Raw genomic sequence first — 55,401 nt, forward strand, 5'->3', positions numbered from 1 at the left:
GCTTCGCCCTCACCGAGAAGCGGGGCGGAGCGGTCCCGATCATCGAGCACCAGGCCGTCGCCGACGTGCTCGCCGACGCCAAGGGCCGGATCGAGGCGGTGCGCCTGCTGAGCTGGCGGGCGCTGGACGCCGTGATGTCGCAGCACCCCTCCGCGCTGGAGCTGGCACTGCACGCCAAGGTCCTCGGTTCCGAGACCGGCGTCGCGGTCGTCAACGACCTGGTCAAGATCGTCGGCGTCTCGGCGTACGACCGCAGCTTCCCGCTCATGGACCTCCTCGCCGACGCGCTGGCCTACCCGATCATCGAGGGCAGCAACACCGGGGTCCGGCGTCGCCAACTGCACGACCTCCTCCGCCGGCCCGACTACGACCCGCTGGCGGCGTCCGGCATGGCGTGAGGCCGCCCCACGGTGGTCGAGATGGTGGCCGGCCCGGACCGCCGGTGGCCGCCGGTGCCGGGGACGGGCTACCGTGACGGACGGGTCGAAACACCCGGCCCGATTCGTGCGCGCTCAGCCGTCGTGAGCCCGGCGATCGGGGCCGGCTGCCGTGGCGCGCATCCGAGTCCAGGACGTGCCGTGACGACGACCTCCCTCTCCTCACCGGAACCGGCCGTGGCCGGGCTGCTGGTGACCCTCGACCTCCCGACCCGGCGGGTCGTGCTGACCGGTGAGCTGGACCGGGCGACCTGCGGGCACCTGACCGCGGCGTGTCCGGCGCTGGCCGCCGCCGCCGCGCCGGCCTGGGTCGTGGACGTGACCGGGCTGACCTTCTGCGACGCCTCCGGGCTGCGGGCCCTGGCCGACGTCCGGCGTGCCGCCGCGGACGCCGGTGCCACGGTGGTCGTGGTCGGTGCGCGTCCGTTCGTGCGAGGGCTGCTGAGGCTGGCCGGGCTGGGCGACGTGCTGGCGCCGGTCGCGCGGACCGCCCCGGCGCCGGCCGACCGCCGGACGGGCCGGGCCCCCGCTGCGCGTGGGGCAGCTCCGGAGGGGTCCGCGGCCCGCCCGGCGCGTCCTCCCCGCACCGGAGCGCTCCCAGGAGGGCGGCATGCCTCCGGTCGGGCCTGACGCGGTCACGGGGCCGGACGGGCCGAGGGGCTCGGAGGGTCCGGAGCGGCTGGCGGCCACGCTGGTGCAGATGGCCGGCCTGGTGCTGTCGCAGGAGACGGTCCGGTCGGCGGTGGAGCTGGTCACCGCGCTGGCGTCGGCGACCGCGCCGGGCACCGACGGGGCGGCGGTCACCGTCGTCGACGAGCACGGCACCCGCACGATGGCCGCGACGAGCGAGCTGGCCACGCAGGCCGACGCCCTGCAGTACTCCCTCGACGAGGGCCCGTGCCTGACCGCCTGGCGCACCGGGCAGCTCGTGCGCATCGACGACGTCGCCGGCGACCGGCGCTGGCCGGCGTGGAGCGAGCAGGCCACCCGGCTGGGCGTCCGGTCGGCGTTGAGCGCCCCGCTGGTCACCGACGGGACGTCGATCGGCGCGATCAAGCTGTACGGGCTGCAGCCGGGCCGGTTCGACGAGCACGACGAACAGGTGATGACGCTGTTCGCCCGGCAGGCGGCCATCCTGCTGGCCGCCACCCGGGACCTGTCCGGCGCCCGGGAGCTCGGCCGCCGGCTGACCGACGCCCTGGCCGGCCGGGACGTGGTCAGCCAGGCCATCGGCGTGCTGCTGGCCCGCGGCGCGCCGGACCGGGAGGTCGCCTTCGCCCGGCTGGCCGCCGCCGCCGACGGCACCGGCCGTCCGGTGCACGACATCGCCCGGGACCTCCTCGCCGCGCTCCCCCGCGGCGTCGGCGAACCGCCGACGTCCTGAGTCGACGGGCGGCCGAGGTGACGGACCAGGACCGGCACGAGCGGGTGGAGGCCGCGCGGCTGCGCGCGGAGATGACCGTCCGCGAGTTGTGGCTGCGCTACATCGCCCTCGGCGGCAACGGCGACCTGTTCGACCTCGACGCCTACCTCAACGGGCTCCTGCCGCTGGCCGACTTCGACCAGAACGTGCTCGCCGTCGCCGTCAACGAGCGGCTCGAGGAGGTGTACCGCGCGGCGCGGGTCCCGCTGGTCACCCCACTCCCCGACGCGCCCCGCGCTCCCGCGCCGGCCGCGGATCTCCGCGCCGCCATCGCCAGGCTGCTGGACCTCGACGGCGCGAGCGGGACCACGCGGCCGCAGGCGGAGGAGGCGCCACCCACCTCACCGCGGCCGGCAACCCGTCACGGGGAGGACAGCGCCACCGCCTGAGACCCGGCGCGCCCGCCACGGTGCGCGTAGCGTGGCGCCCAGCGGCGACGCGGACGTGCGTCGACAGTGCGCCCAACAGCGACGCATCCGCGAGGCGGACCCTCGATCGGGGTCCCGCGGCCGAGGTCACCCCCCGGTAAGTCAGACCGGAGGCCGTGGCGTGGCGAGCAGCCAGGACCCGCGACGTCCGTCGCGAGAGGGATCCCCGTGACCACCGACGCTGCGCCCCCGTTGACCGTCATCGCCTGGCGGATGGGGCGCCTGCCCGTGACCGCCCTGTGGTGGGACTACGTCAGCTGCGGCGGCAACCGTTCCCGCGCCGAGCTGGCCGACTACCTCAGCGGTGCGGGGCGCTGGTCGGACTCCGAGCACAACGTCCTGGCCCAGGCGTTGAACGAGGCCCTGTGGGACGTCGGCTGCCCGTCCCTGGCCGCGCTCCGGTAGGCCCGCTCGGGCCGCGACGGGTCGGCTGCGCGTCCCGGCCGAGTCCCGGACGCGGCCTCAGCGGCCGAGGGCGCCGGTCCGAGTGAGCTCCTCGGCGACCACGTGCAGCTTCTGGTTCGTGTCCTGACTCGTCTTCGCCAGCAGGGCGAACGCCACCTCGGCGGTGATCTTGTACCGCTCCATCAGGATGCCCTTGGCCTGGCCGATCAGGTCCCGGCTCCCCAGGGCCGTGGCGATGTGGTCGAGGTCCTGGGCGTCGGCGACCGCGATGGCGGCGTGGGCAGCGAAGAGCAGGCCGATGCGCTCGGACTCGTCGGTGAAGGCCGCCGGCCGGCGAGCCAGCAGGTTCAGCGCCCCGAGGTCGTTCTCGTGCACGAACAGCTGGAAGCACAGCATGCTGCGCACGCCCAGCTGCGCCACGGCCCTCCGGGTCAGCTCCGGCCAGCGAGGGTCGGTGGCCAGGTCGTCGACGCGCACGGTCCGCTGCTCGTACATGGCGTCCAGGCACGGACCCTGGTGTGTCTCCTGCTGCAGGTCGTCGAGGCGTCGCGCGAGCTCACCGGTGACCGCGGCCGACACCACCCGCCGCCGGGACTGCACCAGGCTGACGCTGGCCTCGTCGGCCCCCGGGATCGTCCCCCGCACGGCGGCGACGATGACCTGCATCACCGAGCTGGCGTCGGTGTGGCGCTGCATCTCCCGCGCGAGGTCGGCCAGCACCTGGGAGAGGTCCGCCCGCACGGCCTCCCCGGTGGCCTGCGAGGACGGCCGCCCACGGTGGTTCCGTCCGGCGGTCTCGGGTGTCTCGGGACGCTGCGTTCCCGGCCCCTGCCCGGGACGGGGACTGTTCTCATCCACCCCCGAACTGTGGCACGTGCGGCGGCCGACCGGAACGGACTCGCGCGAACACCCACGTCCGGTCGTCCGCACGCGGAGGACGTCGCCGGCGCCGCCCGCTGCGGGCTGTCTCAGGGGCGGCTGACGCCGTCGACGATGTCCTGGGCGATGTCGCGGACCTTGCGGTTGGACCGCTGCGAGGCGGCCGCGAGCAGGTGGAAGGCCGCTGCCGCGTCGCAGCGGCGCTGGCCCATCAGGATGCCCTTTGCCTGTTCGATCACCGCCCGCGTCTGCATGGCCCGGTCCAGGTTCTCGGCGAGGTCCCGGGTGCTCTCGTAGAGGTGCATGTTGTGCACCGCCACGGCGACGTAGGAGGCGAAGGCCCGGGCGACGTCCCTGGCCTCGTCGTCGAAGGCGTCGGCCTCGACCGCGTAGAGGTTCAGCGCACCGTGCACGGCTTCCCGTACCGGTACCGGGACGGACAGGGAGCTCAGCGAGCCGCGCTCGACGCACACCCGGGCGTAGTCGGGCCAGCGCGTCTCCTCGCGGGCGTCGGTGATCTCCCGGATCTCCTCACCGACCGCCGCCTCCAGGCAGGGGCCGTAGCCGCGACCGTACTGGGACTCGTCGAGGTCGATCGCCAGCTTGCCGGTGTAGGCCGCGGTGGTGGCCCGGTCGTTGACCACCAGGCTGATCGAGGCCTCCTCGACGCCGGGTGTCACGCGCTTGGCGAGGTCGGCGACCTTCCGCAGCATCCCGTCCAGGGAGCTGTCGTCGAAGGACATCCGGCCGAGTTCGGCGAAGGCGTCGTGGACGTCCCCGGGTCCGGGCGGCGGCTGGTCGTGGTCGGTGCTCATCGCGGTCCGCTCCGTCGGGCCCGGCTGGTCGACGAGGGGTCGCGACCCCGGGACGGGCCGCCCTGGCGGGTGGCCCGTGATCCGCCAGGCCGGCTGCACGACCCGTCCGGAGCCGCCGGCGCGGCTCCGTCAGCAACGTACCCGGCCGCCGTGTCGTCGTGCCTGGACTCCCGGCCCGCGTCAGCGGGCGGGGTCGACCACGGTCATGCCGGCGACCGCCGCCCGGTCGAACACGGGCAGCAGGGCGGCGGCCTCCTCCAGGCCGATGGTGCGTTCGACCAGCCGCTGCGGCTGCAGCGAACCGCGCTCCACGAGCGCCATCATCGGCGGGTAGTCGGCCGCGGCCATCCCGTGGCTGCCCAGCAGGTCCAGTTCCCAGCCGATCGCCCGCGCCATCGGGACCCGCGGGTGACCGTCGACCGGCGGCAGCAGCCCGACCTGCACGTGCCGCCCCTGCCGGCGCAGGCTCAGGATCGAGTCCGCGCAGGTCTGCTCGCTCCCCACGGCGTCGACGGCGACGTGGCTGCCGCCGCGGGTCAGGTCCACGACGGCCGCCGGGACGTCGCGACCGTCGGCGTGCACGGTGTGCTCCGCGCCGAGATCGGCGGCCACGGCGAGGGCCTCGGGGTTGCGGTCCACCGCCACCACCCGGGCCCCCAGCGAGCGGGCGATCGCCACAGCGCTCAGGCCGACGCCACCCGCGCCCACCACGGTGACCCACTCCCCCTCGCCGACCCGCCCGCGACCGACCAGGGCGCGGTAGGCCGTGGCGAACCGGCACCCCAGCGCGGCCGCGGCGACGGGGTCGACCCCGTCCGGGATGCGCACCAGGTTGGTGTCGGCCGCGTGCAGGGCGACGTACTCGGCGAAGGACCCCCAGTGGGTGAAGCCCGGCTGCTGCTGGTCCGGGCAGACCTGGGCCTCCCCGGCCCGGCACCACTCGCAGCGTCCGCAGCCGCAGACGAACGGGACGGTCACCCGGTCACCGGGGCGCCAGCGGGTGACGCCGGCACCGACCTCGACCACCACCCCGGCGAGCTCGTGCCCCGGCACGTGCGGGAACACGACCTCGTCGTGTCCGGCCCAGGCGTGCCAGTCGCTGCGGCACACGCCCGTGGCCGTCACCCGCAGCACCACCCCGCCGGGCGGGGCGGTGGGCTCGGGCACCTCCCGCACCTGGGGCCGGGCCCGGACCGAGTCGACGACGACGGCGCGCACCGGCACATGCTGTCAGGCGTCCGCGCCGGGACCCGGTGAGCCGCCGGGGTGGAGCGACCCGCCTCACGCGACGAGCAGCCCGATGGCCACGAAGTGGCAGGTGGCGGCGGCGCAGACGAAGGCGTGGAAGACCTCGTGGTAGCCGAACACCGTCGGGAACGGGTCGGGTCGGCGGCGGTGGTAGGCGACGGCTCCTGCGATGTAGAGCAGCCCGCCGACGACGACGAGCACCGCGGCGGCGACACCGCCGTCGGTCCACAGGGCGGGCAGGGCGAGCGCGTTGACCACTCCCAGCCCGATGAACGCCCCGCCGACGAGCCACTCGGGTGCGTCCATGTGGGCCAGGCGGACCCCGATCCCCACCGCGGTGAGCGACCACAGCAGGACCAGGAGCACCAGGCCGTGGCTGCCGCCAGCGGCGAGCAGCAGCACGGGAGTGGCCGTACCGGCGATCAGCAGGAAGATCATCACGTGGTCGGCCCGCTGCAGGACGCGGCCGGCGACCGGACCCCAGACACCCCGGTGGTAGAGGGCGCTGACGCCGAACAGGCCGCTGAGGCAGCCGGTGTAGACCGCGACACCGACCACCTGCCTGGTCCCCTGGGCGGCGACCTGGAGCAGCGTCCCCGCGACCAGCGATGCGAGGAACCACAGCAGGTGCAGCCAGCCGCGCAGCAGGGGTCGGACGTACTGCACGCCGCGCCGGGCGTCGTAGTGCCACGTCACGCCCGCGCTCAGCTGCCCGTCCGTCCGGCTCACCTCCCCGGTCATCGGACCACTCGGCGGTCGTCCCGCCGGACCGGGCGCCCGGTGCCCGCGCCGGGCCTCCGCGACGTCGACGGCGGTCGGCCGCTCGGAGTGCGACGACTGGGCGGTCCCTCCCGCCGCCGGCACACGTCCGCGCCGGGGTGCACGGGCCGGGGACCTCGACCGGCGGACACCGACGACCACTCGGTCACCGGGACCGCCAGGTGGCCCCCATCCGGCACGCAGGTGTCCCGGGTGATCCGCTCGCCGGCCATGTCGCTCCCGGCCGGGATGTGCATCCCGGCGACGCGGGGTGGCCATCGCCACTGGTCTCGTGCCAGGCGGACCCCTCTGTGCGCAGCCGTCCTACCCGCTCGGGAGACCTGTGAATCCCGCCACCGCCTGCTGCCGCTCAGCGCCTGACGGTTCCTCGGCAGGCGCCGTAGCGACCCTTCGCTGGGAAGCCGGGTCAGGGACGTGTCCCTGAACGGCCCACTCCGGAACAGCTCCCGGGGGTTGCTCGGTGCAGGACCATCCCCACGTGGACGAGGTCACAGCACCGGACCTGCGTGGACTCAAGCCTGATGACGCGAGGCTCGTCTGTTACGAGCGAGACCTCGCGTTGAACATCGTCGTCGATGACTCGGTCGAGGTGTGTGGGATCGACTCGTCGCGCGCACGCATCACCGAGCAGGAGCCGACCCCTGGCAGCCGCACCGGTTCCAACGGTGTCGTCGCCTGGCTCGGCATCGTGGACGACGGCCCTGAGGTGGGGGTCCGAGAGCCTCGACGGCCGCCCCCGTCGCTGCACTCGCCGGGAGCGGCCCGCGACGATGGCCCAGCGCCCGGCAGCGCCAGCGGCGACTGGTAGTCCCTGGCCGCACGCGTTCTTGAAGCCGCCCCCGCGGTGAGTCTGGCCGCTGTCCCCGAGCGGCCCGCTCACGGCGGCGGCTCGGAGGGGCCCCACACCGACCCGTCCCAGCGGAACGTCCGACCGCCGGGACCTTCCCACAGGTCGCCGATCTCAGGTGGGTCCCGGTCCGGCACGATCGGGATCACCACGCCCTCGTCCTCGGCAGGGTCGAGCACGTGCAGGTCCTCCCCCGGGGTGTAGGTCCGGCGGCCGTGGCGCAGGTCGTCCACCAGGCCGGCCAGCCGGTCCCAGGCACCGTCGGTCACCAGGTCGTTGATCTCGCACCGGATGCACATCAGGGCTCCTCGGCTGTGCCTGCGCCCCAGTAGAAGGGGCCGCTGCCCGCCCTGACCGTGACGTCCCAGCCCAGGTCTCGGAGGCGTGCCTCGAGATCCGCGGGCTGGTGGGGGACCTTCACGGCGCGGTACGCGGTCCCGTCCCTGAGACGACGTTCGATGACGGAGGACTCCTCGCCGTGGACGAGCTCCGCGGGCGTTCGGGCGTTGTCGTCGACGAAGAACACACGCCCGCCGGGCCTCAGACAGTCGCGGACCATCACCCAGAACTGCTCGAACCGGTGCAGTGGAACGTGGGAGAGCCAGAAGCCGAAGAAGACGACGTCGAACTCGTGCTGAGGCCTCCACGCGAAGAGGTCCGCCTGCACGAAGCGGACCCGCGCCGCGCCGACGCGGGCCCGGGCGCGGGCCAGCATCTCCGGAGAGGCGTCCACGGCCGTGACGGTCCCAGCGGTACGGAGCAGCTGCTCGGTCCAGACACCGGGGCCGCAGGCGAGCTCCAGGACGTCACCGGCCGGGCCGAACCGTTCCAGTGCCTCGGCCAGCTCGCGCGCAGCGTCCTCGTCCACGGCGTACTCGTCCACCGCCGCGCTGTAGTAGGCGGCCTGCTCTGCCAGCAGGTCGTCATCACCGTCCAACCGCTCAGTCTCGTGCAACCACCCTCCCGGCACCCTCGAGCGTGGGGACCGGACACCTGAGCTCGGTGGACGAGCGCGTGACGGCCCGGTCGGCGAGCACCGGGACGACGGGCAATCCGCCCCTCGAGGGTGTCCTCGAGACCGGCCTCCGTCCCGGAGCGGCCCACTGGGGGACACGCCTCGAGGCCGAGGGAGTTGCCGGGTCCGAAGCGGCGCTGTGACAGGAGATGGCGGAGCTCAGGTGCCGCGGAGCGGCTGCACCTGCCGGCTCACGCTCAGGACCCACGCGGGAGTCCCAGGCCGGTCGACCGCGGTCTGTGGTCCTGGCGGCGGTCCGGACAGCCGGGCGGGGCGACGTCACGCAGGGGCACCGAGCGGCGGGTGCTCGAGCACGCGCGGCTTGTACTCGACCAGCTGGATGCGGCCGTCGAAGGTGCGGTGCTCGATCATCTCGAGGGCGACGTCCGGATAGCCGTCGTAGATGCGTTCTGCGCCCGTGGCCCCGGTGATCACCGGGAAGATCCCGACCCGGAAGCGGTCGACGAGTCCGGCTCGGAGCAGGGACCGGCACAGGCCGAGGCTGCCGATCGTGCTGAGGAGCCCCGAGCCGTTCTCCTTCATGGCGCGGACCGCTTCGACGGCGTCGTCGCGGACCAGCGTGGAGTTGGCCCACGTCAGCGGCTCCTCCAGCGAGGAGGAGAACACCACCTTGGGCGCTCGGGTGAGCTCGTCGACGGACGCCTCTTCCTCGGACCGGAACTCGTCCTGACCATCCGGGACCTCGCCGGCGGCGAAGCCCGACATGAGGCGGTAGGTGTTCGCTCCCATCAGGTAGGTGACCTCGGGCTGCTCCCCGAGCCATGCGAGGTACTCCGGGCCCTCGAGGCCCCAGAACCCGGGCCATCCCTCTCCCGATGCGTAGCCGTCGAGAGAGGTGATGAAGTCGACGAGAAGCTCCGACATGGTGATGTCCTTTCCTCGGGTGTCACGAGGTTGGACGGGCCGGGGGCCACGAGTTCATCGGCCGCGCGGTGGGGTGCCGGGGAAACCGTCCTGAGCGGCCCGCCACGGGACATCGGCCCTCGTCAGAGGGTCGCCCGCCGCTGCTTGTGTTGGAGTGCCCGTCCTCCGAGGGAACGGACATCCACGGCCGTCTGACCGTTGGCGACCTCCAGCCGGCGTGGCACCGGGGAGACGGACGGCCACCTGCACACGACGACTCTCGTCTCCCCCGACCAGTCCTCGAACGGACGCCGGCCCGTGGTGCACGCCGGCCGCGGCACCGCGGGCGGCCAGGACGGCGCCAGAGCGACTGTCACGTGGGCGGGTCGAGGTCAGCTGTCGGTGCACGACGGCCATCGGTGTGCCGCCCAGGCCGCCCAGCCCGGCCAGCCCGCCGGCGGGTCGGGGATCTGGCCGCCCTCGAGTTCCCCGGCGTCCGGGACCTGGAACTGCTGCCGCCACTGATCGAGATCGGCTTCGCTCATCGGGAACGTCTGCTGCGGTGCCGTCTCCTGACGGTGCGCGATGCGGGCGAGCTGGACGTCCTCGTCCACCGGCAGGTACACGACGCGGCACGCCGCCCGGTTCGCCCGGGCCAGCCACCGCAGTGCCGACCGTTCCTCGCGGGACCAGAGCCCGTAGTCGAGCACGACGCTGGTCCCCAGCCGCAGCGCCTGCAGGGCGACCGAGATGAGCCGCCCCTCCAGGACGAAGCGCTTTCCACCGGCCAGGTTGTCGCCGAACAGCGGGATCATCCACTGGTCCGGGGTCAGCCGGAGCGCTGGGTGGGTCCTGGCGAGCTGCTCGGCCCGGGTGGTCTTCCCGGCGCCCGGCAGCCCGACCATCAGGAACAGCGTGGCCACCCGCTGGTCCGTCGTTCCCGGTGCCGAGCCGGCCTGGACAGCAGCCGACGGCGGCCGGTCGGGCCGGCCGTCGACGGCGGCGGATCCGGCTGCCGGATGAGCTGGGGCCGGCTCGTCGGAGGGTGGATCGAGACGTCGCGATGGAGGCATGGATCCCCTGACCAGGCAGGATGGCCCGGCAGCGCGGACGTGGGTGAGGGCTGCCGGCGGGACACCGATCCGGCGGTACGCCTGGGACCGCCACCACGAGGGCAGCGGAGCTGGCCGCCTCGGCGGCCGGTGCGGTACCGCCGCTAGACGGCGGTCCGGACGACCATGCAGGCGAAGCAACCCATGCCGTCACCGTAGCCGAGGGCAGCCGAGCGTCACCGCCCACCGGGAAGGTGCGGAGTGCGCCCCTCGCCCACCCGGGGATGTCGAGATCACGAGCCGACACACCCCTCCGCCTGATGCCCAGCAGGAGGCCACCGACCGGCTCGACCAGGCGCTCCGCCGGTGACCGCTGCTGTCCTTCGGACCGCGTTGCTGTACTCGTGCGAGAGGCGGGCCACCCTCGTCGGGTGGCCCGCCTCTGACTGCGGTTGTCGTGTCGGGTCGACAGGATGTGGACCTGCGACCCCTTGACCCCCAGTCACGTTCGGGCCATCTGCCCACATCCGCACAGGTGTTATACGTGCAGGTCAGCGGTTCACAGCGCGCGCCGCCATCCGCCGGCAGTCATGGCCGATCGGCGCGCGTTGCCGTACCCGTTGCTGTACTTCTCCCCAGCGGCCGGGCGTGTCTGCGACAGCAGTCACGGCTCAGGTGACCTCCCGCGTCGCTGCGGGCGGAGGCGCTCACATCCACGTGCAACCGGCACTGGTACCCCCATCGAGGGCGAGCTGACTGTGCACGGGGTCGGCCGTGCCCCAAGGTCTTCTCCAGCCGAGGCACTCCTGACGCACTAAACCGAAGCGGAGGAGTGGCACGACGACGCCGGCGATCTCCGGTCCAGTCACAGCGACACCCTCGCCGATGGCCGGTCAGACGATGCGCAGATCGATGTGCACGTCCTGGCGGGCTGCGTGGGTCATGGCGACGACCAGCTCGAGTGCCATCTCCTCGAGGTCCTCGAACCTGTCGGCCTCGGTGGTACCGACACCCGGCACGTCGATCACCCAGTGGTCACCCTCGCTGATGGCGGTCGCGGTGAAGTCGGCCATCCGTCCTCCCGATCGCTGCCAGTGGCCGGTGCGACTGGGGTGTCGCGTCAGCCGACTGTCGACTGCCCGCGTCGTCTGGGCAGCCGGAGCCTGGGCGGGCCGAGCTCGTGTCGAGGCGGAACCTGGCCGCCGACCCCGCCTGCCCAGTGGACAGCGTGACGCCCCGCGGCCGAAACCCAGCCGGCCCCCGGGACGGCGGTGATCCCTGGCGTCAGGGTTTCACCGACCGCGCCACGGACACCGGAGGACCTGCAGGAGCGGATCCTTCGGCGAGGGAGCGGGCGATGATGACCGTGCTCACCACCAGCACGCTGCGGCCTGGAGGTCAGCAGGAGTGGGACGCAGTGATGCGGGATCGCCTCGAGGCCGCGCGACGCATGCCGGGCTGGGTCTCCGGCCAGGTGTTGATCCCCGAGGACGACCCGCTGTCGCGGGTGATCGTCGGCACATGGAACAGCCGCGAGGACTGGATGGCCTGGCACGACGATCCGGCGTTCCTCGACAAGCGCACAGTGCTCGAGGGCCTGGAGTCAGCGCCCAACGTGACCCGGTGGTTCTCCGTCGTGGCCGATGCCGGGGTGGGCGGGTGAGGCACCTGCCCGTGGGCTCGGGATCGGTCCGCCTCCCTCTGGGTCGAGCTGCCCGTCTCGGCGGCAGCGGCGCCCGTGCCCGTCACCGACGACGGCCGCTCCGCCCCTCAGCGCGAGGCCGGGCCGGCCAGACGAAGAGGGCCTCTCCTCCCCAGGCGTCGACCACCGCAGGACCGGCAGGCTCCTGATGGGCCCTCACCGCGGCCAGCACGTCAGGGCCGCTGGAGCGCTCGGGATGGCGCGGCCGCCACACGGCGTCGGGGCTCAGCCGCTGCGGGGAGGGACCGGTGCGGCTCGGCGGGCGGTGAACCTGTCGAACAGCGAGCCGGCGTTGAGGGTCTCGTCGCCTCGTCACTGGTGTCGAACCGGCGGCCGAGGAAGCCGAGCAGCTTGGACGTCCGGTGCGCGGTCACCGCGCGGATCCCTGTCGGCTGTCCACGGCGTCCATGGACAGCGGAGGTGATCAGGGACAGGCTGGGCGTTCCCCGACCACGGTCGGACAGTCGACCCGAGAAGAGGGCACCTCATGACTGGTGACATCAGGCAGACCGTGATCTCCGGCGTTCCCTACGTCGTGACGTCCGTCGCCGACGGCACCCCAGCGACGCTGAGCGCGTTGATCGACGACGCGGAGTTCACCATCGCCCGGAAGGACCAGCACCACCTGGTGCGCGGCCACGGACGCAGGCTGGACGGCAAGGTGGTCTTCTTCGAGAAGGACCACCTCGGGGGCAAAGACGTGAGGGTCTGGCATGTCACGGTCGATGACTCGGGAACGTTGAAGGCTGAGGCGGTCGCGGCGTTCTGAGCCGCCGTGCGTGAACGACCGACGCCACAGCGACTTCACCAGGCAGCCGCTGCGGTGGTGCACCGCGGTGGATCGAGGCCGCGGTGGGGATGGTGAGCCGAGCGGCTGGGGTCAGGCCCGACGCGCTGCCGGGGGTCAGACTTCACCGCGAGGGCGTCCGTCGCTAGCCGGACGGAGTTCGACCTGGCCGGGGACTCCTGTCAACCCCTTGCCCCCAGCCGTCGGCTGGGGGTTCAGGACCGTCCGCCGAAGTCCATGTGCGCAGGTCGACCGGCATACGGAACGACGGCGAACGGTGGCGAACCACCCCGAACAGGGCGCAATGATGGTCAGAATGGTGGTCGAGAACCGCTGTCGTAGCACCCCGTCCGGCACCGAGATCGAGACGACCGCCTGCAGGGGCAGCTCGCGGTCGATCCCGATCTCCCGGTACGCGCTCGGCCTGCGTGAGCGTGCGGGGGAACCCGTCGGCGATGTACCCACCGGATGCCGCCACCACCGCCTCGACCATGCGCACCATCAGGCGGAACAGGAGATCGTCGGCGACCAGGTCGCCGCGGGCGACATGAGCGGCCAGTTCGCGCCCCACGGGGGTCCGCCCGGCGATCTCGGCGCGCAGGACGTCGCCGGACGAGACGTGGTCGACTCCCGTCTCCGCGGCCAGTCGGGCGCCGTGGGTGCCCTTCCCGCAGCGGGTGGACCGAGCACCAGCAGTCGCATCGACCGCGCCTTCCCTGGTGTGATCCAGCGCGTGGCGCCGGGAGGCGGTCACGCCGCCATCTCGTGCACGATCGCGGCTGCGGCGGCGCGACCTTCGGGGGTCGGGGTCAGCGGGTAGACGTGCACTCCGCCCTGGCAGACGGTCAGCGTCAACGCGTGCTGCTCGTCGGCTGCCCGCTGCTGCAGCCGGAGCGCGTCGGGGTGGAAGAGGTCACGGGTGCCGACGTGGACGTCGATCGGGGGGAGGCCGGTCAGCGGTCCGTGGATCGGGCTCAGCCTCGGGTCCGCCGGGTCGTCACCGCCGGCCCACGCGCGGCCGACCTCGCGGAGACCGGCGCTGCTGAGCCACGGGTCACGCCGCTCGCTCGCCGGGATGTCGGGGTTGGCCAGGGCGAGGTCCAGCCAGGGGGCGATCAGCTGCAGCCGCCGGGGGTGAGGAAGCCCGACGTCGGGCAGGGTCTGGGCGACGCCGAGGGCCAGGCCGCCGCCGGCGGAGTCGCCCGCGAGGGTGATCGCCGTGGGTTCCGCCTCGGCCAACAGCTGCCGGTACACCTCCACGACGAACGGATAGGCCTCGCGGTAGGTGTGCTGGGGAGCCAGGCCGTAGTCGGGGACCTCCACCCGGAGGCCGGCATCGGCCAGCCGGGAGACCAGGGTCCAGTGCTGGGGCGACATGGGGCTGATGTAGGCGCCGCCGTGCAGGTAGACCGCGGCCCGCTGCGCGCGGATCCCGCGAGGGGCCACGGTGTGGCAGGCGAAGCCGCCGACGTCCCGGGTGTGCACGTCGTGTCGCTGCCGCAGGGCCTCGGGCGGTGGGGCGGCCTTCTTGGGTGCGGCCATGCGTTCCCGGGCCCGGGCAGGGGTGGACAGCGACCGCTTCCGGGTCACTCGCAGGAAGCTCCCGATGACAAGCATCTGCAGGCTGCTCCCGTCGCATCTCCAATCGACCGTGACGACGGTGGGGATCCCTGCCGCCGCGGAGGCCGCGCCAGGTCCAGCACCTCCTCGAGCCCGTCACGGAAGCACTGTTCGAGGACGTCGGCATCGGCGACTGCGGTGCCGTCGATGGTGAGGCCGATACTGCAGGTCCCGGCGTAGGACGTCATGACGGCCATGACGGCGACGCCGGGGAGCGGGCCGAAGGGGATGTAGCGGTCGATGCGGGCCCCGGCGAGGAAGACCTTCTCGCGGATGCCCGGGACGTCGGAGGCGGCGAGGTCGGTTCGTGCGCCGCCGTGCTTCATGATCGTCGCACCGACGACGGCGGGCAGCCGGTTGACCACCGGGGCGAGCACCGAGATCGTGTCGAGCGCGGGTTCGGTGACGACCGAGAGCACGAGTCCCCGGATGACGGCGATGCGTTCGGCCGAGTCCTCGACTCCGGCGGGGGCGCCGAAGACGGCTCCGGCGAACTCGTTGCCGCCCAGGGGGTCGTCGGCGCGGCGCAGCGAGTCGGGCATGGGGACGGGTAGGTCGCCGACCGGGGTGCCGTGGTGCTCGTGGTAGCGGCGCAGGCCGCCGAGGAGGCTTGCGAGGTAGGCGTCGTCGACGGAGCCGCCGGCTGTGCGTCCGGTGTCGCGCAGGTCGACGAGCGAGCAGTCGAGGGTGCGGAGGACCCAGGCGCGGCCGGTGCGATGGTTCAGCACAGGGCGCCCGGACCTCCGCCACGAACGCCTGGCCCGGCCACCGTCTCTCCCAGGTCACGGCACGACACGGACGACAACGCCGCGGGTGACGGGTGCCCGAAATGGGTCACCCGAGATGACGTCGACGACCGCGAGCCCCGGCGACCGGGCACGGATGAGAACCGTGCCCGGCGCGCCGAGCGGGGTGAGGACTGAACCATCGGTGCCGACGACGCTCTCGGAGAGGACACCGAGCAGCTCCACCGCAGTGCCCGACCGGATGCGGCCGCCCGTCGCGGCGAAGCGCACCACATCGCCCACGACGATCACCAGCTCGGACGGCATGCCCTCCTCGTCCGGCCGGACGTCGATGTAGCGGCTCACCTCACCCGACCTCCGGCCAACGTGCCGACCCCTCCCTCAGGAGACGCTTGCGACGTCCTCACTGGGGTCCCAGTCCACCGCGACGGGAATGCGTGGCGTGGGCACCTCCGCCTCGGCGCCGGTTGTCGGGACGACGTCCGCGGCACGGAGAACCTTGGGATAGATGATCGCCACGGCGTTGCCGTCCATCGTGTTGATGTCGGCCCCACCGCGAATGGGCTGACCGTCCTTGGTGATCTCACCAGGCAGCCGATAACACATGATCGAGTCCTGGTCGGGCTCGGTGCCCATGATCTTGGACGGGTCCAGCGGTGTGAGCACCTGCTGATCGACCATCTCCTTGGACCAGCCCTGGGTCCGCCAGAAGTAGTCGTAGGCCTTCTGCCTGTCGATGCGCTCGACCAGCGCCTGACGCATGTGCTCGTGTGGGAAGCCCAGCGTGTGGCCGGCCTCATGACGCACGACCCGGCGGTACTCCTTCTCATCAGTGCTCATCGAGAAGCCCTGCAGGTTCATCGTCGGCCGATTCTGTGGGATGAGCTTGATGTCGGTGCCCAGGTAAGACCAGTAGCCTCCCGGTCCCCGAGAGATGCGGACGTCGCCGGTTCCCGAGGTCTCGACGAAGGAGATGCCGCCGTACTGGGCCCAGGCGTTGAGGTGGCTGACGATGCGCGCCCGTAGGTCGGCCGCGGTGGTCTCCATGAAGCTCACCGTCAGCGCCTTGGGCTTAGGCCCCCAATACTTGGTGGTGAAGAAGGTCAGTCGCTGCGGAGTGAGCACGCCTTCGCCGACGACCAGCAGCTCCTGCAGAGGCGCGTTCACCGGGTTCTCTGCCGCCGCCACCTCGGCCGCCTTCGCGTGCAGCCGTGGCGGCAGGGGCATGACGTGACAACCCGCGCCGATGTCGAACCCGTCGGCGCTGTCGGGCGATGTGGTGTGGCCCTCGGCCGCTTGACCCGCTATGCGCGCGATGTTGCGCAACGCCTCCCGGTAGCGGTTCTCGTCCATATCGGGTCTCCTCGTGTCCAGTGATCCTCGGGTGGCGTCGGGAGACTGCCGAGGTCCTGGGCAGCGACCGCCCGGCACACGTACTCCCGACAGCACCAGAGTCCGAGTCGCCCGTCACCACGTCGTCAACGCTCCGCCACGCCCATCACCAGCACACGTCGCCCTCTCGAGCGCTCCAGGGCCGGCACCCAGGGGACAGTTCGGTATGTCGAGCACGACGCCTTCGGGCGCATCGCCGGCTGGCTGCGCAGGAGACACCTGCGACTCAACATGCACACCCTGGTCCGTCGATTCCTTCCGGGTTGGAGGACCCGCGCGCCAGAGCGGAGGATCCGCGCGGAGGGCATCGAGTTCTTCCGGGCCGAGGCGGTCGCCATCGACCGCTACCGCAACCGCAGAACCCGCATTCCGGCCCCATGGGCAAGCGCCACCTCGGCGGCATGAACACGCAGAGAGCCGGCTGCGGTGGAAGCTGCACGAAGAGGATGAAGTCCGATCGTTCGCTCGTCCAAGCGAGGCCGGGGAGGTGGAGCGGGACCTTTTTGAGTCTGGGGTCTGCTTTCGACATGACTGGGGGGACCGAAACGGCCAACACATGCTCAACCTCACTTGGGGCGCAGTAGGTAAAAGCTCCTTCGTGTTCGTGGCCATTGGCGAGGGCGCGCCGGGCGGCGGCAGGTTCATCGGGAGCGCGCGCTACACCGTCCACAACGTTGCTCCGAGCGAGGGCAGAGTATCGATATGGGCAAACATTGAGTACTATTCGCCTATACGTCGACTATTTGTTGGTCAACGTCTAGACTCACTCAAGGACGGGTGGCTGCACACCCTCCAGCACCGCGCGGCGGGTTTCCTGCTCGCAGCCGGCACACACACCAAGGTCGTCCGGGAGCACCTGGCCCACTCGCCCTACGTCATCACGGCGGACATCTACAGCCACGTCGGTACGGTCCAGCAGCGTGAGGTCGCCAACCGGCTCGACCAGGTGCTCCGCCGGCGACCGTGGCTGTCGGCGCGCCGCGTTGCTGTACTCATGCGGGAGGCGGGCCACCCTCGTCGGGTGACCCGCCTCTGACCTGCGGTTTCGCAGTCGGGCTGACAGGATGTGAACCTGCGACCCCTTGACCCCCAGTCACATTCGAGCGGTTCGTCGCCGTTCGCCGATGTGCCATCTGCGCAGGTGAGCCCCCTGCGTCGTCTGCCTGCGTCCGCCCTAATTTGCCGTGGTTCGGAGCGCGTTGCTGTACCCGTCGCTGTAGCTCTCCCCCGTACTCGGGCGTGTCACTCCCCATGCCAAGTCGTGTGCTGAGAACGCGCCGAACGAGGGAGCGCCTCGGCCACGGGAGACTGTCGGGTCAGAGTTGTCACCATCCGCCAGGTGCGCACAGCGACCTCTCGTCTACCGAGGCCGAGCGACCACCGGATGACGGTCTGCAGCGCCGCAGATTCCCTTCGATCCCCCTCCGGTTGGTCCGCGGAATGGTGAACGTCCTTGCCTCCGGCGGACGACTGCGGGCCGGTGGCCTGGTCTGAGCGTTAGGGGTTCGCAGGTTCGTTTGCCTACATCCCTGCGCTGGTCGGGTCGCGGGGCCGGTGCTCAAGTCTCGCTCGAGCGCTGTCAGTCTCGCCCGGGGTCACGCAGATTCTCTTCCCGGTGAGGGGTCTGTGTCGTGCGCGATGTCGCGTCATGGTGTGCCGCTAGGGAGCCGGTCAGCTCGCGGCGCGACCGGATTCCGAGCTTGACGAATACCTTCCGCAGGTGCCACTCCACCGTGCGGGCGCTGAGGAACAGCCGCGAACCGATCTCCGTGTTCGACAGCCCGCGCTCGCGAGCTGTGCGATGTGACGCTCCTGGGCCGTCAGGTCGTCACGCGTTTCGAGGGTCCGCCGACGCGCCTTTCCGCCAGATGCCAGGAGCTCACCGCGAGCGCGCTGGGCGAACGCCCTCATGTCCATGGACGTGAACTGATCGTGAGCCTCGAGCAGTTGCCCGCGTGCGTCGATGCGGCGCTTCTCGCGGCGCAACCACTCTCCGAACAGGAGACGCGCACGAGCGAGATCCGGCCGGAGCCGAGTGCGCTCCAGCCGAGCGATTGCCTCACGGTACAGGTCCTCGGCGGCCCGGCCTTCGCTGATCAACGCCCGTGAACGGGCAAGGACCCCGTGCGCCCAATCGGTGTCGCTCCCAACCGTCTGCGTCTCGAGTCGCGCCAGGGCCTTCACTGCGAGCTTGATCTTCTTGGTCCTACTGGCGGCCTCGATCAACTCGATCTGCGACCACATGGCGAGGGGCATCTCCGGAGTTTCCTCGCTCGCCTCCAAGGCCGCTACGAGTGCCCCGTCGTAGCGACCGAGGCCGTTCAGGAGAACCGCGCTGGCCCAGCGGGCATACTGTGCGGCCACGCCCTGACCGCGGGCGGTGGCTTCTACGATCGTGTCGCTGATCAGTCGTGAGGCTTCGACCTCTTCGCCGTGGATTCCCGCTCGCGCGAGGGCGGCGATTGGCGGGAGATGGGTACCCGTCGCTTCCCTGACGGCATCGAGCTCACTCGCGACCAGTGCGGCAGTCGGTAGGTCGCCGCCCATTGCGGCGGCCTGCCCGCACGCGTTGTCCGACATGGCAAGCACCTCGAGCGCTCCTGAGTCACGAGCGAGTTGAACCGCTCGCGTCGAGATCTCGAGACAGGCGTCGTAGTCCCACACGACGTTGGCCGCCCGTGACGCGATCCAACCCCAGCGGGCCAGCTCCTCCCCCGAGACCTCGGAACTCGCGAACGCACCGATCGCGCGCCGGAGGATGGGTGCCGCGGCGAGGCGTCCGTCGGTGAACAGCAGCGCGAGGCCGTCCAGCAGTAGGTCGCGCGGACGCGGAGTGTCTGTGGGATGGGGCGCATTGATCGCCGCGAGCGAGACGTCGTGCAGGCCGCCGCCGGCACTCGCAAGTCCGCCGGCGTAGAGCGCTGCGCTCCACGCGTCGAGATACGTGTCGCGGGCGAGGCGCACGTCGAGCGTCTCGAGTCTCTTCGCGGCCTGCAGGAGCATCCGGGGTGCCTCGCCGCTCGTCTCTTGGCGGTATGCGAGGTCGGCCCGAAGTCGCTCGAGTCGTCCGCGCCCCATCTCGTCGAGTGGTCCCGCCTCCGCGGCCGCGAGGAGCCCCTGCACTACGTCGAACGCCCCGGCACCCAGACTGGCCCGCGCTGCGGCGAGCGCTCTTTCGGCTCGGCGAGCGGGGTCGCCGGTCAGTGTGACGGCTCTCTGGAGCAACGTCGCCGCTGCCGCGAAGCCTCCGCGCGCATGCGCCCGACCGGCTGAGCGCTCGAGCTCAGCGGCGACGTCCTCGTCGTGCCCGCTCGCCGCCTGCCCTCGGTGCCATGCGCGGCGGTCGGCCTCGGACTCCGCATCGGTGACATCCGCCAGCACACGGTGCACACGCTGCCGGTCTTCGCGAGACGCTCCCCGATACACCGCCGAGCGCACCAACGGATGGCGGAATCGGACCTCCGCCCCGATCTGCAGCAGTTGCGCTTCCGCTGCGGGCGCCAGCGCACTGGTGTCGATGCCCAGCCTCGGCGCGGCCCGCCAGAGGAGCGTGGCGTCGCCTGACGGATCAGCCGCAGCGAGCAGCATCAGTCGCTGCGTCGCCTCAGGCAGCTCGCCGACACGCCGCCGATAGTGGTCCTCGATGTGCGCAGAGAGGCCCCCGGAGGCGGGAAGGTCGAAGCCCCCGGCCAGTTCCGCTGCCGTCATGCGCCGTGGCAGCTCCAGCAGCGCGAGTGGATTGCCGCCGGTCTGCGAGATGATCCGCTCGCGGACCTTCGTGTCGAGCCGGCCGGGGACGGCGGTTGCCAGCAGCACCCGCGCATCATCTGTGGGCAGCCCTCCCAGGCGCAGCTCGGGGAGACCGTCGAACTCCGGCCTCGTGGCGGGTTCGCGGATTGCGACGACGATCGCCACCGATTCTGCAAGGACGCGTCGCGAGGCGAACCCGATGACCTGGGCCGACGCAGCATCGAGCCACTGGGCATCCTCCACGAGGCACAGCAGCGGCTGCTCCTCCGCCACGGCAGACAACAGGCTGAGCACCGCCAACCCGACGAGAAACCGTTCGGGAGGTTCTCCAGCCGACAGCCCGAGAGCGATGCTGAGGGCATCACGCTGGGGATTGGGGAGCGCATCCAGCCGATGGAGCATCCGGGCGCAGAGCTGATGGACGCCGGCGAAGGGCAGCTCCATCTCGACCTCGACGCCCGTGACGTGAGCGAGGCGGATCCCCGCCGCCCGGCGCGCGGCGTACCGCAAGAGCGTGGTCTTGCCGATGCCTGCCTCACCACGGATGACGACGGCGACGCTCGAGCCCGAGCGAAGATCGACCAGCACCCGATCGAGCTCGTCGCACTCACTGGCGCGGTCCAAGAAACCCGGGGGGCGAGTCAGTCCCACGCGTGGAGGGTGCCATCTGGTGAGCCACAGACGGCCACTCAGGCACCGGATTCATCGGCCGTCGCGGCGCCGTGATCGACGGACCACGCGCGCCCGTTCGGCTGTGCGTCGACCCGCTGAAGGGCGCTCCGACGTCAGGAGGTGGAGGGTGCGGCCACAGCTGGGTGGACACCGCAGACGCGCCAGGGCCGGCGCACGGCGGGGCTCGGTTTCCAGGACCTGCACATCCGCTTCCTCACGACTGGCGTACGAATGCGACCCCCTCGCGATGAGTGAGCTCGGCACCGGCGGCGAAGGCGTCCTGGAAGTCCTCGACGTCGATCTCTTGCCCCACTCGGATGGCCAGCTCACTCTCGCCGGGCCGCGCCGAGGGCCAGGCCCGCAGGCCCGCTCGCCGTCGCAGTCCGTCGACCGCACCCAGGGCGGTGGCCGCCCGCCGGGCGTCACCCAGGGCCAGGGCGAGGTGCGCGGAGGCGACGAGCGAGAGCGTCAAGCTGAGCGTGCTCACCTCGGTGTTGTCGCTCGTGTCCACCGAGCCGGCCAGGAGCGCTCGGGCCTCGTCGAACCGGCCGGCTCTGACCGAGAGGGCGGCCAACTCGGCTCGGGCTGTCGACGTGAGCCAGGTGTTGTCGAACTGACCGCCGAGTTGGTCCACCTCCATCAGGTGGGCGCGGGCGGCCGCAGGTCTGCCGAGCCTCATCTCCATCACGCCGACGGTCAGAGCAGCGAATGCCGTGAACGGCTCGTTCTGCCGGCGGAAGCCGTCGAGCGCCGCGGACGCCTTCTCGAGCGCTCCGTCGTAGTCGTCGACGAGGGGCAGGATCCAGGACATCGCCAGCTGCGCGGCGCTCTCGAGGTACGGGTCGTCCATGCGGCCCTCGAGACCTCGGAGCCCGTCGACCGCGGCGAGCGCGCTGTCGTCGTGCCCCACCTCGACGGCGGTGATGGCCGACGTGAACAGCAGCTCCGCCCGGCCCCGGTCGTCGAGGGCGTCGGCTCGTCGCTGGACCTCGGCGATCCAGGCGCGGCCCTCCGGGACACGCCCGCGCATCTGCCAGAACAGGTAGAGGATCCGGAAGATGCGCGGGAGCGGTGTGATGTCGTGCGCGAGGAACCAGCGGATGGCGGCCCGGAGGTTCTCCTCCTCGGTGCGCAGTCGGGCGGCCCATTCGCGCTGGTGCTCGGCGGGCCAGTCAGCGTTCTCGACGAGGGCGCCGAAGTACTGGGCGTGCCGCCGCTCGACGTCCGCCCGGTCTTCCCGGGCGGCGAGGCGTTCGGCGGCGAGTTCCTGCACCGATCCGAGCATCCGGAACCTCGGTCCGGCGTCGGTCACGTCGATGCTGACGAGGCTGTGCCCGGAGAGCTCGTCGAGCAGGTCGAGCGTCCGGACCTCGGGCAGACCCGAGACGTGCACGGCCGCCTCGACGGTCCATCCCTCGACGAAGACCGACAGGGTCGCCAGCATCTGCTGCTCGGCGTCAGTCAGCAGTCCGATGCTCCACTCGACGGTCGCGCGCAGGGTGCGTTGGCGTTCGGGCAGGTCGACCGCCCCCGGGCCCAGGGCGTCGAGGCGACGTCCGAGGCGGGCCAGCAACGCAGCGGGATCCAGCAGCCGGCTGCGGGCTGCTGCGAGCTCGATGGCGAGCGGCAGGCCGTCGAGGCGTCGGCAGATCTCCGCGACGGCCATCGCGTTGTGCTCGGTGAGGGCGAAGTCGTAGCGGACGGCCTGGGCTCGATCGACGAAGAGCCGCACGGCGGGCAGCGAAGCGAGCTGCTCCACCCCCGGCCGCTCCGAGAACGACGGCACCGTGAGCGCGCCGACCGTGTACTCCCGCTCGGCGCGCAGCCGCAGCGTCGTGCGACTCGTGACGAGGATGGTCAACCCGGCGCACCGCGCCAGGAAGTGGTCGAGGTCGGCTGCGACTCCGACGACCTGTTCGAGGTTGTCCAGGACGAGCAACGCCGGCTCGTCCGCGAGGTGCTCGGCCAGGACGTCCAGCGGCGGGCGGGCACCGTCGAGCGCGGCGCCGAGGACGGCGGCGACCCGCGGCAGCACCAGCGCGGGGTCGTCGACGGAGGCCAGCGGGACGAACACCGCGCCGCGTGGGTAGCGGGCCTGGACCCGTTCCGCCACGGCGATCGCCAGCCGCGTCTTCCCGACGCCCCCGGGCCCGGTCAAGGTGACCAGCCGCGCCCCGGGGGACTGCAGCAGGCCCGCGACGGCGTCGATGTCCTGCTCGCGCCCGATCAGCGACGTCGACGCCAGCGGCAGGGTCCGCGTGACCGGCCGGTCGGCGGCCCGGGGCGCGGTGGACGCCGGAGCGCGGTCTGCCCGGCCCGCGGTCGCAAATCGCTCACTGAGGAGCAGGGCGAGGTCGTCCCTGACCAGCCGCGTCAGCTCCCGCGAGGTGCGGAACGGGCGGTAGGAGTCGGTGCCCTCGGACCGGAGCCCGGCGAGCATGGCCGCCAGCCGGGGTTCCCGCTCGGGTGCCGGCTCCTTGACGTAGAGCAGCCGGGGGATCGACCCGGACAGCCGGAACTCGTCCTCCAGCCCCGAGACGTCCATGTCGGGCCCGATCCAGCCGTACCGCTGCCAGTACAGGCCGATGAAGACGTCCGACTGCGCCAGGTAGGCGCGGTACAGCTCACGCGGCGGATGCGGTCGAGCGCCCAGCTCGAACAACACCGGAGTGAGCCGTAGCGCCACGATGGCGCGTGCGACCGCCGCTCGCTCGTCCGCGAGCTCGGTCAGCGTGGAGCTGACGAAGACGCGCAGCCGCTGGTCCGGCGTCCGGATCGCGACCGTGTCCTGCTCGTCCACCGTCATGGCTGCCTTCGTTGCGACGGTCGAGAACAACGGCGTGATCGGCTCGATGGGCCGCGTCGACGCCTGCGGCGACAACGCCGCGGTGGAGTTCTTGCTCCGCCCTGCTGCAGCGCAACGTCCTGGACCAGCAGTGCTGAGCCACCCGAGAGGACCTGCGGCTGGCGATCATCACCTGGGTCGACAAGACCTACCACCGGCGCCGCCGGCAACTCCGCCTCGGACGACTCACACCCATCCAGTTGGAGACACTGACCCAGGCCGCTCACACGGCTTGATCGCCCCACCGAACCGAGTCAACTGAAGTCGGCGCAGTCCCATCCGCATGGCTGCAGGTAGTAGCTGTGCCTCGTCAAGGCAATCCACGCATCCCTGAGGGTCCTGCCCGCCCGGAACTGGTCGTGGTGGGTCGCTAGCGGCCCAGAGATCCATCCGACGCTCGCGGCACGGTTCTGCGCCAAGTACTGCGTGGGAGACAGCGCCGAACCACAGCCACCCCGAGCAGCGACCGCAGCCGGAACACCAGCCAGATCTTCCATGCCGGGGTCGCTAGCGACGCCGGCGTGAAGCCGCTCTGGTGGCCTCGCCGAGAGCGCTCCGTGTACCGGATCCAGCTGTCCAGCTCGCGGCTGGTGCCTTGTCCCGGAGGTCGTCGAGCAGGATCTCGTTGTCGAGCTCCAGCACCGCCTGCACGATCACGGGGTCCGTGGTGATGGCCAGGGTCGTCCGACCGTTGCCGATCGCCTGCACGGCTCCGATCGCTGCGGCGCTCACCGGCTCGTCGTCGTAGGGGAACCGGCCCGTCCGACGCGTGTGCAGCAGGACGGCGAGCGCCTCGTCCGGCGGTCGCCGCCCGACGATGCGGGCCACCACCGGATGCTGAGCACCGTCATCGTCGAAGGTCGTGTGCCGCTCGAACCCGGTGGCACGTGCGGCCAGCTCGCGGTGCCGGGTGACAACGCCGAGTCCCACGTACCGGAACTGGTCGTGAGGATCGGTGGACGGGATCACGATCGACTCATCGATGCACACGTGGGCGGTCCGACTGTCGACCACGTGCAGGCGGTACCACTGCGTGTCGTGCGGCGTGGGTGCGAGGCGACCGAGCTCCAGGATCAATCGCCACCCCGTCAGCGGGCAGTACGAGGACATCGCTCGCGGCTTCCGGGTCCGACGTCATCGACGGCGGCCCTCGCTCGTCGACCCCCTTGCTCCGAGATGCCTTCGAAGGTGGCTCCAGGGACCGATCGTGTCCCTGGAGCCACCGTTCACCGATCACCGACGCGGCTGAGGGATCGCTGATGTACGCAGGGGACGGAAGGCGGCCGCCACCTCGGAGGTGAAGAGCTCCGGCTCCTCCCATGCGGCGAAGTGACCGCCCCTGTCGACCTCGTTGAAGTAGGTGAGGTTGGGGTAGCTCCGTTCGGCCCATCTGCGCGAAGTTCGCCAGATCTCGCCAGGGAAGGTGGTGAAGCCGACCGGAACCGGGACCTCCGGAGGAGCCTGGCCGGACGCCTGGGCTGCGGCCACGAACCGTCCGAACTCCCAGTACCACCGGGCGGCCGAGGCGCCGGTGCCCGTCAGCCAGTACAGCGTGATGTTGTCGACGATGTGCTCGCGCGTGAGGTTGCCCACGGGCTGCCCGTCAACGAAGGCGCGGGAGATCTTGTAGTAGCTGTCCGTGTCATGGTCGAGCATCCAGGCCGCCAGGGCTACGGGCGAATCCAGCAGGGCGTAGCCGATCGTCTGCGGCCGATTGGTCATCTGCAGGAAGTAGGCGAAGCCGGTGGCCTGGAACTCGGCGAGCGCAGCCGCAGCCGCGCGTTCTTGCTCGGACTCCTCCGGCGGGGGGTCGGCCAGCACCGTCACGAGGAAGTTCGTGTGGATGCCTACCAGCCCCTCGGGTGCCTGACGGCCCATCCCATCAGTGACGATGGCGCCCAGATCGCCGCCCTGGGCGACGTAGCGGGTGTAGCCCAGGCGGCGCATCAGTTCTGCCCAGGCCTGCGCGGTGCGGCCGGCCCCCCAGCCGGGCTCGGCGGGCTCGCTGGAGAAGCCGTAGCCGGGCAGGGACGGCAGCACCAGGTGGAAAGCGTCTTCGGCGCGTCCGCCGTGTGCGGTTGGGTCGGTGAGCGGTCCGACGGTGTCCAGGAGTTCGATGACCGAGCCGGGCCAGCCGTGCGTCATGATCAGCGGCAGGGCGTCCGGATGCGGTGAGCGCACGTGGAGGAAGTGGATGTCCACCCCATCGATCTCGGTGGTGAACTGCGGCAGCGCGTTCAGTCTTGTCTCGACCCGGCGCATGTCGTACTCGGTGCTCCAGTAGCGGGCCAGCGCCTGCATCGTCGCCAGCTGCACCCCTTGGGAGCGGTCCTCGACCAGCTCCCGGGACGGCCACCGCGTCGCGGCGATCCGGCGACGCAGGTCGGCCAGTGCCTCCTCCGGTACTTCTACCTGGAACGGACGGATGTCGGCCTGCTGTTCGACTGTGGTCATGGCCTGTCCCTCGTAGCTCGGATGCGGGGAAGCCGCAGACCCGGCCCATAGCTGCGATGCGCACAACGGCACCGGCAGGACCCGAGGCTTCTATGGCTCGACCACCGTCACGCTCCGGGGCGCTTCCTCGAACCAGTGAGGTCACTGGCTCACCCCCGGGGCCCAATCTGCGGCGGGTAACCCCACTCCAGAAGGCCACCTCCGGCCGGCCTGAGGATGACCAGCACTAGCCGCGACGGACCTTCGAGGGCTACGTGCACCGCCGCAGGGCAGCGCGCCGTGGCCCGTAGGCCGGTCCCGCCAGGGAGCCGGCGGCGGCCGTCACGGGCGCGCGCCCTGTGCTCGCTGAGCTGCGGGCAACGATTTGACTACGGCCGTCAGAAGCAGTGCCCGTCCTGGCGCCCGCCCTCCCAGGCTCGTCGCTGGTCGACGGACTGCTCGGCCCGACGACCGACCAGTGAGCCGCCAGGGCGAGACCCGGGTGCGACGTGGTCACCGGTTCCACCACCGTGAGTTCGTCGCCTGTCCCACAGCGGCCCACTCGAGGACACTTCCTCGACGGCACTAGTTCGCAACAGGGCCGGCGCCTCAGAGTGTCGCGAGCAGGAACGAGAGGATGAAGCCTGCGGTCGTGCTCAAGGCCACCGACGGTCCGCCCTGCTCGTATGCCTCCGGCATGAGCGTGTCGGCGAGCGAGGCCAGCACGGCTCCTGCAGCGAAGGCGAGCGGCAGGGAGATGGTCGTGGGGTCGGCAGCCGACAGCGGTCCCGCGCCGACGACGACGGCGAGCGCGAGCAGCACAGCGGCGCCGGCCCACGTGCCGATGATGAATCGCGAGGAGCGCCCCTGGGCCTGCATCGAGGCGCTGCCCACGAGTGCCTCCGGGAGGTTGGAAGCGAAGATTGCGGCCAGGAGGGCCAGGCCTCCTGTCCCCTCACCGAGGGAGACTCCCAGTGCGACGTTCTCCGGCACACCGTCCAGGGTCACGGCGGCGAGGAGTGCCAGCCCCGCGGCCCCTCTCGTCGACGTCGCCGTCGCCGGGCGATCGGCTGTGGCAGCGTCCTTGTCGAGTTTCGGGCTGCCCTCTTCCTCGTGGTCCTCCGGTGCTTCCTCTGGCTGGGCCCACCGGTCCAGCGCAGCGCTGAGGACTGTGAAGACGACAGCACCGACGGCCATCCCGAGGCCGGCGCGCCAGAGCCCTCCCTGCTCGTAGGAGTCTTCGAAGAGTTCGAAGGCGAGCGCGGTGATCAACGCCCCGGAGGCGAACGCGAGCACCGACGCCAGCAAGCGTTCGGGCAGGCGGAACCTCAGGCCCAGAAAGGCGCCCAGGATCAACGGGCTGGACGCCACGACTCCGTAGAACACGGCCTGCCTCATCCGCTCTCCCTAACGCGTCGGGCCGGCGATCCATATGGCTTCGTGCACGGATTCGCAACAGGTCCGGGAGGCACGACGTGCGCTACCACGCTGGCTCAGGGGTTCAGCCATTGCTGACCGCGGCGAAGCAGCCCGCCGACGTGCGCCCGACCAGTGTGTGCCGCTGTCCCTGAAGCCGCCCTCAGAGACGCCTCCCCGGGCGCCGGTGTCGTCTCACGGACCGCCAAGTCGCGTCGCTTATCCGCTTCGAAGCGCTGCCCAGGCCGAGACGAACGGCACCGGAGAGTCCAAGATCACGAGGCATCACACCTCATGCACCGTCGGGTGCAAATTCCGTCGTGATGAATACGCTGGTTGCCATGGTGAGGAAGCGGAGGGGACAGCGGGAGCTCCGTCAGCAGCCACGACCAGCGGCGTCCCGGAAGCCTGCGCCCAGCGCCGACGCCGGAAGCGCAGAGGCAACTTCCGCCGCAGCGGATCCGAGTGATCGCCGCCGAGCGGCGACGACCTGCGGATGGTGCGGCGGACCGATCCAGCCGAAGGCTCGCGGGCGCATCCCCACCTGGTGCTCACCGGCATGCCGGCAACGCGCCTGGGAGCAAGCACGGGCCGCGGCCTCCGGCCGTAGCGCAGTCCAGGTCGTCGAGCGGCGCGTGGAGGTCCCGACGCGGCTGCCGCTCACTCGCCGGGACTGGCCCCAGGCGCTGCAGGAGCTCGCCCAGCAACTCGACGACGGGCGGATCTACGACCGCGACCTCTCCGGACTGTCCGTGGCACTCGACGCCGTCCTCGAGGCCTACAACCGCCGCCCCTACGTCCGCCTCCGAGCCGCCGACGAGCGCCGCGCGATCTGGGGTCCCCGACACACATCCCGGTGACGAGTGCGCCTGAGGCAAGGGGCGTACCGGAGGCCTACTGATGGCGCCGATCTCCGGACCGCCTTCGGACGCGTCCTGAGCGGCCTTCTCCAGTTGAGGCTCCGGGAACTGGAGGACCGTCGCAGCCCCGAGCTGCCCTGCCGTGTCGACAGCACATCCCTGGTCGCAGAAGCACTGGAGAGGCACCCGAGGCCGCTCCCCCATCGTCGACGGACGCACCGCTTGAGCCGCCGTCCGCGCGTGGCCGCTGTCCGCCGCCGGCGGGCGGAACGAACGAACCGGGAGGGAGAGGACATGGGCGACCCGGAGCCCCTTCAGGATGTGCTGGCCAGCAGTCCCCTGCTGCTCACGCCCGCGGAAGCGGCGACGGTCCTCCGCATCGGCCGCACGACGATCTATGCGCTCATGAAGGCCGGCGACCTGCGGCCGGTGCACATCGGCCGCAGCTGCCGTCTCCCGCGCGCAGAACTCGAGCGCTACGTCGATCGCCTCCAGGCTCCCCCGCCACCATCGCCAGCTCTGCGCCAGCGCCGAGGCAGCCAAACGAGCCCGCACCAGGGCGCGCTGTTCGACTTTGTCCACACCCCGGCGCAGGCCGAGTGACCTGTGGACTCCCCACGGTGGGCAGCCCTCCTTCCCACGACACTCGTCCTTCGGTGAGCGGCGAGGGAGGAGCCAGCGGTGAGCCCTCAGACGCCACGAGCACGGTCGACGAGCAGGCGACGAGGTAACAGCGAGGGCTCGACCCCGCGCCATCGGCCCGACGGACGCTGGCAGATCAACCTCCGCGTCACCGACGACTCCGGCCGGGCGAGCCGGCACACCGTCTACGGCGAAACGGCACGGGAGGCGCGGGCCAAGGCCGCCGAGATCCGGAAGCGGATCGAGGGCGGGCAACCGGCGCGCGACCGGAAGGAGACGGTCGCGGCCTTCACCCAGCACTGGATCGGCACGTCGTTGGAGGCGTCCGAGCGCAAGCGCAACACCAAGGTCATGTACGCCGGCGTCGCCCGCACCCACATCCTCAGCAGTCCTCTCGGACGGCTGCCGCTGGACAGGGTCCGCCCCTCCCATGTCGAGGGCTGGGTGGTCGAGCTCCGGCGCAAGGGCCTGGCGGAGTCCACGATCCGGTCCGCCTACACGATTCTGCGAGCGATCCTGGACACCGCCGTCCGCGACGGTGCGCTGGCGTCCAATCCGGCCGCGGCGGTCCGCCGGCCTCGGGTCACGATCAAGGAGGCCCCGCACCTGACGCCGGTGCAGGTCGCCGCTCTGCTGCAAGCCGCGCGCGGCACCCGCTACGCGCCGCTGTTCGCGCTGCTGGTGCACACCGGCCTGCGCCGCGGCGAGGCCCTTGCCCTGCGCTGGTCCGACGTGGACCTCGAGCGGCACACCCTGCGCGTCCGCGGCACGCTGTCGCGGATCGACGGAGCGTTGGTCGTCACCGAGCCCAAGACCGCGAAGTCCAAGCACGTCGTGCCCATCAGCTCGCCCGCCGAGCACCTGCTGCGGGCCGTGCACGCCGCCCAGGACGCGAGCGGCGCCGAGCCGGCGCGGCGTGGCGCGAGACCGGCTTCGTGTTCACCACGGAGTTCGGCGAGCCCTGCGATCCCCGGAACGCCTTCCGGGCCCTGCGGGTGGCGGCGACGAAGGCCGGCCTGCCGAGGGCGGGGCTGCACACTTTGCGCCACTCGGCGGCGAGCGTGCTGCTCACCGGCGGCGTCCCGCTGAAGGTGGTCTTCGAGATCCTCGGCCACAGCTCGATCGCCATCACCGGCGACATCTACGGCCACGTCTCCCCCGACGTTGCCCGCCAGGCCATGGACCTGCTCGGCGACGACCTCGACCGGTAGCCGCAATCGCTCTCCGTCACCGAGATGCCCAGCTCGGGGAGGGCCTCCACGGCTGTCTGGCCTGCGCCGACGGGAACTCAGGGTCGGCTGATGGTGGTCACAATGGTGGTCAAATCGCCCCAGGAAGCGCTCAGGGGCCGTTCCGGATCTCTCCGGACACGGCCCCTGAGCTGCGGTTTCCCGCTGTCGGGCTGACAGGATTTGAACCTGCGACCCCTTGACCCCCAGTCAAGTGCGCTACCAAGCTGCGCTACAGCCCGAGCGCCGGGCGGCTCGCACCGCCCGATCGCTGCCAGAGCAGGTTACCCCACCCGCTCCTCGGTCTCCCCGGTGGTCCGGCGCGCGCCGCCCGGGAATGAGCGGCGCCGCCCCGGCTTTGTCGTTGCTCGTGACAACCGTGACCCGGGCCTCGGTCGGGCTCCGCTCCGAGCGCGGCCCCGTGCTCGGCGCGGTCATGCTCAGCACCGCGCTCATCGCGCTCGACAGCACGATCATCGCCACCGCCGTGCCCGCCGTCGTCGACGACCTCGGCGGGTTCAGCCAGTTCCCCTGGCTGTTCAGCGTCTACCTGCTCACGCAGGCGGTCACCGTGCCGGTCTACGGCAAGCTCGCCGACGTCCACGGCCGCAAGCCGGTGCTGCTGTTCGGCATCGCGGTGTTCGTCGCGGCCTCGGTGTTCTGCGGCCTGGCCTGGTCGATGCCGGCGCTCATCGTGGGCCGGGCGCTGCAGGGCATCGGCGCCGGCGCGATCCAGCCGATCGGGATGACCGTCGTCGGCGACATCTACACCGTCGAGGAGCGCGCCCGCGTCCAGGGTTACCTCGCCTCGGTGTGGGCGATCTCCGCCGTGCTGGGGCCCACGCTCGGCGGCGTCTTCAGCGACCACCTGTCCTGGCGCTGGATCTTCTTGGTCAACCTGCCGCTCGGCGCGCTGGCCTTCGTCGCCCTGCTCCGCCGGTGGACCGAGCGGGTCGAGCGCCGCGAGCACCGGTTCGACGCCGCCGGCGCCGTGCTGCTCTCGGCCGGCGCCGCGCTGCTCATCCTCGGCCTGCTGCAGGGCGGCAGCGCCTGGGCCTGGACGTCGGCGGTCTCCCTCGCGGTCCTCGCCACGGCGGTCGTCCTGCTGGTCGCCTTCGCCCTCGTCGAGCGGCGGGCGGCCGAGCCGGTGCTGCCGCCGTGGGTGCTGCGCCGCCGCATCCTGCTCACCGGCAACGTCGCCGCCTTCGGGCTCGGCGCGCTGCTCATCGGGCTGAGCTCCTACCTGCCCACCTGGGCGCAGGGCGTGCTCGGCGCCAGCGCGCTGGAGGCCGGCTTCGCGCTCGCGGCCCTCACCCTCGGCTGGCCGATCGCGGCCAGCCTGTCGGGCCGGCTCTACCTGCGGATCGGGTTCCGCACCACGGCGCTGCTCGGCACCGCCCTCGCCGTCCTCGGGACCGCGGGGACGGCGCTGCTCGCCCCCGGCGCGCACCTGTGGCAGGTCGGGGCGTGGATGTTCGTCACCGGCGCGGGCCTGGGGCTGTCGTCGGCGCCGCTGATCGTCGCGGTGCAGTCGGTCGTCGGCTGGGACCGGCGCGGCGTCGTCACCGCCACCAACATGTTCTCCCGCTCGATGGGCTCGGCGGTCGGCGCCGCGGTGTTCGGCGCGATCGCCAACACCACGCTGGCCGCCCGCTTCGCCGCACCGCCGCCCGGGCTCGACGGCCAGGTGCCCACCGACGTCGACAGCACGACCGCCGCGCTGTCCCAGGGCGGCGCGGTCGCCGAGTTCGCCCGGGACAGCCTGCACGCGGCCTCGCACGGCGTCTTCGTCGCGACGGCGCTGACCGCCGTCGTCATCGCCCTGGCGGTGCTGGCCATGCCCCGGCGGACCGAGCCGCTGCGCTTCGACAGCGACCCCGCGCCGGCGGACTGACCCCGGTCAGCCGCGCCGGTCGCCGCCCCGGCCCTCGCGGACCTTCACCGAGATGTCGATCGGCGTGCCGCCGAAGCCCCACCGCTCGCGCAGCTTGCGCTCGAGGAACCGCCGGTAGCCGGCCTCGAGGAAGCCGGTGGAGAACACGACGAACCGCGGCGGCCGGACGTCGGCCTGGGTCACGTACTTGATCTTCGGCGCGCGCCCGCCGCGGGCCGGGGGCGGCGTCTCCTGCACCAGCTGGCGCACGTAGGCGTTGAGCTCCGCCGTCGGCACCCGGGTCTCCCAGGAGGCGAGCGCCGCCCGCAGGTGCTCGGGCAGCTTGCCCACCCCGCGGCCGGTCGCCGCCGAGATGTTCAGCCGGCTGGCCCAGCGCACGCGGGCGAGGTCGCGCTCGATCTCGCGCTCGAGCTGGGCGTGCCGGTCCTCGTCGAGGGTGTCCCACTTGTTGAACGCGATGACCAGCGCACGCCCCGCCTCGATGACCTGGGTGATCACCCGCTGGTCCTGTTCGCTGATGACCTCGTCGGCGGCCAGCAGGACGACGGCGACCTCGGCGGCCTGGATCGCGGCCTCGGTGCGCAGGCTGGCGTAGTACTCGGTGCCGCTGGCGGTGTTGACCTTGCGCCGCAGCCCGGCGGTGTCGACGAAGCGCCACTCCTCGCCGCCGAGGGTGATGATCGAGTCGACCGGGTCCACGGTGGTGCCGGCCACCGAGTCGACGACCGAGCGCTCCTCCCGGGCCAGCCGGTTGAGCAGGCTCGACTTGCCCACGTTGGGCCGCCCCACCAGCGCCACCCGGCGCGGGCCGCCCTCCTCCGGCTGCTCGCGCGGCGCCTCGGGCAGCGCGTCGAGGACCAAGTCGAGCAGGTCGCCCGACCCCCGGCCGTGCAGCGCGCTGACCGGCTGCGGCTCCCCCAGCCCCAGCGACCACAGCTCGGCGGCGCCGGCCTCGCTGCGCTCGTCGTCGACCTTGTTGGCCACGACGATCACCGGCCGGTCGCTGCGGCGCAGGATCCGCGCGGCGGCCAGGTCGGTGTCGGTGGCGCCCACGGTGCTGTCGACGACGAGCACGATGACGTCGGCGGTGCGCATCGCGAACTCCGCCTGGCGGGTGATCGACGCGCCCAGCCCCTCGGCCTTCGGGTCCCAGCCGCCGGTGTCGGTGACGGTGAACCGCCGCCCGTTCCACAGCGCCTCGTAGGAGATGCGGTCGCGGGTCACGCCCGGGACGTCCTGCACCACCGCGGCCCGCCGGCCCAGGATCCGGTTGACCAGCGTCGACTTGCCCACGTTGGGGCGGCCGACGACCGCCACCACCGGCAGCGGACCGCCGGTGCCCTCCTCGCTCATGCCTCCACCCCTCGCCGGCCGGCCGCCGCGAGCGCCAGCCCGACCACCCGGTCGACGACGGCCTCCCGGCCCAGGTCGGTGCTGTCCACGATCACCGCGTCCGCGGCCGGCCGCAGCGGGCTGTCCGCGCGGCTGCTGTCGTACTCGTCGCGGCGGCGCAGGTCGGCGGCCAGCGCGGCCACCTCCGCCGGATCGCTGATCCCCAGCTGCAGCGCCCGCCGCTGCGCGCGGGCCTCCGGCGCCGCGGTGAGGTACACCTTCACCGTCGCCTCCGGCAGCACCACGGTGCCGATGTCGCGGCCCTCGACGACGACGGCGCCCACCGCGCCCACCAGCGACCGCTGCTGGTCGACCAGCTGACGGCGCACCGACGGCACCGCCGACACCGCCGACACGTGCCGGGTCACCTCGGCGCCGCGGATGCGCTCGGCGACGTCGGCGCCGTCGACCTCGACCCGCTCGGTCTCCGCCGCCGTCCCCACCTCGATGCGGGCGCCGGCCACCACGCGCGCCACGGCCGCGGCGTCCTCGGGGTCGACGCCGGCGTCGAGCACCGCCACGGTGGCGGCGCGGTACATGGCGCCGGTGTCGAGGTAGGCCGCGCCCAGCCGGGCGGCCACCGACCGGGCGACGCTGGACTTGCCCGTCCCCGACGGGCCGTCGAGGGTCACCTGGCCCCGGAACCCGCTCGTCGTCTCCATGCTCCCCGTCTCCTCGCTCACTGGGCGATGTCCCGTCGCAGCGCCACCGCGCCGCGCAGGTACACGTGCTGGATCTCCGCACGCGGCCGGTCGGTCTCCACGTGCGCCATCAGCCGCAGCACCCGCGGCAGCGCGTGCGGCACCGCCATCTCGGTGGCGCAGATGAGCGGCACGTCGCCCATGCCCAGTTCCCGTGCGGCGAGCGCGGGGAACTCCGAGACCAGGTCCGGTGTCGCGGTGAACAGGATGCTGATGATGTCGTCGGAGCGCAGCGCGTTGCGCTCCACCACGGCGCTCACCAGCTCGCGGGTGGCCTCGAGCACCTGGTCGCGGTCGTCGGCGTCCACCTGTGTCGCGCCCCGGATGGCCCGTACGGCCACGTGCACCCTCCTCGGTCGATCGGGCTCCCCGATCCTGGGTGCCCGGTCGAGTCTAGGTTCCGCCCGCCACCCACCCGGACCCGTCCTCCCCCAGGTGCCGTCATCGGCGCCGGGGGCACCGTCGTCCGGCATGTGTGAGGATGAGTTGGGGATAACGGAAGACGGGCATGGATCGCTCCTCGGGGACCTAGGGCCCTGGGGAGAAACGGACGGAATCGTCACGGTAGGGGCGTGAGTCGAGACGAGGCCCACCACCGAGCCGTCGGATGCCGGCGAGCGGCCGGGGCGGCACCGCTCCCCGCCGCGCGGCCCACCGGCGGGACGTCTGGCCCACGGCCCCCGCTGCTCACCGCGCGCACCGACCCGAGCGCGGGGTCGGTCTCCCTCCGCGGCCACCTCGACCGGCTGGGCGCCGAGGCGCTGGGCCGGACCGTCACCGCGCTCCGGCGGCTGGGCCACCAGCCGGTCGTCGTGCGACTGGGGTCGGCGACCGTCACCGACGACGCCGCCGCGTTCCTCGCCGAGCTCGCCCGGCGGCTGCCCGGCGACCTCGAGGTGCTGCGGTGACCGGCGGCCGGCAGGTCCCCGAGGGGGCCGGGTGCCCGGACACCGGGCCCGGTGGGCGCTGGACGGTGGGGGCGGATGCGGTGCGGCCCTTCTACCGCACCGGCGGGTCGCTGCGCGTGCCCCTGGGCCGCCTGCACGCGGTGAGCGGGGACGGCCTCGTCATGGGCCGGTCGGTGTGCCTGGCGCCGGTCGTCCTCCTCGACCCGGCCGAGTGGTCCTGGCCCGACGACCGCGCCGAGGCCGGCGACCCCCTGTGCTGGATCTGCCTCGCTCTGACGACCTGACCCCCTGGGTGCCTTTGTCGCTACGAAGGCCGCACAGGTTCAGAGCGGGCGGATCCCCCAGGTGCCGGTGGTCGACTCCCCCGGCGCCAGCCGGCGCACGCCCACGCCGCTGCGGAGCGCGTCGGGCGGGCAGGTCATCGGCTCGACGGCCAGGCCGCGACGGCGCCGCGACGGCGGCTCGACGGCGTCACCGGTGAACACCTGCAGGTGCGTGTAGGACGCGTCGGCCCACAGCGCGGCGCCGCGGCCGTCGGGGCCGGTGAACCGCACCTCGATGTTCCCGTCGGCGTCGCGCGCGAGGTCGGTGAAGCAGTCGTCGACCCGCAGGTCCCCGATCCGGCGCCCCGCGCGCAGGTCGAACGGCGTGCCCTCCACCGGCTCGGTGCCGGTGGGCAGCAGCCGGTCGTCGGTGGTCAGCCGGGTCGCGGCGGGGAGCACCAGGGTGCAGTCGTCGACCCGCAGCCCGGCCGGCGCGGCGAGGTAGGGGTGGTGGCCCTCGCCGTAGGGCAGGTCGGTCTCCCCCTCGTTGGTCGCCGTCGTCGTGACCCGCAGACCCTCGGCCGACAGCTCGTACCCGACCCGCAGCCGCAGCGCGAACGGGTAGCCCGTCTGCGGGTGCAGCAGGTGCTCGAGCACCACCGAGTCGTCGCTGCGGGCCAGCAGCCGCCAGGCCGCGAAGCGGACCAGCCCGTGGATCGCCGTCCCCCGCTCCGGCTCGGTGACCGGGGTGCGCAGCTCCTGCCCGTCCCAGTGCCAGACGCCGTCGCGCAGCCGGTTGGGCCAGGGCGCCAGCACGTTGCCGCGCACGTCGAGGGCCATCTCCCCCGCGCCGTATCCGTCGACGACGTCGCGGCCCCCGGCGGTGTAGGTGCGCAGGCCACCGCCCACCTCGACGACGACGGCCTCGGCGTCCCCGCTGCGCAGGACGTGCTGCTCGCCGGTCGGGAGGACGCTCACCCGAGACGCTCGCCGTCGACGGCGGAGAACAGGTGCACGTGCCCGGGCCGCGGGGCGACCTGCAGGACGTCGCCCTTGGCCGGGGGACGGCGGCCGTCGACGCGCACCGTCACGGGGTGCCGCTCCGCCCCGGTGTCGGCGTGCCCGTAGACGAAGGCGTCGGCGCCGAGCTCCTCGACGACGTCGACCTCCACGGGCAGGCCCGACACGCTCATCTCGAGGTCCTCGGGCCGCACGCCGAGCACGACGCGGTCCGCGCCGGCCGCGGCCAGGACCTCGCGGGCCACCGGGTGCACGTCCGCGCCCAGCCGCACCCCGCCGTCGGCGACCGGCAGCTCGAGGAGGTTCATCGCCGGCGAGCCGATGAAGCCCGCGACGAACGCGTTGCGCGGCCGGTCGTAGAGCTCGCGCGGCGTGCCGACCTGCACCAGCAGCCCGTCGCGGAGCACCGCGACCCGGTCGCCCATGGTCATCGCCTCGGTCTGGTCGTGGGTGACGTACACCGTGGTGGTGCCCAGCCGGCGCTGCAGCGACGCGATCTGGGTGCGGGTCTGCACCCGCAGCTTGGCGTCGAGGTTGGACAGCGGCTCGTCCATGAGGAAGGCCTGCGGCCGGCGGACGATCGCCCGGCCCATCGCGACCCGCTGCCGCTGACCGCCCGAGAGGGCCTTCGGCCTGCGGTCGAGGTACTGCTCGAGGTCGAGCAGCCGGGCCGCCTCGCGCACCCGCGAGGCCGACTCGGCCCTGCCGACCCCGGCCATCTTCAGCCCGAAGGCCATGTTGTCGGCGACGGTCATGTGCGGGTACAGCGCGTAGTTCTGGAAGACCATCGCGATGTCACGGTCCTTGGGCGGCAGGTCGGTGACGTCCCGGTCGCCGATGAGGATGCGGCCGCCGTCGACGTCCTCGAGACCGGCCAGCATCCGGAGCGACGTGGATTTGCCGCAGCCCGACGGGCCGACCAGCACGAGGAACTCGCCGTCGGCGACCTCCAGGTCGAGCGCGTCGACGGCGGGGCGCTCCGCGCCGGCGTAGCGGCGGGTCGCGGAGTCGTAGGTGACGGTGGCCATGGGGTGCTCCTCAGGGGTACGGCGACGGTGCCGGTCGTGCTGGTCGGTGGTCGGGGGGCGTCGGGGTTCGCGGTCAGGAGAGGGAGAGCGCCGTCCAGGAGACCGGCGGCAGGACGACCCGGAGGCTGCCCCCGGTCACGGCTGCCCGGTCGTTGGGCCGCAGCCGGACCCGGTCCTGGTCGTCGCTCGTGTTCGCCGCGTACGGGTCCGGGTCGGAGAGGGTCAGCGCCTCCTCGACGGCGCCCACCCCCAGCGGGGCGAGGTCGACGGTGACCTCCGCCTCCTCCGTCTGCGAGCGGTTCACGAGGAAGAGCGCGGCCCGGCCGTCGTCGGTCGTGGCGGCGGCGTCGACGACCGGCACCTCGCCGTACTCGGCGGTGTCGGAGCCGGGGCAGTCGACGTCCACCCGGAGGGAGACGCCGCGCGCCAGGCGGGCGGTCGTCGCGAAGGGGAAGAACGTCGCCTTGCGCCACGCCGGTCCGTGCGGCTCGGCCGCGATCGGGGCGATCACGTTGACGAGCTGGGCGAGCGAGGCGCTCGTGACCCGGTCGGCGTGCCGGAGCAGCGACATCAGGAGGCTGCCGACGACGACGCCGTCGGCCACGGTGTAGGGCTCCTCGCTGATCGGCGGTGCGAGGGGCCAGTCGTCGATGCGCTTCGCGAGGCCGGCCGGGACCTTCGACAGGTACCAGACGTTCCACTCGTCGAACGAGATGTCGATCGTCCGGGGGCTCTTGCGCACGGCCTTCACGTGGTCGGCGGTGGCGACGACCGTCTCGATGAACCGGTCCATGTCCGTCGCGGAGGCGAGGAAGGAGCCGAGGTCGCCGTCCTTCTCCTCGTAGTACGCGTGGCAGGAGATGTAGTCCACGTCGTCGTAGGCGTGGGTGAGGACGGTCCGCTCCCACTCGCCGAAGGTCGGCATGCCGGCGCCGGACGAGCCGCAGGCCACCAGCTCGAGGCCCGGGTCGAGCTGGCGCATGGCCTTGGCGGTCCGGGCGGCGAGCTTGCCGTAGTCCTCCGCCGACAGCTGGCCGAGCTGCCACGGGCCGTCCATCTCGTTGCCGAGGCACCACATCCGGACGTCGAACGGCTGCGGGCGGCCGTTGCGGACCCGTTGGTCGGCGAGCGTGGTGCCGGCCGGCACGTTCGCGTACTCGAGCAGGTCCAGCGCCTCGAGCGTGCCGCGGGTGCCGAGGTTGACGGCCAGCATGAGCTCGGCGCCGACCCGCTCCAGCCACGCGGCGAACTCGTGCAGCCCGACCTCGTTGGTCTCCGTGCTGTGCCAGGCGAGGTTGAGCCGGACGGGGCGCTGGTCCCGCGGCCCCACGCTGTCCTCCCACCGGAAGCCGGAGACGAAGTTCCCGCCGGGGTACCGGACCGTGGTCACCCCCAGCTCCCGGACCAGGTCGACCACGTCCCGGCGGAAGCCGTCCTCGTCGGCCTGCGGGTGCCCCGGCTCGTGGATGCCGCCGTACACGCCGCGTCCCATGTGCTCGACGAACGCGCCGAAGAGCCGGCGGGACACCGGGCCCACCGGTCGCGCCGGGTCGACGGCGAGGCGTGCGCGCAGCATCAGACCCCCCGCGCCCCGAGCACGCCGCCCAGCCAGGCCAGCTGTGCCCGCTGCTGGAAGGCCTGCCCGCCCTCGTGGTCGTTGAACGGGTAGACCTCGATCTCCTTGGGCCCGCCGTAGGCGGCGTACGCCGCGAAGACCGTCGACGGCGGGCAGATCTCGTCCATGAGCGCGACGGAGAACAGGGCCGGCGCGGACGCCCTGCGGCCGAGGACCGCGCCGTCGAAGTACGACAGCGTCCGGAAGACGCGGTCCACGTGGTCGCGGTGGGCCCCGAGGTACCGGGAGATCTCGGCGTACGGGTCGCCGGCGGCGATGCGCGCCGCCCGGGGGAAGTCGCAGAGGAACGGCACGTCGGGCATGACCGCCCGCACCCCGTCGGCGAGCGCGGCGACGGCCAGGGCGATCCCGCCGCCCTGGCTGATGCCGGTCACCGCGACCCGCTCGCCGTCGACCTCCGGGTGGCTCCGGAGCACCTCGAGCGCCCTCGTCGCGTCGGTGTAGACGCGCCGGTAGTAGTAGTCCTCCGGTGCGAGCACGCCGCGGGTCGTGAACCCGGGCTGCGCGGCGGCGGAGCCGACCGGGTCGCCGGTGCTCCCCACGGCCCAGCCGCTCCCCTGGCCGCGGGTGTCGACGACGAGCTGCGCGTACCCCGCCGACGCCCAGAGGACGTGCTCGTGGGGCAGTCCCCGCCCGCCGTTGTAGCCCTGGAACTGGACGACCCCGGGCAGCGGGCCGTCCCCGCGCAGCGCACGGGCGGGCAGGTGCAGCCAGGCGCGGACCTCCGACCCGCCGGAGCCGGCGAAGGACACGTCCTGGGTCTCGACGGTCAGCAGCCCGCCGTCGACCGGCGTGCAGGACACGTCCAGCGGCCGCTCGGCCGCCTCGGCCAGGGTCGCCGCCCAGAAGTCCCAGAGGTCGTCCGGGGCCGGGAGCTCCGGGCGGTAGCGCCGGAGCTCCTCCAGCGGGAGGTCGGTCTGCGGCATCAGGCCCCGCTCCGCCGGACGACGCTCTCGGGGTGCAGCCGGCGGTCGACGCCGACGGTGCGGCGGCCGCCGGTGAGGGTGAACGGCAGCACCTCCCGCACGTCGGCGCTGGAGGCGCCCACCCGCAGCTCCACCTGGCCCGGCTCGACGATCCGCGCGCCGTCACGCCCGGTGAAGGAGGTGAGGTCGGCGTGCAGGGTGAACCGCACGGTCGCGCCGGTCCCCGCCGGGAGGTCGACCCGCCGGGCGGCGAGGAGGGCCTGCACCGGGCGGACCACCTCGGCCACGGGGTCGTGCAGGTAGACCTGCACCACCTCGGTGACCTCGCGGTCGGTGTCGTTGCGGAGCTCGACCTCCACCTCGGCGGTGCCGTCGGTGTCCCACTCCGGCCCGCCGACCGCGCGGACGCCGGCCCAGGTGGCGGCGCCGTAGCCCAGCCCGTGCCCGAAGGGGAACAGCGGGGTCGGGTCCACCGTGCTCACGTCGGTGCGCCGGCTCAGGGGTGCGGCGAGGTAGGTCGCCGGCTGGCTGCTCCCCGCGCGCGGGAAGCTCACCGGCAGCCGGCCCGACGGGGACACCCGCCCGCTGAGGACGTCGGCCACCGCCGGCCCGCCCTCCTCGCCCGGGAAGAACCCGCAGACCACGGCGGCGAGCCGGTCGACCTGGCGCGACAGCTCGTAGGGGCGCCCGACGAGCAGGACCAGCACGACCGGCTTCCCGGTCGCGAGCAGGGCCTCGAGCAGCTCCTCCTGGCGGCCGGGCAGCCGCAGGTCGACCGCGTCGCAGCCCTCCCCCGAGGTGCCGTTGCCGAACAGGCCGGCCTGGTCACCGAGCACGGCGACGCAGACGTCGGCGTCGGCCGCGGCGCGCGCGGCGGCCGCGATGCCCTCGTCGTCGCCGCCCAGCACCGGGCAGCCCTCGGCGACCACGACGTCGAACGCCTCCGGAGCCGCCCGCAGCGCGTCGGCGAGCGTCGGGATGTCGACGCCCACGGGCACGTCGGGGTGGTGCACCCCGACGTGCATCGGGAAGGAGTAGCAGCCCAGCATCGCCTGCGCGGTGTCGGCGCGGGGACCCACCACCGCCAGGCGCAGCCCCGCCCGCAGCGGCAGCGTCCCGTCGTTGGCCAGCAGCACCACCGAGCGGCGGGCGAGCTCCCCGGCGACGGCCCGGGACTCCGCGGAGTCGAGGTCGACCGCGCCGTCGACGACGGCCGGCGAGTCCGGCGACCAGTCGGGGTCGAGCAGGCCCAGCTCGCACTTCTGCAGCAGCACCCGGCGCAGCGCCCGGTCCACCAGGCCCTCGTCGACGGCCCCGCCGCGCACCGCCTCGACCAGCGGCTGGCCGTAGCAGGCCACGGTCGGCAGCTCCACGTCGATGCCGGCCTCGAGGGCGCGCGCGGCCGCCTCCGCCGGCGACCCGGCGACGCCGTGCAGGGTCTGCAGGAAGGCGATGGAGAAGTAGTCGGCGACCACGGTGCCGGTGAACCCGTAGGTCTCCCGCAGCAGGGTCGTGAGCAGCGCCGGGTCCGCCGCCGCGGGCACGCCGTCGACGTCGGTGTAGGAGTTCATCACCGAGCGGGCACCGGCCCGCAGCGCCATCTCGAACGGCGGGAGGAGCACGTCGGCGATCTCCCGGGGCCCGGCGGAGACGGGCGCGAGGTTGCGCCCCGCCCGCGAGGCGGAGTAGCCGACGAAGTGCTTGAGGGTGGCCACGATGCCGCTGGACTGCAGGCCGCGGACGTAGGCGCTGCCGATGGTGCCGACCAGGTGCGGGTCCTCGCCGATGGTCTCCTCGACCCGACCCCAGCGCAGGTCGCGGGCGACGTCGAGCACCGGGGCGAGCCCCTGGTGGACGCCGAGCCGGCGCATGCCCTGCCCGATCAGCGCGCCCATGCGCTCGACGAGGTCCGGGTCGAAGCTGGCTCCCCAGCACAGCGGCGAGGGGAACGCGGTCGCGGTCCACGCCGCGAGCCCGGTGAGGCACTCCTCGTGCACCAGGGCGGGGATCCCGTGGCGCCCGGCGGCCGTGATCGCCCGCTGGCTCTCCGCGAGGCCCTTGGCCCCCACCAGCGGGTCGACCGGCGCGGTGCCGAACGGGCGGGTCAGCTGCCCGAGCCCGCTGCGGATCAGCTCCTCCCAGTCCACCGGCGCGGCGGCCATCTCGTGCTGGTGCGGCGCGACCTCGCCCGCGGTCGCGTCGATGCCCACCCAGACGCCGTAGAGCTGGGCGACCTTCTCCTCCAGCGTCATGCGCCGGATCAGGTCCGCCACCCTGTCCCGGGCGGGCAGGTCGGTGTCGCGCCAGGGCGCCTGCTGGGTGTTCCTGCCGGTGTCGTCGTTGGTGCCCATGCTGTGGGGAGTCCGTCCTGTCTCGTGCGTTGCTGGTGCGGCCGGGTGGTGCGGCGGTCAGGCCAGGGTGACCTCCGACAGCGGCGCGTCCGGCCGCAGCCGCCACGACGCGGAGCGGTCGCCCACCGACACCGTGTAGTCGCCGGCCCACCCCCGCACGGCGACCCGGCCCTCGGCGTCGGTCCGCAGCCGGGTCGGCGCGAGCCACCACTCGTCCTTGACCAGGCCCCGCAGGGCGTCGTAGGCCGGCTTGGGGGTGCCGTCGGCCCGCACCAGTCCCGCGGGGGCGCCGAGCCAGGCCCCCCGGTCGGTGATCCCCCAGTAGGTCACGGCCTCGACCGCGGGGTGGGACAGCAGCGTCCGGTAGTGGCGGACGATCTCGTCGGCCTGCCGCTGCTCGCCCTCGGGGGTCGAGGGCCACTCGTCGACCTGGTGGTCGTTGAGGTCGACGATCTCCGGGGGCATCAGGTCGCCGGACACCAGCGTCGTCTCGGTCCAGTGCAGCGGAAGGCCGTAGCGGGCGAACCGCTCGAGGACCTCCTGCGTCCGCTCCTCGCCCCAGTAGCCCTGGTGCATGTGGCTCTGCAGCCCGATCGCGTCGACCTGCACGCCGGCCTCGAGCACCCCCTCGACCAGGCACTCGTACGCCGTCGAGAGGTTGAAGTCGTTGAGCACGAGGGTCGTCGCCGGGTTCGCCCGGCGGGCCTCCTCGAAGGCCAGGCGGATGGTCGGGATGCGGCCGATGCGGCGGCTCAGCCGGGTGATCGCGTTCTGCCGGTCCTCGTTCGCGAACACCGGCATGATCACGACCTCGTTGATCGCGTCCCACGTGTCCACCAGGCCCGCGAAGGACGTGACCTCGCGCCGGACCCGCGCCCGCACGATCTCCTCGACCTCGTCGTCGGAGTACTCCACCAGCCAGTCCGGGGCGAGCGTGTGCCAGACCAGCGGGTGGCCCTTGACGGACACGCCCCGGTCGCGGAACCACGCGGCCGCCGCCTGCAGGCGCCGGGTGTCGGGCTGCCCCTCGACCGGCTCGAAGCCGGCCCAGTAGAACGGCAGGGTCGCGGTGTTGAACACGTCCAGCCAGAGGTCCTCGAGCCGCTCGGCCGCCTCCGGGTCGGCTCCGCCGAAGACGTTCTCGCGCCCCTCGCCGTGCTCGCCGTTGGCCAGCCCGACGAAGTCGAAGCCGATGTTGCCGAAGGCGACGTCGTGCCGGACCTGCTCGACCAGCACGTCCGTGTCGGGGCAGGGCGAGCCGTCGGCGGAGCGCACGATGACGGTGCCCTCGATGCGGCGGACGGCGTCCGTAGATGTGGAACAGGTCACGAGGAAATCGTTATCGACAACGATTGACAGCGCAAGTCCCGGCTGCGACCTTCGTTGGTGTGTTCCACGCCACCGCGGCGTGCGAAGGACGAAGGAGTCAGACATGCGGCGTTCGGGACGAGCAGCCCTCTCGGTGCTGTGCAGCAGCGCGGTGCTGCTGACGGCCACTGCCTGCGGCGGTGGCGACAGCAGCGCCTCCGGGGGCGACGACAACACGATCACCTGGTGGCACAACTCGAACAACGAGCCCGGCAAGGGCTACTACGAGCAGGTGGCCGCCGACTTCGAGGAGGCCAACCCCGGCGTCGAGGTCGAGGTCGTCGCCATGGCCCACGAGGACATGGTCGACAAGCTCGAGGCGGCGTTCCAGAGCGGCGACGTGCCGGACGTCTACATGGAGCGCGGCGGCGGTGAGCTCGCCGACCACGTGGAGGCCGGCATGGTCCGCGACCTGTCCGAGGACGCGGCCGAGGAGATCGAGAAGATCGGCGGCCAGGTGTCGGGCTGGCAGGTCGAGGACCAGACCTACGCGCTGCCGTTCTCCGTCGGCGTCGTGGGCTTCTGGTACAACACCGAGCTCTTCCAGCAGGCGGGCATCACGGCGCCGCCGACCACGATGGAGGAGCTGGCCTCCACCATCGAGACCCTCAAGGGCGCCGGCATCACGCCGATCTCGCTCGGCGCGGGCGACAAGTGGCCGGCCGCCCACTACTGGTACTACACGGCGGTGCGCGCCTGCTCCGAGGACGTGCTGACCGACGCCGTCACCAGCCTCGACTTCTCCGACCCGTGCTTCGTCCAGGCGGGCGAGGAGCTCGAGTCGCTGATCGGCACCGAGCCCTTCAACCCCGGCTTCCTGACGACGCCGGCGCAGGAGGGTGCCACCTCGGCCTCCGGCCTGCTCGCGACCGGGCAGGTCGCGATGGAGCTGACCGGCCACTGGGAGCCCGGCGTCATGCAGGGCCTCACCGAGGACGGCCAGGGCCTCGGCGACAAGACCGGCTGGTTCCCGTTCCCGGCGGTCCAGGGCGGCGAGGGTGACCCCGACGCCCAGCTCGGTGGTGGCGACGCGTGGGCGGTCTCGCAGGAGGCTCCCGACGCGGCGGTCGACCTCGTGAAGTACCTGCTCTCCGACGAGGTGCAGACCGGCTTCGCCGAGAACGACATGGGTCTGCCGACGAACCCCGCCGCCGCGGGCGCCGTCTCCGACCCGGCCCTCGCCCAGCTGCTCGAGGTCCGCGACGCGGCGCCGTACGTGCAGCTCTACTTCGACACCGCCTTCGGGGCCTCCGTCGGCGGTGCGATGAACGACGCGATCGCCCTGATGTTCGCCGGCGAGGCGACGCCGCAGGACATCGTGGACCAGACCCAGCAGGCCGCCGACCAGGAGCAGTGATCCGACCATGACCTCCCAGGGCGCCGTCACGGCGGCGGACCCGGGGGCAGCGGTCACCCGGCGCGCGGACGCGCGCCGGGTGTCCGGCCGGTCCCCCGGTGGGACCGGCCGCCCCCGTCGCGACAGGGGCCGCAAGCGCCTGGAGATCCTCTTCTTCGTGGCGCCGGCCCTGGCGCTGATGGCCGTCTTCGTCGTCTACCCGGTCTTCTCCGCGGCCCGGATGTCGTTCTACCGCTGGAAGGGCTTCGGCCCGATGGTGGACTTCGTCGGCCTGGAGAACTACGCCCGCGTGCTGGCCGACGACGTCTTCACCGACGCGGTGGTGCACAACTTCCTCATCGTCTTCGCGTCGATCCTCGTGCAGCTGCCGCTGGGGCTGGCGCTGGCGCTGCTGCTCAACCGCCGCATCCGCGGGCGGGGGCTGCTGCGGACGATCATCTTCGTCCCGTACGTCCTCGCCGAGGTCATCGCCGGCGTCGTGTGGTTCCAGCTGCTGCAGCCCCGGTCCGGACTCCTCGAGACCATGCTGAGCTCGGTGGGGATCCCGGTCCCCGAGCAGGGCTTCCTCGGCACCCCCGACCTGGCGCTGGCCACGGTCTTCGTGGTGCTCACGTGGAAGTACCTGGGTCTGGCCGTGCTGCTGTTCCTGGCCGGCCTGCAGGGGGTCCCCGACGAGCTCTCCGAGGCCGCGCAGCTCGACGGCGCCTCGTGGTGGCAGACCCAGCGCCGGATCGCGATCCCGCTGCTCGCGCCGACCATCCGGACCTGGGTCTTCCTGTCCATGATCGGCTCGCTGCAGCTCTTCGACATGGTCTGGATCCTGACCGGCGGCGGGCCGGCGAACGCGACGACCACGATGGCGACCTACCTCGTCAGCCAGGGCACGCAGCGGAGCAACTTCGGCATCGCCGGGGCCGCGTCGGTCGTGCTGTTCCTGATCGGGTTCGCGCTGGCCGTCGCCTACCAGTTCCTGGTGCTGCGCCGCGACACCAAGGCGGACACGTGAACCTGCTGGAGATCCGCGAGAAGGAGGCCCGGTGATGGCACGACGGGCGACGACGTACGGGCGGGGCGGCCCGCTGGTCTACCTGGTGGCGGCCGCCGTCGTGGCGGTCACGCTCGGGCCGGTGCTCTACGGGGCGCTCGGCGGCTTCCGGAGCAACGAGCAGCTGGCGCGCGACCCGGCCGGGCTCCCCGACCCGTGGGTGCTGGACAACTACCGGGGCGTCCTCACCAACCCCGACTTCTGGACCTACGCGCTGAACTCGACGGTGGTCGCGCTCATCACCACGGCGGTGGCGGTGCTCGCCGGCGTGATGGCCGCCTACCCCCTGGCGCGCTACCAGTTCCGGTTCCGTGAACCGCTGTTCCTGGTGTTCGTCCTGGGGCTGCTCTTCCCGGCGGCCGTGGCCATCGTCCCGCTGTTCATCCTCGTGACGCGGGACCTGCAGCTGGGCAACACCTGGTGGGGGATCGCCCTGCCGCAGGCGGCGTTCGCGCTGCCGACGACGGTGGTGATCCTGCGGCCGTTCCTGATGGCGTTGCCGAAGGAGGTCGAGGAGGCGGCCATGCTCGACGGCGCCTCCCGGGTCGGCATCTTCTGGCGGATCGCGCTGCCGCTGTCGATGCCCGGCCTGGTCACCGTCGGCGTCCTGGCCTTCGTCGCCTCGTGGAACGCCTACCTGCTGCCGCTCCTGCTGCTCCAGGGGGACATGCGCACCCTCCCGCTGGGCGTGGCCGACTACTCGACCGAGCACTCGGCCGACACCGCGGGGGTCCTGGCGTTCACGACCATCGCGATGATCCCCGCGCTGATGCTGTTCCTCGCCATGCAGCGGCGCATCGTCAGCGGGCTCCAGGGGGCGGTGAAGGGCTGAGCCGGCTCGGCCCGGAGCCGCCGCGAGGACGGCTCCGGGCCGGGCCCGCCACCACCGATGTCCCAGCCGATGTCCTGGACAGCGCAGCCCCCTCCTCTGGCACTGTGACCACCGAGGGCCTGACCGAGAAGAGGACCATGGAACTCGATGCCCCCCGGGACGACGTCGTCGGCCCGGGACTCGTGGTGGGACCGGGAGAGGGACCGGCCACCGCGGACTCCCCGCTGCCGGCCCCCCGCGGCCGGGTGACGATGCAGCAGGTGGCCGCGGAGGCCGGCGTCTCGATCTCCACCGTCTCCAAGGTCATCAACGGCCGGTACGGCGTCTCCGCCGAGACCGTCGACCACGTGACCCGGGTCATCACCCGGCTCGGCTACGAGGCGAGCCTCGTCGCGCGGAGCCTGCGCAACCGCCGGACCAACGTCGTCGGCGTCCTCGTCATGGACTTCGAGCCCTTCAGCACCGAGGTCCTCAAGGGGGTCGCCGACGGGATCCACGGCTCCGGCTACGAGCTGATCGCCTACTCCGCCGGCGGGCACGTCGAGGCGCGGGTGGGCTGGGAGCGCCGGTCGCTGTCCCGGCTGATGGGCAGCCTCGTCGACGGCGCCGTCCTCGTCACCCCGACGGTGACCGACGTGCAGTCCGACGGACCGGTGGTGGCGGTCGACCCGCACACCGGTCCCGCCGGGCTGCCCTCGGTCGCCGCCGACAACCTGCAGGGCGCCCGGCTCGGCGTGGAGCACCTGATCGGGCTGGGGCACACCCGCATCGGCACGATCACGGGGCGCTCGGACCTGCTGTCCGCGCAGCAGCGGGAGCAGGGCTACCGCGAGGCGCTCGCCGCCGCGGGGCTGCCCGTGGACGAGGCGCTGGTGCGGTCCGGCGGCTTCGACCCGGAGATCGCCCGGAAGGCCGCCCACGAGCTGCTCACGCACCCGTCCCCGCCGACCGCGGTCTTCGCGGCGAACGACCTCTCGGCGCTGGCGACCCTCGAGGTCGCGGCCGAGCTCGGCGTGGACGTGCCGCGCCGGCTCTCGGTCGTGGGCTTCGACGACATCCCGGAGTCCGCGCTCGCCGATCCCCCGCTCACCACGGTGCAGCAGCCGATCCGGCAGATGGGCAGGGAGGCCGCGGAGATGCTCCTCGCCCTCATCTCCGGCGAGGAGCTCCCCCGCCGGCACCGCACCCTGACGACCTCCCTGCTCCGGCGGGCGTCCACCGCCCCGCCGGGCCCGGCGTCCTGACCGGTCCGGGGTCCCTGCGTCAGAGCCCGACGAGCTCCTCGAGCGCGCCGACCTCCTGGCGGGTGAGCCGGCGGATCGAGCCGCTGCGCATCCGCTGCAGCGAGATCGGGCCGACGGCGGTGCGGGTGAGCCGGGAGACCGGCAGGTCCACCGCGGCCAGCAGCCGCCGCACGATGTGCTTGCGGCCCTCGTGCAGCACGACCTCCACCACCGACTGCCCGGCGTGGGTGTCGACCACCCGGAAGGAGTCGACCCGCACCGGGCCGTCCTCCAGCTCGATCCCGGCGCGCAGCCTGCGGTGCAGGTCGCGCCGGACCGACCCCGACACCTGCGCGAGGTAGGTCTTGCGCACCTCGTAGCTGGGGTGGGCCAGCCGGTGGGCGAGCTCGCCGTCGTTGGTGACCAGCAGCAGGCCCTCGGTGTCCTGGTCGAGCCGGCCCACGTGCACCAGGCCGGGCGCGAGGTCGCCGACGATGTCGCCGACGGTGGGCCGGGCGCGGTCGTCGCTCATCGCGGTGATCACCCCGGCGGGCTTGTTCAGCGCGTAGGTGACCCGGTCGTCGCGCAGCTCGATCCGTTGCCCGTCGACGGCGATCCTGTCCCTGGCCGGGTCGACCCGCATGCCCTGCACGGTGACGACCGCGCCGTTCACGCTGATCCGCCCGCGGTCGATCATGTCCTCGCAGACCCGCCGCGAGCCGACGCCGGCGCGGGCGAGCACCTTCTGCAGCCGCTCCCCCTCGCGCTCGGGGCTCGCGGAGGGCGCCCGGTCGCCGGGGTGGGCGGGAGCGAGCTCCATCTGCTCCGACCAGCCCTCCCCGCCGGGGGTGCCGGGGAGGTCGTCGGGATGCGCTGCGGTGTCCATCCCCTCCAGTCTCCCACCCCGCGGGCGGACGCCGGTCGCCGCGACCGGGCGGGCGCCGGGTCAGCCCTCGGGGGTCTCCCGGGCGACGTCGGCCGCGTCGGGCAGCAGCGGCGCGAGCGGCGGCAGCTCGTGCAGGCCGGTCAGCCCGAGCCGCTCGAGGAACAGCGGCGTCGTCCCGTAGAGGCCGCCGCCGCTGTCGGGGTCGGTGCCCACCTCGGTGACCAGGCCGCGGGAGAGCAGCGTGCGCATGACCCCGTCGACGCCGACGCCGCGGATCGCCGACACCCGCGCCCGGGTCACCGGCTGCCGGTAGGCGATGACGGCGAGGGTCTCCAGCGCCGCCTGGGTGAGCCGGCTGCGCGTGGCGCCGGTCAGGTGGCGCTCGACGACGGGCGCGAAGTCCTCGCGGGTGTAGAGGCGCCACCCCTCCCCCGCCCGGCGCAGCACGATGCCCGACCGGCGCTCGTCGTAGCCGGTGGCGAGCTCGGTCAGCGCGGTGCGCACCCGGGGGACCGCGACGCGCAGCGCGGCGGCGAGCGTCGCCTCGTCCACCGGGCCGTCGGCGACGAACAGCAGCGCCTCCAGGCCGCCGCGCAGCTCGTCGGGGTCGAGCTCCTCCGCCGGCTCCTCCGCCGGCTCCGGCTCGGGTCCGGGCTCCGGCTCGGGCATCCCCGGCAGGACCATCGGCTCGTCCGGCACCGGCGGGACGTCGTCGGCCGGCGGCGCGGGGCGCTCGGCCACCCGGGCGGCCAGCTCCGCGGCGACGGCGTCCCACACGGCGGGGTCGGCGTCGGGCCGGTCGGCGGCCTCCTCGCGGGTGGCCGCCAGCTCCGCGGCCAGCGCCTCCCACGAGACGGGACCGCGCTCCTCCGGCCCGGTCACGACGCGACCCGCCCGTCGTCGGCCGCCCCGCCGAGGTCGGCCACCGCGGCGACCGTGGCCGGCCCCGTCCAGCGCACGTGCAGCTCGCCCAGCGGGGTGAGCTGGGTGAAGGTGACCCGCTGCTGCCGGTAGAGCTCGAGCAGCGCGAGGAAGCGGGCCACGACCTCCAGCGTGGAGGCGCAGTCCCCGGTGAGGGCGCGGAAGGTCACGGTGCCCGCACCGAGCAGCGCCGAGCGGACGGCGAGCAGCTGCTCGGCGACGCTGACCGGCGGCGCGTGCAGGTGGGTGACCCCCACCGTCGGCGGCTCCTTCGGCGTGAGCGCCCGCGCGGCGAGCGCGGCGAACCGCTCGGGTGTCACGCCGAGCAGCACCTCGGGCAGCGCCGCGGCGAACCGCGGCTCCAGCGGCGCCTCGCGCGGGTGCCGGCGGACGGCGACCGCCTCCCGCTCGCGCAGCACCGCGGCGGCCTCCTTGTACGCCCGGTACTGCAGCAGCCGGGCGAAGAGCAGGTCGCGGGCCTCGAGCAGCTCGAGGTCCTCCTCGTCCTCGATCTCCGCGGCCGGCAGCAGCCGGGCGGCCTTGAGGTCGAGCAGCGTGGCCGCGACGACGAGGAACTCGCTGGCCTGGTCGAGGTCGAGCTCGTCGCCGAGCGCCCGCAGGTGGGCGATGAACTCGTCGGTGACCACCGACAGCGCGATCTCGGTGACGTCGAGCTGGTGGCGGCCGATCAGCTGGAGCAGCAGGTCGAACGGGCCCTCGAAGTTGGTGAGCCGCACGGTGAAGCGGCCGGCGTCGGCCGGCTCCGGCGCGGTCACGACCGCGCGCGCTTCTCCGCTCACGGAGGGCAAGGGTATGCCCCCGCCCGCCTCAACCCTTGAGGCGGCGCACCAGGACGGAGTCCTCGCCGTTCTCGGCCAGGTCGGCGAGCAGCACCGACACCGCCTCGCGGACGATCCGGCCGCGGTCGGCGGCGACGCCGTGCTCCGCCCGCAGCGACAGCCGCGCGCTCTCCAGCGCCAGCAGGTCCTCGGCGGAGATGTAGACGGTGATCTTCTCGTCGTGCCGGGTCCGGCCGGCGCCGCTGGCGCGGGCGGCCTTGCCGCGGGTGCGGGCCCCGGGCGCCGGCGCGGGCGGCGGCGCCGGGGCGCGGAACGCGGCCAGCGGGTCGGCGGGGGCGCCGCCGGGCACCAGCGTCAGCGACGCCGGCTGCTCGGGCTCCGGCCCGGCCGCCGCCCGGCGGGACGTGCGCAGCGCCGAGGACGCCGCCGTGGAGCTCAGCGGAGTCAGCTCGGTGACCTCTGCCGCCGGCGGGGTGTCGGTGCGCCGGAACAGCTCGTCGGCACCCGGCAGCACGGGTCGACGTGTCACAGGGAGATGACCTCCTTCGCCAGGTCGCGGTAGGCGGCCGCACCCGAGGAGGTCGGCGCCCAGGTGGTGATGGGCTGACCGGCGACGGTGGTCTCCGGGAAGCGCACGGTGCGGTGGATGACGGTCTGGAAGACGGTGTCGCCGAATGCCTCGACGACGCGGCTGAACACCTCGCGGCAGTGCACGGTCCGCGAGTCGTACATCGTGGCGAGGATGCCGTCGATCTCCAGCTCCGGGTTGAGCCGCTCCTTGACCTTGTCGATGGTGTCCACCAGCAGCGCCACGCCGCGCAGCGAGAAGAACTCGCACTCCAGCGGGATCACCACGCCGTGCGCCGCGGTCAGGGCGTTGACGGTGAGCAGGCCCAGCGAGGGCTGGCAGTCGATGAGGACGTAGTCGTACTCGTCGCGCACCGAGTCCAGCTTGCGCAGCAGGGTCTGCTCGCGGGCGACCTCGCTGACCAGCTGCACCTCGGCGGCCGACAGGTCGATGTTGCTCGGGACCAGGTCCAGGCCGGGCACGTCGGTGCCCACGCGGACGTCGGCCAGCGTCGTGTGGCGCTCCATGAGGGCGTTGTAGATGGTGCGGTCCAGCTGCTGCGCCGGCACGCCCAGGCCGACCGACAGCGCGCCCTGCGGGTCGAGGTCGACCAGCAGCACCCGGCGGCCGTACTCCACCAGCGAGGCGCCCAGGTTGATCGTCGACGTCGTCTTGCCGACGCCGCCCTTCTGGTTGCACATCGCGATGACGCGGGCCGGCCCGTGCCGCTCGAGGGGCGGGGGCTCGGGCAGCCGGCGCTGACGCGCGCGGGCCGGGTCCAGCCGCGACGCGGCCGCCCCCATCTCCCCGCCGTCGGCCGGGAGTGCGAGCGCCTGACCGGCCACATCCCCTCGGATCGCCATGAGTGCCCACTCCTCCGTGCTCCCCCGCGGTGCCGGCCGTGGTCGGCCGGCCCGGTCCGCTCGGGACGGGCACGACGGTAGGGAGATCACCTGCACCGATCCACGGGACACGCCGCCGCTGGCGGAAGTTGCCGGTGGCCTCCGGCTACTGCTCGGTAACGCCGGGCAGATGGTGACAACCGGGACGGTTCCGGCTCGTCAGGAGAGCGCGCGCGGGTGGCTGCCGGCGTAGACCTCGCGCAGCTTGTCGACGGTGACCAGCGTGTACACCTGCGTCGTGGTCACCGAGGCGTGGCCGAGCAGTTCCTGCACCACGCGCACGTCGGCGCCGCCGTCGAGCAGGTGGGTGGCGAAGGAGTGCCGCAGGGTGTGCGGGGAGACGTGCGCGACGAGCGAGGCGTCCCCGGTGCGCTCGGCCGCCGAGCGCAGGATCGCCCAGGCGCTCTGCCGCGACAGCGGCCCGCCGCGGGCGTTGAGGAACAGCCGCCCGCCGCGGACGCCGCCGCGTCCCGCCGCCGCCAGCGCCGGGCGGGCGCGGACCAGGTAGTCCTCGACGGCGCGCAGCGCGTAGCTGCCCACCGGGACGATGCGCTCCTTGCCGCCCTTGCCGGCCAGCCGCACCACCGACTGGCCGCGGTCGAGGTCGTCGACGGCCAGGCCCACGGCCTCGGAGATGCGCGCGCCGGTGCCGTAGAGGACCTCCAGCAGCGCCCGGTCGCGCAGCCCGCGCGGGCCCTCCACCGCGCCCGCGGCCTCGATGAGCGCCACCACGGCCTCCACCGGCACCGCCTTGGGCAGCCGCCGCGCCGGCGCCGGCGGCCGCACCTCCGCGGCGACGTCGCCGGGCACCAGCCCGTCGAGCAGCGCGAAGCGGTGCAGCCCCCGGACGGCGACGACGGCGCGCGCGGCCGACGTCGCCGACAGCGGCGGGTGCTCCTCGTCGCCGGCGCGCAGCGCGGCGAGGAAGCCCGCGACGTCGCTCTCGGCGACCTCCCCGAGCCCGCGCACGCCGGCCGCGGCGAGGTGGGCGGTGTAGCGGCGCAGGTCGCGGCGGTAGGAGGCGATCGTGTTGGCGGCCAGCCCGCGCTCGACGGCGAGGTGGTCGAGGTAGCCCCCGACCACCCGCTCGACGTCGGTGTCCCGCGCGGGCGTGCCGGCCGGCGGTGCGACGGTCAGGGCAGGACCTCCTCCCACGGCACGGCGGTCATCCCGTGCGCCTCGGCCACCTCCGGCAGCACGACCTGCCCGGCGACGACGTTGACGCCGTGGGCCAGGGCCGGGTCGGCGGTGACCGCCGCCCGCGTCCCCTTCTCGGCCAGCGCCATGACGTAGGGCAGCGTCACGTTGGTCAGCGCGTGCGTGGAGGTGTTCGGGACCGCACCGGGCATGTTCGCCACGCAGTAGAACACCGACTCGTGCACCCGGAAGGTCGGGTCGTCGTGTGTCGTGGGCCGGCTGTCCTCGAAGCAGCCGCCCTGGTCGACGGCGATGTCGACGAGCACCGAGCCCGGCTTCATCCGCGACACCAGCTCGTTGCTCACCAGCGTGGGGGCCTTCGCGCCGGGCACGAGCACCGCCCCGATGACCAGGTCGGCGTCGAGGACGGCGCGCTCGACCTCGTAGGCGTTGGAGGTCACCGTCTGCAGGTGACCGCGGTAGATGCTGTCGGCGGCGCGCAGCTTGTCGATGTCCCGGTCCAGGACGACGACCTCGGCCTGCATGCCCAGGGCGATGGTGGCGGCGTTCATGCCCGACACCCCGGCGCCGATGACGACGACCTTGGCCGCGTAGACGCCGGACACCCCGCCGAGCAGGACCCCGCGCCCGCCGTGCGCCCGCTCGAGGCTGTGCGCGCCGACCTGCGGCGCCATCCGCCCGGCGACCTCGCTCATCGGCGCCAGCAGCGGCAGCGCGCCGTTCGCCGTCTGCACGGTCTCATAGGCGATCGCGGTGGTGCCGGAGGTGACCAGCGCGTCGGTGCACTCCTTGGACGCCGCCAGGTGCAGGTAGGTGAACAGCGTCTGTCCCGCCCGCAGCCGGGAGTACTCCTCGGCGATCGGCTCCTTGACCTTGAGCAGCAGGTCGGCGTCGGCCCAGACGTCGTCGGCGCTCGGCACGATCCGGGCGCCGGCGGCGGTGAAGTCGGCGTCGGGGATCGACGAGCCCTCGCCCGCCCCCTGCTCGACGAGCACGGTGTGCCCGGCACGGGTCAGCTCGGTGACACCGGCCGGGGTCAGCGCGACCCGGTACTCCCTGTTCTTGACCTCTCGGGGCACCCCGACGTGCATGGTGGTCCACTCCTGTCGCTGCGGCCGGGCCGAGGTCGTCGGTCCCGCGCCTGTCGTCGGGCGTCCCCGGTGGAGGTGCCCCTCACCGGACCCTAGCCAGCGCCCGTGCTGCCGTCAGTGCGCGGAGCGCCGACGATGGCTCGGGTAGTGGCCGGGTCACCCCTGCGGAGGAGGAACACCCCGATGCGCCTGTACGCCTCGCGCCCCGACCGCCGGCTGGGCCAGGTGCTAGCCGACGCCGGCATGGTCGCGTGGCTGGTGCTGTGGGTGCTGGTCGCCCGGGTGGTGCACGACGCGGTGCTGGTCCTGGCCGAGCCCGGGCAGGCGGTGGAGGACCTCGGCGCCTCGGTGGCCGAGGACATGGGCTCGGCGGCGTCGGCGGCCGAGGACGTCCCGGTGGTCGGCGACGAGCTGTCCGCGCCGCTGGAGTCCCTCGGCGACGCGGCCGGCTCGGTCAGCGGCGCCGGGCAGGCCGCGCAGGACGCCGTCGCCACGCTGGCGACCGTGCTCGCCGTCGTCCTGGTGGTGCTGCCGGTGGGCTGGCTGCTGGCGCGCTGGCTGCCGTGGCGGCTGCGCTGGGTGCGGGAGGCCTCGGCGGTGTCCCGGCTGCTGCGCGGCGCCGACCCCGACCTGGAGCTGCTGGCCGCCCGGGCGGTGGCCACCGCTCCCCTGCCCCGGCTGGCGGCGCTGCCGCCGGGCACCGGGGCGGCCTGGCGGGCCGGCGACCCGGCGGCGGTGCGCGTGCTGGCCGGGCTCGAGGCCGGCCGGCTGGGGCTGCGGCTGCCGGTGCCCGACGGCGTCGGGTCGGGCGCCACCGCACCGGCGCCCCCGCGCTCGGGTTGAG

The 55,401-nt window shown here is 73.1% G+C and carries 56 protein-coding genes, 1 tRNA gene and 2 pseudogenes (1 of these 59 running past the window's edge); 22 read left to right on the forward strand and 37 right to left on the reverse strand.

The genetic code is table 11. From position 1 onward, the window contains the following. The 5 genes from ACI79V_RS06175 to ACI79V_RS06195 form a co-directional block, all read left to right on the forward strand. On the forward strand, nt 1–398 hold the 3' end of the coding sequence (locus tag ACI79V_RS06175; RefSeq protein ID WP_456887539.1) for an acyl-CoA dehydrogenase family protein. It extends 838 nt beyond the left edge of the window; only the last 398 of its 1,236 coding nucleotides appear in the window; its start codon lies off the left edge, out of view; the stop codon is at nt 396–398. 180 nt (nt 399–578) lie between these two features. Beyond that, a complete protein-coding gene (locus tag ACI79V_RS06180; protein WP_456887540.1) occupies nt 579–1,067 on the forward strand; it encodes an STAS domain-containing protein in 489 nt (162 codons plus the stop codon). Continuing rightward, on the forward strand, nt 1,048–1,821 hold the full coding sequence (locus tag ACI79V_RS06185; protein WP_456887541.1) for a GAF domain-containing protein: 774 nt from the start codon (nt 1,048–1,050) through the stop codon (nt 1,819–1,821). Before ACI79V_RS06180 ends, ACI79V_RS06185 begins: the two co-directional genes overlap by 20 nt. Before the next feature lie 17 nt (nt 1,822–1,838). Beyond that, nucleotides 1,839–2,249 carry a hypothetical protein gene (locus ACI79V_RS06190; protein WP_456887542.1) on the forward strand — a complete coding sequence of 137 codons (411 nt, stop codon included), beginning with the start codon at nt 1,839–1,841 and terminating at the stop codon, nt 2,247–2,249. Between the two features lie 207 nt (nt 2,250–2,456). Beyond that, nucleotides 2,457–2,693 carry a hypothetical protein gene (locus ACI79V_RS06195; RefSeq protein WP_456887543.1) on the forward strand — a complete coding sequence of 79 codons (237 nt, stop codon included), beginning with the start codon at nt 2,457–2,459 and terminating at the stop codon, nt 2,691–2,693. Between the two features lie 57 nt (nt 2,694–2,750). On the opposite strand, the gene ACI79V_RS06200 is transcribed toward ACI79V_RS06195, so the two are convergent. The 4 genes from ACI79V_RS06200 to trhA form a co-directional block, all read right to left on the reverse strand. Continuing rightward, on the reverse strand, nt 2,751–3,434 hold the full coding sequence (locus ACI79V_RS06200) for an ANTAR domain-containing protein (RefSeq protein ID WP_456887544.1): 684 nt from the start codon (nt 3,432–3,434) through the stop codon (nt 2,751–2,753). Between the two features lie 227 nt (nt 3,435–3,661). Then, nucleotides 3,662–4,387 carry a GAF and ANTAR domain-containing protein gene (locus ACI79V_RS06205; RefSeq protein ID WP_456887545.1) on the reverse strand — a complete coding sequence of 242 codons (726 nt, stop codon included), beginning with the start codon at nt 4,385–4,387 and terminating at the stop codon, nt 3,662–3,664. Between the two features lie 180 nt (nt 4,388–4,567). Continuing rightward, a complete protein-coding gene (locus tag ACI79V_RS06210; RefSeq protein WP_456887546.1) occupies nt 4,568–5,605 on the reverse strand; it encodes an alcohol dehydrogenase catalytic domain-containing protein in 1,038 nt (345 codons plus the stop codon). A 63-nt stretch (nt 5,606–5,668) separates the two neighbouring features. Continuing rightward, nucleotides 5,669–6,364 (reverse strand): PAQR family membrane homeostasis protein TrhA, encoded by a 696-nt coding sequence (gene trhA / locus ACI79V_RS06215; protein ID WP_456887547.1) that lies wholly within the window; start codon nt 6,362–6,364, stop codon nt 5,669–5,671. Nucleotides 6,365–6,893: 529 nt separating this feature from the next. Here trhA and ACI79V_RS06220 point away from each other — a divergent pair. Next, nucleotides 6,894–7,223 (forward strand): hypothetical protein, encoded by a 330-nt coding sequence (locus tag ACI79V_RS06220; protein WP_456887548.1) that lies wholly within the window; start codon nt 6,894–6,896, stop codon nt 7,221–7,223. Between the two features lie 68 nt (nt 7,224–7,291). Here the strand turns inward: ACI79V_RS06220 and ACI79V_RS06225 are convergent, their stop codons facing one another. The 5 genes from ACI79V_RS06225 to ACI79V_RS06245 form a co-directional block, all read right to left on the reverse strand. Continuing rightward, a complete protein-coding gene (locus tag ACI79V_RS06225) occupies nt 7,292–7,561 on the reverse strand; it encodes a hypothetical protein (RefSeq protein ID WP_456887549.1) in 270 nt (89 codons plus the stop codon). Further along, entirely contained in the window at nt 7,561–8,145 is a 585-nt protein-coding gene (locus ACI79V_RS06230; protein ID WP_456887550.1) for a class I SAM-dependent methyltransferase, read from the reverse strand. The genes ACI79V_RS06225 and ACI79V_RS06230 overlap by 1 nt, the downstream gene beginning before the upstream one ends. A 411-nt stretch (nt 8,146–8,556) precedes the next feature. After that, the gene (locus ACI79V_RS06235; RefSeq protein WP_456887551.1) at nt 8,557–9,162 is read right to left on the reverse strand and encodes a dihydrofolate reductase family protein; all 606 of its coding nucleotides are present in this window, start codon (nt 9,160–9,162) and stop codon (nt 8,557–8,559) included. A 371-nt stretch (nt 9,163–9,533) separates the two neighbouring features. Continuing rightward, nucleotides 9,534–10,064 carry an AAA family ATPase gene (locus ACI79V_RS06240; protein WP_456887552.1) on the reverse strand — a complete coding sequence of 177 codons (531 nt, stop codon included), beginning with the start codon at nt 10,062–10,064 and terminating at the stop codon, nt 9,534–9,536. A 1,022-nt stretch (nt 10,065–11,086) separates the two neighbouring features. Then, entirely contained in the window at nt 11,087–11,266 is a 180-nt protein-coding gene (locus tag ACI79V_RS06245) for a hypothetical protein (RefSeq protein ID WP_456887553.1), read from the reverse strand. 284 nt (nt 11,267–11,550) lie between these two features. Between ACI79V_RS06245 and ACI79V_RS06250 the strand changes: the two genes are divergently transcribed. Further along, nucleotides 11,551–11,856 (forward strand): antibiotic biosynthesis monooxygenase family protein, encoded by a 306-nt coding sequence (locus tag ACI79V_RS06250; protein ID WP_456887554.1) that lies wholly within the window; start codon nt 11,551–11,553, stop codon nt 11,854–11,856. Between the two features lie 526 nt (nt 11,857–12,382). Further along, nucleotides 12,383–12,664 carry a hypothetical protein gene (locus ACI79V_RS06255; RefSeq protein ID WP_456887555.1) on the forward strand — a complete coding sequence of 94 codons (282 nt, stop codon included), beginning with the start codon at nt 12,383–12,385 and terminating at the stop codon, nt 12,662–12,664. Nucleotides 12,665–12,827: 163 nt separating this feature from the next. Here the strand turns inward: ACI79V_RS06255 and ACI79V_RS06260 are convergent, their stop codons facing one another. From ACI79V_RS06260 to ACI79V_RS06280, 5 genes are all read right to left on the reverse strand, one after another. Next, complete coding sequence (locus tag ACI79V_RS06260) at nt 12,828–13,436, reverse strand: nucleoside monophosphate kinase (protein ID WP_456887556.1); 609 nt, start codon at nt 13,434–13,436, stop codon at nt 12,828–12,830. Beyond that, nucleotides 13,433–14,224: an alpha/beta hydrolase fold domain-containing protein gene (locus ACI79V_RS06265; RefSeq protein ID WP_456887557.1), complete on the reverse strand. Its 792-nt coding sequence runs from the start codon at nt 14,222–14,224 to the stop codon at nt 13,433–13,435. Before ACI79V_RS06265 ends, ACI79V_RS06260 begins: the two co-directional genes overlap by 4 nt. A 44-nt stretch (nt 14,225–14,268) precedes the next feature. Next, nucleotides 14,269–15,030: a WS/DGAT domain-containing protein gene (locus ACI79V_RS06270; protein ID WP_456887558.1), complete on the reverse strand. Its 762-nt coding sequence runs from the start codon at nt 15,028–15,030 to the stop codon at nt 14,269–14,271. Nucleotides 15,031–15,084: 54 nt separating this feature from the next. Then, nucleotides 15,085–15,354: a hypothetical protein gene (locus ACI79V_RS06275; RefSeq protein WP_456875677.1), complete on the reverse strand. Its 270-nt coding sequence runs from the start codon at nt 15,352–15,354 to the stop codon at nt 15,085–15,087. Between the two features lie 75 nt (nt 15,355–15,429). Beyond that, entirely contained in the window at nt 15,430–16,401 is a 972-nt protein-coding gene (locus ACI79V_RS06280) for a M12 family metallopeptidase (protein ID WP_456887559.1), read from the reverse strand. Nucleotides 16,402–17,038: 637 nt separating this feature from the next. On the opposite strand from ACI79V_RS06280, the gene ACI79V_RS06285 reads away from it, so the two are divergent. Beyond that, nucleotides 17,039–17,476 carry a hypothetical protein gene (locus ACI79V_RS06285; RefSeq protein WP_456887560.1) on the forward strand — a complete coding sequence of 146 codons (438 nt, stop codon included), beginning with the start codon at nt 17,039–17,041 and terminating at the stop codon, nt 17,474–17,476. Between the two features lie 543 nt (nt 17,477–18,019). Here ACI79V_RS06285 and ACI79V_RS06290 read toward each other — a convergent pair. The 3 genes from ACI79V_RS06290 to ACI79V_RS06300 all read right to left on the reverse strand — a co-directional run bounded on the left by ACI79V_RS06290 (nt 18,020) and on the right by ACI79V_RS06300 (nt 23,668). Continuing rightward, nucleotides 18,020–18,172: a hypothetical protein gene (locus ACI79V_RS06290; RefSeq protein WP_456887561.1), complete on the reverse strand. Its 153-nt coding sequence runs from the start codon at nt 18,170–18,172 to the stop codon at nt 18,020–18,022. After that, the gene (locus tag ACI79V_RS06295) at nt 18,112–20,841 is read right to left on the reverse strand and encodes an ATP-binding protein (RefSeq protein ID WP_456887562.1); all 2,730 of its coding nucleotides are present in this window, start codon (nt 20,839–20,841) and stop codon (nt 18,112–18,114) included. Before ACI79V_RS06295 ends, ACI79V_RS06290 begins: the two co-directional genes overlap by 61 nt. Before the next feature lie 235 nt (nt 20,842–21,076). Beyond that, nucleotides 21,077–23,668 carry a DUF4062 domain-containing protein gene (locus ACI79V_RS06300; protein WP_456887563.1) on the reverse strand — a complete coding sequence of 864 codons (2,592 nt, stop codon included), beginning with the start codon at nt 23,666–23,668 and terminating at the stop codon, nt 21,077–21,079. 7 nt (nt 23,669–23,675) lie between these two features. Here ACI79V_RS06300 and ACI79V_RS06305 point away from each other — a divergent pair. Beyond that, nucleotides 23,676–23,943 (forward strand): annotated as a pseudogene (locus tag ACI79V_RS06305) (IS3 family transposase); the annotation flags it as partial. Nucleotides 23,944–24,214: 271 nt separating this feature from the next. Here ACI79V_RS06305 and ACI79V_RS06310 read toward each other — a convergent pair. The 3 genes from ACI79V_RS06310 to ACI79V_RS06320 form a co-directional block, all read right to left on the reverse strand. Further along, nucleotides 24,215–24,784, reverse strand: coding sequence for a hypothetical protein (locus ACI79V_RS06310; protein WP_456887564.1), 570 nt, complete (start codon nt 24,782–24,784; stop codon nt 24,215–24,217). A 156-nt stretch (nt 24,785–24,940) separates the two neighbouring features. Further along, nucleotides 24,941–26,161 carry an epoxide hydrolase family protein gene (locus ACI79V_RS06315; RefSeq protein WP_456887566.1) on the reverse strand — a complete coding sequence of 407 codons (1,221 nt, stop codon included), beginning with the start codon at nt 26,159–26,161 and terminating at the stop codon, nt 24,941–24,943. A gap of 588 nt (nt 26,162–26,749) precedes the next feature. Next, on the reverse strand, nt 26,750–27,538 hold the full coding sequence (locus ACI79V_RS06320; RefSeq protein WP_456887567.1) for a ZIP family metal transporter: 789 nt from the start codon (nt 27,536–27,538) through the stop codon (nt 26,750–26,752). Between the two features lie 653 nt (nt 27,539–28,191). Between ACI79V_RS06320 and ACI79V_RS06325 the strand changes: the two genes are divergently transcribed. The 4 genes and pseudogenes from ACI79V_RS06325 (at nt 28,192) to ACI79V_RS06340 (ending at nt 30,269) form a co-directional block, all read left to right on the forward strand. Continuing rightward, a complete protein-coding gene (locus tag ACI79V_RS06325; RefSeq protein ID WP_456887569.1) occupies nt 28,192–28,416 on the forward strand; it encodes a hypothetical protein in 225 nt (74 codons plus the stop codon). A gap of 294 nt (nt 28,417–28,710) precedes the next feature. Further along, nucleotides 28,711–29,019, forward strand: a complete 309-nt coding sequence (locus ACI79V_RS06330; protein WP_456887571.1) for a helix-turn-helix domain-containing protein — start codon at nt 28,711–28,713, stop codon at nt 29,017–29,019. 390 nt (nt 29,020–29,409) lie between these two features. Next, a pseudogene (locus ACI79V_RS06335) lies at nt 29,410–29,925 on the forward strand (tyrosine-type recombinase/integrase); the annotation flags it as partial. A 68-nt stretch (nt 29,926–29,993) separates the two neighbouring features. Then, nucleotides 29,994–30,269 carry a tyrosine-type recombinase/integrase gene (locus ACI79V_RS06340; protein WP_456887573.1) on the forward strand — a complete coding sequence of 92 codons (276 nt, stop codon included), beginning with the start codon at nt 29,994–29,996 and terminating at the stop codon, nt 30,267–30,269. Between the two features lie 186 nt (nt 30,270–30,455). Here ACI79V_RS06340 and ACI79V_RS06345 read toward each other — a convergent pair. After that, a tRNA-Pro gene (locus tag ACI79V_RS06345) sits at nt 30,456–30,529 on the reverse strand. Nucleotides 30,530–30,666: 137 nt separating this feature from the next. On the opposite strand from ACI79V_RS06345, the gene ACI79V_RS06350 reads away from it, so the two are divergent. Further along, the gene (locus ACI79V_RS06350; protein ID WP_456887574.1) at nt 30,667–32,181 is read left to right on the forward strand and encodes an MDR family MFS transporter; all 1,515 of its coding nucleotides are present in this window, start codon (nt 30,667–30,669) and stop codon (nt 32,179–32,181) included. 6 nt (nt 32,182–32,187) lie between these two features. Here ACI79V_RS06350 and der read toward each other — a convergent pair whose 3' ends face one another. The 3 genes from der to aroH are packed head-to-tail and all read right to left on the reverse strand — an operon-like array spanning nt 32,188 to nt 34,615. Then, entirely contained in the window at nt 32,188–33,534 is a 1,347-nt protein-coding gene (der, locus tag ACI79V_RS06355; RefSeq protein ID WP_456887575.1) for a ribosome biogenesis GTPase Der, read from the reverse strand. After that, the gene (cmk, locus tag ACI79V_RS06360; protein ID WP_456887577.1) at nt 33,531–34,235 is read right to left on the reverse strand and encodes a (d)CMP kinase; all 705 of its coding nucleotides are present in this window, start codon (nt 34,233–34,235) and stop codon (nt 33,531–33,533) included. Before cmk ends, der begins: the two co-directional genes overlap by 4 nt. Before the next feature lie 17 nt (nt 34,236–34,252). After that, complete coding sequence (gene aroH, locus ACI79V_RS06365) at nt 34,253–34,615, reverse strand: chorismate mutase (protein WP_456875686.1); 363 nt, start codon at nt 34,613–34,615, stop codon at nt 34,253–34,255. Between the two features lie 231 nt (nt 34,616–34,846). On the opposite strand from aroH, the gene ACI79V_RS06370 reads away from it, so the two are divergent. Next, on the forward strand, nt 34,847–35,182 hold the full coding sequence (locus tag ACI79V_RS06370; protein WP_456887579.1) for a hypothetical protein: 336 nt from the start codon (nt 34,847–34,849) through the stop codon (nt 35,180–35,182). Continuing rightward, the gene (locus ACI79V_RS06375; protein ID WP_456875688.1) at nt 35,179–35,466 is read left to right on the forward strand and encodes a hypothetical protein; all 288 of its coding nucleotides are present in this window, start codon (nt 35,179–35,181) and stop codon (nt 35,464–35,466) included. The genes ACI79V_RS06370 and ACI79V_RS06375 overlap by 4 nt, the downstream gene beginning before the upstream one ends. Before the next feature lie 39 nt (nt 35,467–35,505). Here ACI79V_RS06375 and ACI79V_RS06380 read toward each other — a convergent pair whose 3' ends face one another. The 6 genes from ACI79V_RS06380 to ACI79V_RS06405 form a co-directional block, all read right to left on the reverse strand. Next, the gene (locus ACI79V_RS06380; protein WP_456887581.1) at nt 35,506–36,423 is read right to left on the reverse strand and encodes an aldose 1-epimerase family protein; all 918 of its coding nucleotides are present in this window, start codon (nt 36,421–36,423) and stop codon (nt 35,506–35,508) included. After that, on the reverse strand, nt 36,420–37,493 hold the full coding sequence (locus ACI79V_RS06385) for an ABC transporter ATP-binding protein (protein WP_456887583.1): 1,074 nt from the start codon (nt 37,491–37,493) through the stop codon (nt 36,420–36,422). The genes ACI79V_RS06380 and ACI79V_RS06385 overlap by 4 nt, the downstream gene beginning before the upstream one ends. A gap of 73 nt (nt 37,494–37,566) precedes the next feature. Next, on the reverse strand, nt 37,567–39,069 hold the full coding sequence (gene arfA, locus ACI79V_RS06390; protein WP_456887585.1) for an arabinosylfuranosidase ArfA: 1,503 nt from the start codon (nt 39,067–39,069) through the stop codon (nt 37,567–37,569). After that, on the reverse strand, nt 39,069–40,055 hold the full coding sequence (locus tag ACI79V_RS06395) for an acetylxylan esterase (protein WP_456887587.1): 987 nt from the start codon (nt 40,053–40,055) through the stop codon (nt 39,069–39,071). Before ACI79V_RS06395 ends, arfA begins: the two co-directional genes overlap by 1 nt. After that, the gene (locus tag ACI79V_RS06400; protein ID WP_456887589.1) at nt 40,055–42,406 is read right to left on the reverse strand and encodes a beta-xylosidase/alpha-l-arabinosidase; all 2,352 of its coding nucleotides are present in this window, start codon (nt 42,404–42,406) and stop codon (nt 40,055–40,057) included. The genes ACI79V_RS06395 and ACI79V_RS06400 overlap by 1 nt, the downstream gene beginning before the upstream one ends. Before the next feature lie 57 nt (nt 42,407–42,463). Continuing rightward, on the reverse strand, nt 42,464–43,735 hold the full coding sequence (locus tag ACI79V_RS06405) for an endo-1,4-beta-xylanase (RefSeq protein ID WP_456887591.1): 1,272 nt from the start codon (nt 43,733–43,735) through the stop codon (nt 42,464–42,466). A gap of 103 nt (nt 43,736–43,838) precedes the next feature. Here ACI79V_RS06405 and ACI79V_RS06410 point away from each other — a divergent pair, with 103 nt between their 5' ends. From ACI79V_RS06410 to ACI79V_RS06425, 4 genes are all read left to right on the forward strand, one after another. Then, on the forward strand, nt 43,839–45,131 hold the full coding sequence (locus ACI79V_RS06410) for an extracellular solute-binding protein (protein WP_456887593.1): 1,293 nt from the start codon (nt 43,839–43,841) through the stop codon (nt 45,129–45,131). Nucleotides 45,132–45,138: 7 nt separating this feature from the next. Further along, nucleotides 45,139–46,137 carry a carbohydrate ABC transporter permease gene (locus tag ACI79V_RS06415; RefSeq protein ID WP_456887595.1) on the forward strand — a complete coding sequence of 333 codons (999 nt, stop codon included), beginning with the start codon at nt 45,139–45,141 and terminating at the stop codon, nt 46,135–46,137. A 34-nt stretch (nt 46,138–46,171) separates the two neighbouring features. Continuing rightward, nucleotides 46,172–47,008 carry a carbohydrate ABC transporter permease gene (locus ACI79V_RS06420; RefSeq protein WP_456877605.1) on the forward strand — a complete coding sequence of 279 codons (837 nt, stop codon included), beginning with the start codon at nt 46,172–46,174 and terminating at the stop codon, nt 47,006–47,008. A 137-nt stretch (nt 47,009–47,145) separates the two neighbouring features. Further along, a complete protein-coding gene (locus ACI79V_RS06425; protein WP_456887597.1) occupies nt 47,146–48,252 on the forward strand; it encodes a LacI family DNA-binding transcriptional regulator in 1,107 nt (368 codons plus the stop codon). A 19-nt stretch (nt 48,253–48,271) separates the two neighbouring features. Here ACI79V_RS06425 and ACI79V_RS06430 read toward each other — a convergent pair whose 3' ends face one another. From ACI79V_RS06430 to ald, 7 genes are all read right to left on the reverse strand, one after another. After that, on the reverse strand, nt 48,272–49,117 hold the full coding sequence (locus ACI79V_RS06430) for a pseudouridine synthase (protein WP_456877585.1): 846 nt from the start codon (nt 49,115–49,117) through the stop codon (nt 48,272–48,274). A gap of 60 nt (nt 49,118–49,177) precedes the next feature. Beyond that, a complete protein-coding gene (scpB, locus tag ACI79V_RS06435) occupies nt 49,178–49,999 on the reverse strand; it encodes an SMC-Scp complex subunit ScpB (RefSeq protein WP_456887599.1) in 822 nt (273 codons plus the stop codon). Continuing rightward, the gene (locus ACI79V_RS06440) at nt 49,996–50,838 is read right to left on the reverse strand and encodes a segregation and condensation protein A (protein WP_456887600.1); all 843 of its coding nucleotides are present in this window, start codon (nt 50,836–50,838) and stop codon (nt 49,996–49,998) included. Before ACI79V_RS06440 ends, scpB begins: the two co-directional genes overlap by 4 nt. A 28-nt stretch (nt 50,839–50,866) precedes the next feature. Beyond that, nucleotides 50,867–51,367 (reverse strand): hypothetical protein, encoded by a 501-nt coding sequence (locus tag ACI79V_RS06445; protein ID WP_456887601.1) that lies wholly within the window; start codon nt 51,365–51,367, stop codon nt 50,867–50,869. Next, complete coding sequence (locus ACI79V_RS06450) at nt 51,364–52,269, reverse strand: ParA family protein (RefSeq protein WP_456887603.1); 906 nt, start codon at nt 52,267–52,269, stop codon at nt 51,364–51,366. The genes ACI79V_RS06445 and ACI79V_RS06450 overlap by 4 nt, the downstream gene beginning before the upstream one ends. A gap of 198 nt (nt 52,270–52,467) precedes the next feature. After that, on the reverse strand, nt 52,468–53,463 hold the full coding sequence (locus ACI79V_RS06455; protein ID WP_456877590.1) for a site-specific tyrosine recombinase XerD: 996 nt from the start codon (nt 53,461–53,463) through the stop codon (nt 52,468–52,470). Continuing rightward, complete coding sequence (gene ald / locus ACI79V_RS06460; protein ID WP_456887605.1) at nt 53,442–54,557, reverse strand: alanine dehydrogenase; 1,116 nt, start codon at nt 54,555–54,557, stop codon at nt 53,442–53,444. Before ald ends, ACI79V_RS06455 begins: the two co-directional genes overlap by 22 nt. A gap of 183 nt (nt 54,558–54,740) precedes the next feature. Between ald and ACI79V_RS06465 the strand changes: the two genes are divergently transcribed. Further along, entirely contained in the window at nt 54,741–55,400 is a 660-nt protein-coding gene (locus ACI79V_RS06465; RefSeq protein WP_456887607.1) for a hypothetical protein, read from the forward strand. Nucleotide 55,401 lies beyond the last annotated feature (1 nt).

It is taken from the genome of Geodermatophilus sp. SYSU D00700 (genome assembly GCF_054050255.1).

Excerpts from the sequence above, each read along its gene's own strand:
- ACI79V_RS06185 (WP_456887541.1), top strand. The coding sequence starts at position 1,048 with ATGCCTCCGGTCGGGCCTGACGCGGTCACGGGGCCGGACGGGCCGAGG.
- ACI79V_RS06205 (WP_456887545.1), bottom strand. The coding sequence starts at position 4,387 with ATGAGCACCGACCACGACCAGCCGCCGCCCGGACCCGGGGACGTCCAC.
- ACI79V_RS06225 (WP_456887549.1), bottom strand. The coding sequence starts at position 7,561 with ATGTGCATCCGGTGCGAGATCAACGACCTGGTGACCGACGGTGCCTGG.
- ACI79V_RS06235 (WP_456887551.1), bottom strand. The coding sequence starts at position 9,162 with ATGTCGGAGCTTCTCGTCGACTTCATCACCTCTCTCGACGGCTACGCA.
- ACI79V_RS06245 (WP_456887553.1), bottom strand. The coding sequence starts at position 11,266 with ATGGCCGACTTCACCGCGACCGCCATCAGCGAGGGTGACCACTGGGTG.
- ACI79V_RS06250 (WP_456887554.1), top strand. The coding sequence starts at position 11,551 with ATGATGACCGTGCTCACCACCAGCACGCTGCGGCCTGGAGGTCAGCAG.
- ACI79V_RS06255 (WP_456887555.1), top strand. The coding sequence starts at position 12,383 with ATGACTGGTGACATCAGGCAGACCGTGATCTCCGGCGTTCCCTACGTC.
- ACI79V_RS06265 (WP_456887557.1), bottom strand. The coding sequence starts at position 14,224 with ATGGCCGCACCCAAGAAGGCCGCCCCACCGCCCGAGGCCCTGCGGCAG.
- ACI79V_RS06275 (WP_456875677.1), bottom strand. The coding sequence starts at position 15,354 with ATGCCGTCCGAGCTGGTGATCGTCGTGGGCGATGTGGTGCGCTTCGCC.
- ACI79V_RS06280 (WP_456887559.1), bottom strand. The coding sequence starts at position 16,401 with ATGGACGAGAACCGCTACCGGGAGGCGTTGCGCAACATCGCGCGCATA.
- ACI79V_RS06300 (WP_456887563.1), bottom strand. The coding sequence starts at position 23,668 with ATGACGGTGGACGAGCAGGACACGGTCGCGATCCGGACGCCGGACCAG.
- ACI79V_RS06315 (WP_456887566.1), bottom strand. The coding sequence starts at position 26,161 with ATGACCACAGTCGAACAGCAGGCCGACATCCGTCCGTTCCAGGTAGAA.
- ACI79V_RS06320 (WP_456887567.1), bottom strand. The coding sequence starts at position 27,538 with ATGAGGCAGGCCGTGTTCTACGGAGTCGTGGCGTCCAGCCCGTTGATC.
- ACI79V_RS06330 (WP_456887571.1), top strand. The coding sequence starts at position 28,711 with ATGGGCGACCCGGAGCCCCTTCAGGATGTGCTGGCCAGCAGTCCCCTG.
- der (WP_456887575.1), bottom strand. The coding sequence starts at position 33,534 with ATGAGCGAGGAGGGCACCGGCGGTCCGCTGCCGGTGGTGGCGGTCGTC.
- cmk (WP_456887577.1), bottom strand. The coding sequence starts at position 34,235 with ATGGAGACGACGAGCGGGTTCCGGGGCCAGGTGACCCTCGACGGCCCG.
- ACI79V_RS06385 (WP_456887583.1), bottom strand. The coding sequence starts at position 37,493 with ATGGCCACCGTCACCTACGACTCCGCGACCCGCCGCTACGCCGGCGCG.
- arfA (WP_456887585.1), bottom strand. The coding sequence starts at position 39,069 with ATGCTGCGCGCACGCCTCGCCGTCGACCCGGCGCGACCGGTGGGCCCG.
- ACI79V_RS06395 (WP_456887587.1), bottom strand. The coding sequence starts at position 40,055 with ATGCCGCAGACCGACCTCCCGCTGGAGGAGCTCCGGCGCTACCGCCCG.
- ACI79V_RS06400 (WP_456887589.1), bottom strand. The coding sequence starts at position 42,406 with ATGGGCACCAACGACGACACCGGCAGGAACACCCAGCAGGCGCCCTGG.
- ACI79V_RS06410 (WP_456887593.1), top strand. The coding sequence starts at position 43,839 with ATGCGGCGTTCGGGACGAGCAGCCCTCTCGGTGCTGTGCAGCAGCGCG.
- ACI79V_RS06415 (WP_456887595.1), top strand. The coding sequence starts at position 45,139 with ATGACCTCCCAGGGCGCCGTCACGGCGGCGGACCCGGGGGCAGCGGTC.
- ACI79V_RS06420 (WP_456877605.1), top strand. The coding sequence starts at position 46,172 with ATGGCACGACGGGCGACGACGTACGGGCGGGGCGGCCCGCTGGTCTAC.
- ACI79V_RS06425 (WP_456887597.1), top strand. The coding sequence starts at position 47,146 with ATGGAACTCGATGCCCCCCGGGACGACGTCGTCGGCCCGGGACTCGTG.
- ACI79V_RS06430 (WP_456877585.1), bottom strand. The coding sequence starts at position 49,117 with ATGGACACCGCAGCGCATCCCGACGACCTCCCCGGCACCCCCGGCGGG.
- ACI79V_RS06450 (WP_456887603.1), bottom strand. The coding sequence starts at position 52,269 with ATGGCGATCCGAGGGGATGTGGCCGGTCAGGCGCTCGCACTCCCGGCC.
- ald (WP_456887605.1), bottom strand. The coding sequence starts at position 54,557 with ATGCACGTCGGGGTGCCCCGAGAGGTCAAGAACAGGGAGTACCGGGTC.
- ACI79V_RS06465 (WP_456887607.1), top strand. The coding sequence starts at position 54,741 with ATGCGCCTGTACGCCTCGCGCCCCGACCGCCGGCTGGGCCAGGTGCTA.